Consider the following 55,169-nt stretch of genomic DNA (forward strand, 5'->3'; position numbering starts at 1 on the left):
GGCACTGCCCGTGACCTGCGCGGCCACGTCATTGAGCTTGCGAGTCTCCGTCTCGACCTTGTCGGTGCACTGCGTGCCGACGCGCGCGAGCATCTCCGCCGACGTCGCGACGAGCGCATCGACGGCCGTGCGCTGTTCCGTCGACGCGTGGTTTACGGCGTCGAGCAGCGTATCGAGCGTTTCGAGCAGACGGCTGCGCTCTTCGAGCATCGCGTTGTCGCGCGCCATGCTGTCCGTGAGCTTTTGTCGCAGTTCCGCGATGACTTCCGCCGCAGCGCGTGGAGCTTCCGATGCGGCCTGCACGAGCCGCGAAATCTCCGCGATCGTGCCGCTCGCGTGCGCCTGCGTCTGAGCGGAAATATCGCTCGCCGTGCGCGCAAGCGTGTCGCAGATGTCCTGCTGGCGGGTCGCGGCGCGCGCGCCCGCTTCTTCCCACTGCTTGCTCAGCGTCTCGGCCACTGCGTCGAGTGACGCGCGCCACGCCGCCAGACGCGCTTCGTCGCGCGCGGCCCATTGCGTCTGCAAATCGGCGTGCGACTGATCGACGGCGCGCAGCAGCGCCGCCGCGTGCTGCTCAAACGTCGCCGCCGCCGTCGCGAGCGCCTGCTGGTTGCGATCCGCGATGCTCTCGCTCGCGCGCTCCTGCCGCGCCAGCGCGTCGTTCCACGCTTGCGAGACGCTGCCCGCCGTGGCATCGAGACGCGTCGACACGCTGTCGAGCAGACCCGCGGAGCGTTGCTCGAAAGTCTGCGTGAACTGTTCGAGCGACGCGCGCAAATCCTGCACCAGCGATTCGCTCGACCGCTGATGTCCTGCGAGCGCCTTGTTCCACAGATCCGCGACAGTGGTCGTCGTCGACTGGAAGCCGCTCGACAGCCCGTCGAGCTGCTGCCGCACTGCATGCATGACGGTCTCGCGCAACGCGGCCATCTCGCGCGCGTGACCGGACATCGTGGCCTCCATCGCCGGTTGCAGCGCGGCGCCGGCGGCGCGTGCGCTTTCGGCAGCGCTCTCCTTCAACGACTGCGCCACCGACGACGCAAGGCGCGCATACGCCGCTTCCGTCTTGCCGTGGAACGCGTGCTGGCTGGCGGCAAGGCGCTCGTTCAACGCGACGCTCTGATGCTCGATGGCCGTCATCATCGTCTGCAGACGGTCGACCAGCGCGGGCATCATCTCGGCCTGCCGCTGCATGAGCCTGAACGTGTCCTCGCGCTGCTGGCTCTGCGAATAGACGCGCAACGTGGTTGCGATCTTCGCGTCGAGCTGTTGCGCGGCCTGAGCCCGCTCGCGACGGCACAACGCGGACAGTAGCCCGAGCATCGCGGAAGTGGCCACGCCCGCAATCGAAGTGCCGAATGCAAAGCCAAGCCCCCTGACGGGCGCTGCGAGCGATTCGCGGATCGCCTGAAGGTCGGTCGCGCTGTCGAGCGCCGCGCCCGTGCCGCGCAGCGTCGTGACCATGCCGAGCAGCGTGCCCAACATCCCCAGCAACACCAGCAGGCCGACCAGGTACGGCGTGAGCGCCGGCCCCGGCAGCGCGACACGCTCACCCTCGATGCGCAGACGCACCGCGCTGCGCAGCCCTGAATGCAACCCGTCGAGCCACGCGGACAAACGCGGCGGCGTCTGGGACAGACCGGCGATGGCGCTCGTCAGCGTCGAAGTGGCCTGCTGATAGCGGTGCAATTCCAGCGCGCCCGCCGCGTAGCAGGCGGCAATCGCCATCGTGACCGTCAGGGCCAGCAGATTCGAGCCGACGTAGCCCGCGCCGACCCAACCCACGGCGACCAGACCCACCAAAAACACAACGACAAAATCAATGCGATATCTGGACATCTTGTCCCAGTTAGCTGATGCGAAGGGCCGCGAGCAACCCTTCGACCGGTTGAAAACGAATTTCCAGTTCGGCGAGCAACACACCCTGCATGTCCTTGCGGAACACGTCGAGCCACGCGCCGGGCTTGACGGCTGCTTTAGCGCCTTGCGGGGGGTGTGCGTCCGCCAGTTGTGCCAGCGCGTCCTGCTCGGCCTGGCGCAGGCGCTCGAAATGCGCGCCGAGCATTCCCGGCACGGCGGCCAGCAGGTTGTGCTCGCGCGCGCCCAGCGCGCGCTCCATGATCGCGTCGACGACCGCGAGCCGCGTCATCTCGGGCGTCTTCGCCGCGAGCATGCTTCGCAGCCGGCCGCGCAGATTGCCGATCGCTGTTTCCATCGACTGCTGCATCGCGAGATAGCGCTGCCGGAAATCCGCGTAATCGGGGGCCGGTTCGGTCGGCTCGCTCTGCGCGGATATCGGCGCTGATCCGCGCCGGCGCGCCGAAGCGGACGCATTGTCGCCGGTGATGGCTCTCGCCAGCGACGCGCGCACCTGTGCGCACTCGCTCGCGACGCCGCCGTGCGGCCGCGCGCCGCCAGCGACGGCGGGCGGATTGCCGTTCAGCGCCGTCGATAGCGCGATTGCGTCGGTCCAGCCGAGCCATTGGCTCAACTGGTCCGACAGCGACTGACTGGATGCGGGAACGTCGACGGCCGTCAGGCGGGCCAGCAGCCGGACGAGCGAAGGGCCGCTGACCGCTGCGCGCCGAGGGGCTTGAACCATACAACCAGAATCGTAAAAAAGGCAGCAGTTTACACGCTGACGGGGTGGCCACAGCCAGCGGGAAATGATTTCGGCGATACGAAATCGGCGTCGGCCACGGACGTTGGCCGCGAAAGCCCCGCGCATCAAGGGTGAACGACGTGCATGGCCGAAATCGGGGCCGAAATAGTGGCCGCCATCGCCCGATGTGCGATGGCGGCCAGAAGCGCTCCACATCCCTCGCCTCTCGATGCCGCCCGTCGGCTGCGCGAACCGCGCTAGCTCATCGTCAGCACGACGCGAAAGCGCGCGGCGCCGCTCATCATGCGATCGTAGGCTTCGGCGGCGCGTTCGAGCGGATAGGTCTCGATCATCGGCTTGACACCGGACAGCGCACTGAACGCGAGCGTGTCCTCCGAATCGGCCGACGTGCCGGACGGCCAGCCCTGCACCGCGTTGCGGCCCATGATGAACTGCACGCTCGGCACTTCGATCGGCTTCTCCGCGACGCCCACGATGATCAGCTTACCGTCGAGCGCGAGTCCGCCGAGCGTGGCCGTCATCGCGTCGCCGTTCGTCACGGTCGCGAGCACCACTTTCGCGCCGCCCAGCGCGCGCAGCGCGTCGGCGACATTCTGCGTGCGGCTGTCGATGTAATGGTGCGCGCCGAGCTGTTTCGCGAGCGGCGCCTTGTCCTCGCCGCGCGCGATCGCGACGGTGCGAAAACCCATCCGCTGCGCGAATTGCACGCCCAGATGCCCGAGCCCGCCGATGCCGAGAATCGCGACGACATCCCCCGCGCGCGCTCCGCTGTTTCGCAATGCATTGAAGGTGGTGATGCCCGCGCATAGCAGCGGCGCGGCATCCACGTCGTCGAGTTCCGACGGCATGCGCGCGAGCGCTTCGACGGGCGCCACCAGAAACTCGGCGTATCCGCCGTCATAGCTGATGCCCGGCACCTGCGCGTTCTCGCACACGACGAAGTGACCGCGCCGGCAATTCGCGCAATGCCCGCAGTGGCCGCCATGCCAGCCGACGCCCACGCGCTCGCCCGCCTTCCATCCTTCGACGCCCGCGCCCAGCGTATCGATCACGCCCGCCACTTCATGTCCCGGCACGCGCGGATACTGCAAGCCCGGCCACAGCCCGTCTTTCGTCATCGAATCGCTGTGGCAGATGCCGCACGCCTGAACCTTGATCAACACATGGCCCGGGCCGGGCGCGGGCACGTCGCGCTCCACGATCTCCAGCGCCCCGCCGGGGCCGCCGACCTGTACCGCTCTCATCTTTCGCATCGAATTTGCTCCAGTCGAAGAACAGTCACTCCAGCGCGGCCAGGCTCGCGTCGGCCATACCTTCGGACGCGCCGCATCGCGACGCAGCCGGCTGGTCCGACAGGGATAGTAGGTGGAGAAGCGTACGTCCGCAATTGAACGGTCGAATCCCGTCGACGCCTGGCGACAACAGGCGCTCGCCGACGGCAATCACAAATGCGATGGCCGATGAATACGCGCGCTCACGCGGAGCCGATTTTTCCGCCGCGTCTTTGTCGCGTGAACAGGTTGTTCAGCCACTCGCGGCCGTTGACGACCATCATGCCCGCGAGCACCAGCACACTGCCCGCGAGAAAGCCGGGGTCGAGCCGCTCATGCAGCAGCAGCGCGCCCATTGCGACGCCGAATATCGGCGACATGAACGACAGCACGCCCAGGCGCGACGCGAGATAGATGCGCAGCAGCCAGAACCAGACCGCATAGCTGATGACGCAAACGACGATCGCCTGAAACCCGAGGCTCGTCCAGACGAGCGGCGTGCCATGAAAATGGAACTGGCCCGTGATGGCCGCAAACGGCAGCAATACCGCAAAGGCCCATGCGAGCTGATAGAAGAGCGTCTGCGTCGCGGGCGCTTCGCTGAGGCGCGTCGCGCGAACCGCGACCGTCGTCATGCCCCACGCTGCGCCGCCGCAGATGCCGAGCAGATCGCCGAGTATCCAGTTCGGCGACGACGGGTCGCCGCCGCCCTTCGTGCCCGGACCGACAAACGTGACGACGATGCCGACGAACGCGATCGCGATGCCCATCCATTGCATGCGAGTCAGGCGCTCGGAAGGCAGCGCCATTTGCAGGCCGACTGCGGCGAACATCGGCGCGGTGTAAAGGAACACGGCCATGTGAGAAGCCGTCGTCCATCGCAAGCCTTCGGCGACGAACAGAAACTCGGCGGCGAACAATATGCCGACCAGCGCCCCCGGCCTCAGTGCGACGCCGGGCAGCCAGTTGTCGCGGACGATCATCCTGCCGAAGATCCAGACCAGCACGGCCGCGACGCCAGAGCGCATCGACACCTGAAGCAGCGGCGAGACATCGCTCGCTATCGATTTCATCGCGACCTGTTGCAGCCCCCATACGAGGCACAAAATCACCATGCTTGTAACGGCAAAGCCGTCTAGAGTTTTTCTCATCGATGTTCGTCAGCAGGTATGGTGCGGAGCTGAGTTGATCACGGCTCGCAAGGAGCTAGATTTTCGACGATTTGCGCCGCGATGTCGAATTCGCGCGAGCGCTGGCCGAATTCGCGCTCGCGCTGGTCAGGCTGATCGCTGTCGTTGCGGTCAAGCCCAGCGTGCTTCGAATAATGGCCGTTCATGCGCCATGTCGACGAGCCCGCCACGCCACACCGCTATACTCTCGCACTTTCTTTTAATTCGCGTCGCCGCGTACCAGGGATTCACCATGACCGCACTGCCCCCTTGCCCGAAATGCCATTCCGAATTCACATATGAAGATGCGGGCGTGTTCATTTGCCCGGAGTGCGCGCACGAATGGACAGCGCAAGCCGCGGGACCTGCCGAAGCGACGGCGAAGGTCTATCGCGATTCGGCCGGCAACGTGCTGCATGACGGCGATACCGTCACGGTCATCAAGGACCTGAAACTGAAGGGATCGGGTGGCGTGGTCAAGATGGGAACCAAGGTCAAGAACATCCGTCTGGTGGATAGCGATCACGATATCGACTGCAAGATCGACGGCTTTGGCGCCATGAGCCTGAAGTCGGAATTCGTCAGGAAAGCGTGACGGGTTTCACGTCAGTGCGATTGGATGTGCCCGGGAACGCGCCGTTTCCGGACACACGATGATTCGTTGAACGTTCGACGCGAGCGATGCGTGCTCACGGAAAGATCGGCGTGGTGGGCTCGGCGCCTTCGAGGTCGGCCTTCGGAAAATGCTGCGCGACCATCTGCTCGATCTCATGCTCGCGCGAGCCGGGAACGTCGGCCATGATCAGTATCTGGCCGTCGCGTATCGCGTCGCGGAAGCGTTCAAGTCGCGTGTTGGGTTCATCGACGCCGATCATCGCCGCCGTCCATGCGCCGAAGCCCGCGCCCGCCAGCGTCAATCCGACGACGGCGCCGCCCGCAATCGCCAGCTCGGCAGGCGGAAAGACAAGCGCGACGAGCCCGAGCAATGCGCCCGTCGCGCCGCCGAGCGCCACGCCGCGCTCCAGTGCATGCACGACGTCGCTGCTTTGCAGCAGCGATGCCTGAGGCAACTGTTCGAGCGTAACGCTGTGATTCGCGAGGACGTGGATGTGGCGCCACGTGATGCGCGCCCGCAGCAGGTCGTCTACGATCGCCTTCGCTGTCAGCGCGTCAGGTACGAGAAAATAAAGGCGTCTCATGTCGGCTCTCCGTCAAACTTACGGTGATCCGCGAGGGGATGATGTCTTTCATCGTACGCCTGTTGCAGCACGCCAGCGCGTGCGAGCCCGCCAGTGTCGTGGCGCGTGGACATGGCGCGGACGCAGCGCACAACCGCAGACGGCTTGCGCAACGATGGCCGCGCAACGAACGTCAGGCGTGTCCTGTCACGAATTTTTTCGTCGCATGGTAGCCGTGCTTCGTTGCATCGGCGACAGCGTGTCCCGCCGACTTCGCGCCGTGGCCAATCGCATGACCGGCAGACTTTGCGCCGTGGCCGACCGCGCGCGCGGCATGGCCGACTGCGTGGCCCGTGTCCCGGCCCGCTGTCCTGGCGTCCTCCTTGAACTGGTGAGCGCCAGAAGCGAGGCTTGCATGCGCCAGCGGACTGGCCATCGCCAGTGCGGCGACGATGATCGATATTCTGGTCTTTTTCATGGCCCCGATTGTCCCACGCCGAATCATTACGCGCGGTATGTGACCGGTAAGCATTCGCCGTTCTTTGTATCGCGATGTTTCCGCTCGCGTCGCGCCAAATATGCCGAAATATGCGTTTTGCCCGGCGCTTTCGCTGATGCGCGGTTGGTACTAGTCTAGAAGGCGGGTCCAGGACGGAGAGCGCACGCTGCGAGCCAGCCACGCTCGTCCGTCCGTGACGCGTTCTCACGTCGTTCTGCGCAACGGAGCGAGGTTCGCCATGCAACTGTCCGCCGTCAAGGTCGTCAAGCCCGAAGCGACCAACTTCATTCTCGGGCAAAGCCACTTCATCAAATCCGTCGAGGATATTCACGAGGCGATGGTCGGCACCGTGCCCGGCATCAAGTTCGGCCTTGCGTTTTGCGAGGCATCCGGCAAGCGGCTCGTCCGACGCTCGGGCACCGATGAAAGTCTCGTCGAAATGGCGTGCCAGAATGCGACGAACGTCGGCGCGGGCCACAGCTTCTTCGTGTTTCTCGGCGACGGCTTTTTCCCCGTCAACGTGTTGAACGCGATCAAGGCTGTGCCCGAGGTGTGCCGGATATTCTGCGCGACGGCGAATCCCGTCGAAGTGCTGATCGCCGAAACGGATCAGGGGCGCGGCATCGTCGGCGTGATCGACGGCTTTTCGCCCGTGGGCGTCGAGAGCGCGGACGACGTGCAATGGCGCAAGGATCTCTTGCGCACCATCGGATACAAACTGTAGCGGCCGCGCGCGTTTGCACACCTCATGCAGACATCGTGCATGCATTGCGCGCGCCGCTCGCCAGCCGACCAGACATGGAACAACGACGACGCCTCGCGCCGGGCACGCTATGGCCGGCCATTCTTCGACAGACGGAACACGCGCTACGCTGCGGCGCGCTGCAACCGATCGACACGCAACAGGTGGTGATCGAAAACGGCGGCATCCGCTTTCTCGTGCGGCAGGTGTCCAGCCTGACGCGCAAGGAGCAGCAGCGCGCGCAGGCAGCCAAGGTTCAGACGGCAAAGCGCCCTTCCGTGAACCCGTTCCTTCCGTATGAGCCTGATCTGTTCGTCGCCGATATCTCCGACACGCATCTCGCGTTGCTCAACAAGTTCAACGTCATCGATCATCATCTGTTGATCGTCACGCGCGCGTTCGAGCGTCAGGAGGCGCTGCTCGATCTCGCCGACTTCGAAGCGCTGCTGGCGTGCATGGCAGAGTTCGACGGCATCGGCTTTTACAACGCAGGTGCCGCAGCGGGCGCGAGCCAGCCGCACAAGCATCTGCAGATCGTGCCCCTGCCGCTCGGCGATGCCGGCCCGCCCGTGCCCATCGAGCCGATGCTCGCGACGGCTGTCATCGATGGACCGGCGGCAAGCATGCCCGGTCTGCCGTTCCGGCATGCGTTCGCGCGCTTCGAAGCCGATCATGCGATGGCATCCGCCGATGCGGCCAGGCGCGCGCTTGCCTGCTATCGCACGCTGCTCGAAGCGGCGGACATCGGCGCGGTCGACATCGACGGAGAACGCTGTCACGCGACGCCATACAACCTGCTCGTCACGCGCGAATGGATGCTGCTCGTGCCGAGATCGGATGAGCGCGTCGAAGGCGTGTCGGTGAACGCGTTGGGATTCGCGGGATCGCTGTTCGTGCGCGACGCGGCGCAAATGGATGTGATCGAGCGGCTTGGCCCGATGACGGTTTTGCAACGCGTCGCGCTGCCCGCGAACGCGTCGCGATGATGCGCGTGATGCGCGTGATGCAAACGATGCAAATGATGCAAGTGATGCGAGCGATTCGTGCCTGAGCGAAGGAGGCGGACATGCTGAAGATCGTCGCGACGAACGGGATCGCGGCTGTGCTGCGCAGGATTCTCAAAGCCCGCAACGCACGCGTTGCCGCGTTGACGTTGGCGCTCGCGTGCGTCGCGCTCGCGAGCGCGGCACAGACGCAGCCCGCTTCGTTCGACAGCTTCGCTGTGCCGTCGGGCAGCGCGCCGCACGACGTCGCGCCGTCGCCCGACGGGACCGTGTGGTTCACCGCGCAGGCGCGCGGCGCGGCGGGACGGCTTGATCCGCGCAGCGGCAAGATCGACAGCATCGCGCTCGGCAGCGGATCGGCGCCGCATGGCGTGATCGTCGGTCCCGACCAGGCGGCGTGGATCACCGATGGCGGCCAGAACGCGATCGTCCGTGTCGATTCGAAGACACTCGCCGTCACGCGCTTTCCGTTGCCCAAGGACCGGCCGAACGCCAACCTCAACACGGCCGTTTTCGACAAGCAGGGACATCTGTGGTTTACGGGGCAAAGCGGCATCTACGGCGAGCTCGATCCGAAGCGCGGCACGATGCGCGTGTTCGATGCGCCGCATGGCGCGGGCCCGTACGGCATCTGCGTGACGCCCAGCGGCGGTCTGTATTTCGCGTCGCTCGCGGGCAGTTACCTCGGCCACATCGATCCAGCAACAGGCGCCGCGCAAGTCATCGAGCCGCCGACTCCGGAGCAGGGCGCTCGTCGCGTCTGGTCCGATTCGCAAGGGCGCGTGTGGATCAGCGAGTGGAACGCGGGACGCGTCGGCATGTTCGATCCGTCGACGCAGCGCTGGCGCGAATGGCGTCTGCCCGGCGACAACCCGCATGCTTATGCGATCTTCGTCGACGATCACGATATCGTCTGGCTCAGCGAATGGAGCGCGAATGCGCTCGTGCGCTTCGATCCGCGCACCGAGCGGTTCGACGTGCTCCCACTGCCGCGCGACCACGCGAATATTCGGCAGATGATGGGCCGCGCAGGCGAAGTGTGGCTGTCCGAATCCGCGACCGATCATCTCGTGCGCTATCCGGCGCGTGCCGCAAAGAACTAGCAGGCGACTGGCCGACGCAACTTCATCGGCGCACGCGCGCATCGCGTGCCGCGCCGGGGGCAGCTTGTCTGCCAAAAACAGCCGCCGCCCCTACAATAGGCTGCGCCGCACGATCTCGCGCGCGCCGCGCCAAGCGCAACCTACGCAATCACATGACGAGTTCGCCGATATGAGACTCATGAGACTCCAATTTCTCATTGCCTTTCTCTTTGCCGTCTTTGCGTTTTGCACGGGCGCATCGGCGCAGACCGTCGACAATTCCGATCCGCAAGCGCTGATCAAGACGGTCACGCAGCAGGTGCTCGACGAAGTGCGCAAGCGCGCGATCGAGCCGACCGACATCCCGCGCATCATGGATATCGTGAACCGCGACATCCTTCCGTATATCGACTTCGAGCATACGACGCGGCTCGCCGTGGGCCGCTATTGGCGAACGGCGACACCCGAGCAGCAGAAGCAACTCGTCCAGCAGTTCCAGACGCTGTTGATCCACCTGTATTCAGGTGCGCTCGCACAGTTGCGCCCGGACCAACAGATCGAATATCCGCCGATGCGTTTTTCGCCGACCGATACCGACACGGTCGTGCGCACGATCGCGATCACCAATGCGCAGCCCGTCGAGATCGATTACCGTCTGCGCAAGACGCCGCAAGGCTGGCGCGTGTACGACCTCAACGTGCTCGGCGCGTGGCTCGTGCAGACCTATCGTCAGCAGTTCGGCGAGACGATCCAGCAAAGCGGCGGCATCGACGGGCTGATCCGCTTTCTCACCGAACGTAACGAGCAACTCGCGTCGGGCAAGCAGTGAAACGCAACGCTCGACGATAAGACTGCGTTCGAGCCTTGAATGGAAAGCGCTGGACGAAACGCGCGGCGCGTTGTGGTGTTATTTCGCCGCGCCGAGCAGCTTCACTAGGGCATCGAGCCCGGTCACTTCCCAGTCCGGCTTCTGGCCCATTTCCTCGAAGACCTTGCCGCCCCGGTTGATCCACGCCGTCGGAAAGCCGAAATAACGCGCACCCGTCGCATCCCACGCATTCGACGACACGAACAGGATCTCCGTCCGGTTCAGCTTGAATGCATGCTCCGCGAGTTCATACGCGCGATTGTCTGGCTTGTACACGCGCACGGGATCGACGCTCAACAGATGATCGAAGCTGTCGCGCAGCCCCGCATGCCCGACCACCGCGCCTATCGAATGCGGAGAGCCGTTCGACAGGATCGCCAGCTTCAGGCCGCGCTGCCGCAGTTCGCGCAACGCATCGGGCACTTCCGCGAACGGTTGCAGACGCAGATACGCATCGGACAGCGAGCGGCACGTGTCGTCGTCCAGCGCGAGCCCGAGATGCCGGCCCGTGTAGCGCAACGCTTCTTCCGTCACGTGCTCGAACGGGATATAGCGGTTCATCAGGCTGCGCAGCCACGTGTATTCGAGCTGCTTCTGCCGCCATACGTTGCTGATCTCCTGCCCGCGCCCGGGGAACTGCTCGTCGCATCGGCTGGAAACGGAGTGAACGTCGAACAGCGTGCCGTAGAGATCGAATGCAATCGCTTTGATGTGGTTCATGCCATGTCCTCCAGATAAACGTGAAGCCTTCACCCTGGCTCTGACCCGCAGGCCTTGACCCACCGCCTTTAACCCTTCGATTCCTTCAATCGCGCCCGATGCGCCGCCACCTTCGCGCGATTGCCGCAGACCGCCATGCTGCACCAGCGGCGCGCGTGGCCTCGCGTGTGATCGGCGAAAAGCAGCGTGCACTTGGGGCCCTCGCACGCTTTCACCTGCGTGAAGTCTTCTTCGCTGACGAGCCTTGCGAGTGCTTCTGCAATCGGCATCAGTAACGATTCCGCCGATTGCCATTTGCGCGTCATGCGAAACGTCAGCGCCATTGCTTCATCCGGCCCGCTCGCGACGATCTGGCCGTGCTGTTCGTCGCGTGCGAGCAGCTGGTTGAGCGGCTCCAGCTCGCGCAAATCCTTCACGGCGAGCGCGCGCCCTTTCCTCTTCTGCACGTATCCCCTGAACCATTCGCGCAGACTGCGCGCCTTCGCGGCGACCTCATCGAGTTCCGCGGACGTGGACTGCGCGCGCAGGTCTGCCAGCGCGTCAGCGGGAACCATGCCCGCCTGTTCGAGCCAGCCGAGCAGACCATCGCCGTCGCCGATCCAGTCGAAGGGCTCATCGACAGGTGTCGCAACCGAATTCAGGAAGTCAAGGCCGGGCGCATCGGCCACGAACATCGCCGGTATGAGGCGGTAATCCATTTGCGTGTCGAGCGTGTGTTGATGATGACTTCATCGTAACCGCTAAAAATCTTCTTGACAAGTTACATCTTCGCTTCGTAACCTGTATATAACGTTTTTAATGGTTACTCTGAACGAGGCATAAGCCCTCGGTCCGGAGCCCGTAGAAACCCCAACCCTTGCGGAGAAAACGCCATGCCCACGATTGCCCATCGCCATGCCGACGTTGACGGTTTCAACGTGTTCTATCGGGAAGCAGGCCGTCCCGGCGCGCCGAAGCTGTTGCTGCTGCACGGCTTTCCGAGTTCGAGCCACATGTTTCGCGACCTGATTCCGCTACTCGCGGAGCGCTTCCATATCGTCGCGCCCGACTTGCCGGGATTCGGTCAGTCGGACATGCCCGAGCGCAGCGCTTTCGCGTACACGTTCGACAACATCGCCAACGTGATCGACCGCTTCACCGAAGTGATCGGGTTCGACCGCTACGCGGTGTACGTGTTCGATTACGGCGCGCCTGCTGGCTTCCGGCTCGCGCTCAGGCATCCCGAGCGGATCACGGCGATCGTTTCGCAAAACGGCAACGCGTATGTGGAGGGATTGAGCGACGGCTGGAATCCGATTCGCGCGTACTGGCAGGACCCGTCGCAGGCAAACCGCGATGCGCTGCGCGCGCTGCTGACGAGGGCGACAACCGTCTGGCAATACACGCATGGCGTGCCCGACACCACGGCGGTTTCGCCCGATGGCTACTCGCTCGACGACTACTACATGAGCCGCCCCGGCGCACATGAAGTGCAGCTCGATCTGTTCGGCGACTATCGAAGCAACGTCGCGTTGTATCCGGCGTTCCAGGAGTATTTCCGCACGTATCAGCCGCCGTTCCTCGCCGTGTGGGGCAAGAACGATCCGTTCTTCCTGCCCGCCGGCGCCGAAGCGTTCAAGCGCGACATCCCCCACGCGGACGTGCGGTTCTTCGACACCGGCCACTTCGCGCTCGAAACACATGCGCAAGAAATCGCCGCGGCCATTTCCGGATTCCTGATTCGCTGATTCGCTGATTCGCGGACGCATCGTCCGCTTCATCGCATTGCGTCGACTGACGCTGCATCTACCTTAGGAGAATCTTCATGCGTGCAATCGTGCTCGAAAAATTCGGCGGCCTGGATAGCCTGGTCTATACCGAACTGCCGGAACCGGAACCGCTGGAAGGCCACGCCGTCATCGAAATCAAGGCATTCGGCATCAATCACGCCGAAATGCACATGCGGCGCGGCGAGTGGGCCGAAGCCGCAAAGGTCAGCGGCATCGAATGCGTGGGCATCGTCAAGTCGTGTCCGGGCGGCGAGTTTCCTGTCGGCGCGAAAGTGGCCGCATTGATGGGCGGTCTCGGCCGAACGATCAATGGAAGCTACGCGGAATACACGCGCGCGCCCGTTTCCAACGTCGCGCTGATCGAATCCGATCTGCCATGGGCCGAACTCGCGGCGATCCCGGAAACGTATGCGACGGCATGGACGTGCCTGTTCCGCAACCTCGACATCAGCGAGGGACAGACGCTGGTGATTCGCGGCGCGACGTCGTCTTTTGGACAGGCGGCTGTCAACCTGGCCGTGAACGCGGGCGTCAAAGTAATCGCGACGACGCGCAATCCGGCGCGCTTCGCGATGCTGGAAAAGCTGGGCGCATCGCGCGTCGAACTCGAAGGCCCCGATCTGTCCAAGCGCATCGCCGAAGCAAAGCAGATCGACGCCGTGCTCGATCTCGTCGGCAACAGCACGATTCTCGATTCGCTCGCGATGTTGCGGCGAGGCGGCCGCGCGTGCCTCGCGGGCTGGCTCGGCGGCCTCGCGCCCATCGCCGATTTCAATCCGCTTTTGCAGATGTCGAGCGGCGTGTACCTGACGTTTTTCGGCAGCTTCGTGTTCGGCACGCCGGGCTTTCCGCTCTCGGATGTGCCGCTGCAAGCGATCGCAGCCGATGTCGCGGCGGGCCGTCTCAGCGCGAAGCCGTCGCGCGTGTTCGGGTTCGATGAGATTCGCGAAGCGCACCGCGTGATGGAGGCGAACGAAGCGGGCGGCAAAATGGTCGTCGTCCACTGACGCGTGATGATCGACGACACCAGGAGACGGTTATGTCCAGCAAAGTAGCGATCGTCACGGGTGCGAGCCAGGGGATCGGCCGTTCGACGGCGATCAGGCTCGCGCGCGACTTCGACGCGATCGTGCTCGTTGCGCGCAACCGCGAGCATCTGGAGCAGACGGCGGGCGCCGTCAGGGAAGCTTCCTGTGGTGCAAGCGATCGACAGCATCAACCGAACGCAAAGGCACGCGCGATCATCGTCATACCCATCGCCATGACGACCACGCCGGTTGCACGCGCAACGCGATCGCCTGCGGGTGCGAGACGTTCGGCGGTGATGGCTGCCGTCACGAAGGTCATTGCGTATAGATCCATGATGCCGTCAATTAACAGCACAGCCGTGAGACCGGCGCAGCAGTAGCAGCAGTGCACGCCGAGGCGAAGGCCATGTCGCAAGGCCGCGCGGGCGTGTGCCGGTAGCGCGTAATGGCTCATGGATGTGCAGCGGCCGCACGCAAGATAACGCGCCTTCCACGCACTGAACTGCACGACGCCCGCGATGAGAACGGCCACGGCAGCGGCGAAGGGAATCGCGCGTGCGAGCGCCGGGAAGTGCAGCGCGAGCGCCATCGTCGCTGCGCCCAGCGCGAACACGGCCACGCCCGCAACGGTCCATACGAAGAAATAGCCGACGCTCACGAGCGCGGTCAGCGGCGCGACGCGTAGGTCGTCGATTCCGTCGGATCCATCCCTTCCGCCTGTCAGTCCGACCGCCTCGTGATAGCGCCACAGCGCGGGCGCGAGAGACGGCAGCATCATCGCGATCATCATCATGACCCACATGCCGACGAACGACGCCGCAACGCGCGGCCATTTCTGTCCGCACATCGGGACCCATGTCATCGACAGAGTCCAGCCGCCGGGCATCGGCATGTCGCCCATCGCGGACATCGACGCGCACCAGACGACCGTCGATGCCGCGCAGACGGCGAAGACGAGTGCAACGATGGCGAAGAAGATCCATCGTGAAGCACGCGGTGAATTGCGCGACGGAGCCGCACGCCGCGAAACGTTGCGCCCGATGGCAGCGCCGATGGTGTCCACGACGAGCCTTAGCGCCGCGCGTATTCGTCGTGACGGCGCCACCAGATGCCCTGCTCGTCGCGCCCTCTCGGCGCGCGATCGAGCCACTGGTAGACGCCCCACAGAGCGTCGAGACCGCGCGCATACGTCGAATACGCGTGATACACGACGCCATCCTCGATGACGAACGTGCTCATGCCCGGCCGGTCGCGCGAGTAAGTCGGCGCGTCGATGCCGCACGTGGCCGCGAACTGGACGACGGGTTCCGGCGCAGGCTCGACGTCCATCGCGTGCCCGCCGCGCTCGAAGTTGTACTCGACGTCGCCGGCGTGCTGCTGCTCCTCGGTGAACGACACGTTGAAGTCGAAGTTGAAGTCGCTGCCGCTCGTCGATGCCCACGGAAACGTCCAGCCCATCCGCTCCCGGTACGCGTGCAGCCTGGCGAGTGGCGCACGGGAAACGGCCGTCAGCATCACATCGTGGTTCGCCAGATGGATTGCAAAGCCGTTGAAGCCATCCGCGATCGACGAGCACGACGGGCAGCCCGCCGTATAGTCCGGCCCGAACATGAAGTGATAGACGATCAGTTGCGAGCGTCCTTTGAACAGGTCCGCGAGCGTGGCGCGCCCTTCATCCGTGTCGAACGTGTACGCCTTGTCGACGCGGACCCAGGGCAGCGCCTGACGTTGCCGCGCCAGTTCGTCGCTGCGCCGCGTCAGCGCCTTTTCCGCTTCCAGCAGTTCGAGCCGTGCAGCCAGCCATTGCTGGCGTGTTCCTGTTGCATGCGTGGTCATCGTGGGTTCCTCCGTTGGATGTCGTGCGCCGATCGATGCTTCGCCGATGCGGCGTGTTCGTGAATCGACGTGTGCTAGATTAGGACGGCCCATCGGATGGATGGGAGTGACAAATGTGACGGGATTCGGATGGACTCACTCATCGCCGCTGCGGCGCGCGCGCTCGCGGCAGGTGATCCCCTCGGCGCGCTGAATCGCGTCGCGTTGCGCGACGACGCGCCCGCGCTCGCGCTGCGCGGCATCGCGATGGCGCAGCTCGGCGATCTGGTTCGCGCGAAGGCGCTCGTGCGAAGCGCGGCGCGCGCCTTCGGTCCCAAGGAGGCCGTCGCCCGCGCGCGATGCATCGTCGCCGAGGCCGAAATCGCGCTCGCTTCGCGCGACCTCGGCTGGCCCGCGAAGACGCTCGACGCCGCGCGCGCGACGCTCGAAGCACACGGCGACCATCTGAACGCCGCGCATGCGCGCTATCTGGAAGTCAGGCGCTTGCTGCTGATCGGCCGTCTCGACGAGGCCGAGCGCCTGCTCGACGGATTCGATCCCGCGCCCTTCCCGCCCGCATCGAGTGCCGCGCATGAGCTGATCGTGGCCGGCATCGCGATGCGCCGGCTGCGCACGCAGACGGCACGCGCCGCACTCGTCCGCGCCGGCCGCGCCGCGCGTCACGCGGGCATTCCGGGGCTCACGGCCGAGGTCGAAAGCGCGGCGCGTCTGCTGGACTCGCCGGCTGCGCGGCTGATTACGCGCGGCGAAGAGCGGCTCCTGCTGCTCGACGACGTGGAAGCGCTGATGGCGTCGAAGGCGCTCGTCGTCGATGCATGCAGGAACGTCGTGCGCGACGCAGGCAGCGTCGTCGCGCTCGCGACGCGTCCCGTGCTGTTCAATCTCGCTCGCGTGCTCGCCGAAGCGTGGCCTGCCGACGTGCCGCGCGACGCGCTCATTGCCCGCGCATTCCGGATGAAGCACGCCGACGAGTCGCATCGCGCGCGCCTGCGCGTCGAGATGGGACGGCTGCGGACGATGCTCGGCGCGCTTGCCGACGTCACGGCGACGCGGCGCGGCTTTGCACTCGTGCCTCGGCGCGCGCCCGAAGTCGTCGTGCTGGCGCGGCCCGTCGAAGAGGAACACGCGGCGATGCTCGCCTTTCTCGCCGATGGCGAATCGTGGTCGAGCTCGGCGCTAGCGCTTGCGCTCGGCGCGAGCCAGCGCACGGTGCAGCGCGCGCTCGATTCGCTTGCGGCAGCCGGCAAGGTGCAGTCGTTCGGGCGCGGACGCGCGCGTCGCTGGATGATGCCGCCGATGCCCGGATTCGCGACGGCGTTGTTACTCCCCACGCCGCTCCCCATCGATTAGGATGAAAGGCTCGACTCTTCACCGACCACCTTCACCGACCACTTTCGCTTCTTCACCGATCAGGATGGCAGCATGAATCGATCAGCCGCTGAAATCGTGCGTGAATATGGACCCTTTCCGGGCATCGACAGCGTGCATGGCGTTACGTATGACGGCCAGAATGTCTGGTTCGCCACCGGCCACACGCTACAGGAACTGGACCCCGAAAGCGGAAAGACGACGCGCTCGATCGGCGTCGACGCGGACGCGGGAACGGCGTTCGACGGCCAGCACCTGTTTCAGATCGCCGACGACGGCATCCAGAAGATCGATCCGCAGACGGGCCGCGTGCTCGCGACGATCCCCGCGCCCGCGGGCAGCAACTCGGGGCTCGCGTGGGCGGAGGGATCGCTGTGGGTCGGGCAGTATCGCGAGCGGAAGATCCAACAGGTCGATCCGCAGACGGGCGCGATTCTTCGCACCATCGAATCGAACCGCTTTGTCACGGGCGTGACATGGGTCGATGGAGAACTGTGGCACGGCACATGGGAAGGCGACGAGAGCGATTTGCGGCACGTCGATCCGCGTACGGGCGAAGTGCTCGAAATGGTCGAGATGCCGGAAGGGGTGATGGTGTCGGGGCTGGAATCCGATGGCGCCGATCGGTTTTTCTGCGGCGGTGGGAAAAGCGGGAAATTGCGTGCCGTCCGGCGGCCGAAGAGGGAGAGCGATGCTGGGGAGACGGCCGGCACGGCGAGGGGGTGAAGTGGGTGTGGCACGCGTCGAACTAAATGAGGACCTCTCTGTTCTTTGCGTCAGGCTTTTATCAGGTCATGCAAGCGTATGGAGCCGCCCCGCACTCGCGCAGCGCGTTGTAACGTTCCGCAAAGCGGACGCTCCCTGTCGCGAGCAAGACATCCAGACCTCCACACAACAGCCTCGATACGGCATTTACAGACGATTACACATTCGCCACACCCACACCTGACGGCCGCTCATACAATCCGTTGCATCCGAAACGGCATCAGGGAGACAGCAATGATTCGATCGAAAACGGCCGTCGCCGCTGCGGTGTTTTTTCTGGCCTGCGCGTCCTTGCCTGCATTTGCGCAGGGCGGGGGCAATGGTGGTGGTAACGGCGGAGGCAATGGCGGCGGCCACGGCGCCGGCGTCGGAGCCGGAATGGGCCACGCGGGCGGCATGTCGGCGAGCCACATGAGCGCCAAGGGGCTCGCCAATACCAACGGTCACGTCGCGGCCGACCGCGACATGGGGCAAGACCGGGCCGCCGATCGCGCGAGCATTCACTCGCAAACCCGCATCGGCGAGCACGTCAATCGCGGCAAACGTACGGCGACGGGACGCACGGCGACACGCACGTAGCGCGACGTGACACAGGTGTCATACGGCGGCCGTTCCGCTTCGGCCGCCGATGATGGCTGATGCCCCACGGCAAACCTGATCGGCTTCGCTTGCTGCTCAAGCTTGCGTCCGCGCAGTCGAGGGCGAGACCGAGGCCGAGCCCGATTTCAACTCTGAGATCATCCCCGCTCCACCTTCTCCACCCGCTTCGCACTGCGCGCCCGCTGCGCAGTCACCGACGACAGCGGCTGCATCAACTTCGCATACTCCTGCTCGAGAAACGGCTCCGCATGTTCGAGCAGAAAGCGCCGAAACATCACGCACGTCGGCGACAGTTGCTTCGAACTCAGATGCACGATCTGCCACGTGCGCTCGACGGGCGTGCCGTTCACGTCGAGCAGCGCGATCTCGCCCGTGCGGAGTTCGAGCGCGAGCGTATGCAGTGAAATGAGGCTCACGCCCATGCCCGCCATCACGGCCTGCTTGATCGTCTCGTTGCTGCCGAGCGTCACGCAGCGCGCCGGCGTGAACAGATGCTGCCGGAACGTATGTTCGGCAACGGCGCGCGTGCCCGAACCCGGCTCGCGCAGCAGAAATGTATCGCCAGCCAGTTCCTGAAGATCGAAGCGACGCGCGTGACGCAACGGATGCGTAATGGGCGCGATGATCACATGCGGATGGTACGCAAGCGGCTCGGCCGTCGTGCCCAGTTCCGGCGGCGGGCGGCCCATGATCGCGAGATCGGTTGCGTTGTCCTGCAACAGTCTCAGCAGCGTCTCGCGATTGCCGACCGAAAAATGCACGTCGACCTTCGGAAACTGCTTCGAATACAGCGCCAGCAGCTTCGGCGCGAAGTAGGTCGCCGAACTCACGATGCTCACCGCGATCGTGCCGCTGTCGGCCTGCGCGAGCGAGGACATCGTATCCTCGGCGTCCTTGATCTCGCCGAGAATGCGGCTCGCGTGATGCGACAGACGCTCGCCTGCTTCCGTCAGCGTCAGCCGCCGCGCGATGCGCTCGAACAGCGGCATGCCGATCGCCTCTTCCAGTTGCCGGATCTGCATCGACACAGCGGGCTGCGTCAGATGCAGTTCTTCCGCCGCGCGCGCGAAGCTCGGCAGACGGCTTGCGATCACGAAGATCTGCAGTTGCCTGAGCGTCAGCGAGCGGATCAGATTCATGATGCGTTTTCCCAAACGCGTTTCGACGGGCAGCGAGCACGCCGCCCGTCATGTCACGCAGCGTCCAGCCAGGTTCAGCGACAATCAGCGGCTCGCACGCGGCGCATTGGAGGGTGTCTTCGGTGTATTCGGTGTCGAAGGCGCGCCGTGCGCGGGCGGCGACAGCTTGCGCACCGACGTCTCATAGCTCACCGATTCCGTCTTCACGGGATGCGCGAAATCGCCGTTGTCGCCGGGCACCTCGGTGAGCAGCAACGACACGCCGCCAGGCACGCCATCGGCGAGGATGAACGTGTAGCGCTTGCTCGTGTACTTCGGAAAACGCTCCGCATTCGGATCGTTCAGATATGGCTGAATCACGATCTTGCGCGCCTTCACCGGCTTGCCGTCGACCTGCGCCGTCACATCGGTGACGGGCGGCCCCGCTGCGAGCGCGAGCCGCACGCGCTGCTGGAAGTAGCGACGCTGCCCGCCCGTCGACTGCTCCATCTCCGCGATGTCGCGTTCGAGAAAATACAGAATGATCGGGTTGCACGGCAGATCGCCGGGCAACGCCGCCTTGCCGTGCGCATCGCTGACGGTCGCGTCGCTCTTCGCGTTGTCGTCGCTCGCGACGAGCACGCGAACGCGGTCCGTCGACTTCTCGGGCGGCGCCGACAGGACGAGCGAATAGTCGAGCTCCGTCTGCGACGCGACGCCGTGCAGGTGCGGCGTGAGAAACAGCAGCTTTTCGGCGGGCGCGATGGGTGTGGTATCGGCGGCGAACGCGGCCTGGGGCACAGCTACCGACGCAACCATCGACACGGCCACGGACGCAGCCATCGACACGCCGAGGGACGCCGCAACCGCCGTCATCGACGCCGTCGCAACAGCGCCGCGCACGGCAAGCGCACGCGCAAGAACGCGTGCGCATCGTGCCGGCTTGCGCGTCATTTCGGCGAGTCCGTTGCGACGGGCGCGCTCGCCAGCGGCAGCAGCGGCACGTCGTAGCTGGTCAGGATCTGGTCGATGTTGCCCTGATGCGTGGCGATCCACTGGTCGATCTTGTCGTGCCATGCCTTCTCGCCGTTGCGCACGCCCATCGAGATTTCATAGTCGAAGCGGATGCCCGGCTGCGGCGGGAACGGCACGAGCTTCACGCGATCGCTCGCCTGCTTCGCGAAGTAGCCTGCAATCGGCCCCCAGACGAACACCACGTCGACATTGCCCTGCGCCAGATCGCGCTGGATCATCTCGCCGGGAAATGCGTTCGGGTCGCCGCTTTGCGCGCGATACGACACAGCCTGGTCCATCAGGTTGTTCGACAGCAGCCAGTCGACGGCAGGCGTCCGCGTGAAGATGCCGAGCTTCAACTTCTTCAGCTGGTCGGGCGGCAGCTTCAGCAGATCGGTTGGCGTGTTGATGTTCGCGAACTCGGGGCGTTTCTGGAACACCATCGCATACGTCGAGTGCAGCCAGGGCCGCGTGGTCGCCGTCATGTCATAGCCGTGCGGCACGCCGATCACGAGGTCGCATCTGAACTGCTCGGTATTGGGCAGCTTCTCGCGCAGCGTATGCCGCACGAAGCCCATGCGCTGCGGAAAATACGTGTATTCGAGCTTGTAGCCGAAGTCTTTGGCCATCGCGGCCGCGATCTTGTTTTCGTAGCCCTCGCCTTTCTCGTTCGAGAGCGGCATGTTGTTCGGATCGGCGCACACGCGCAATACGTTGTCGGCGCCGTCGTTGTTCGGCAGATTCGGCGCGGGCGCACCCTGCGCGCGAGCGGCTGGCCCACCGGCACAGGCCCAGCATACCGTCAGCATGGCACAGGCAACATGGACGGCTAAACGTCTGCGATCGGACATAAAGGTCTCCCGGGTTTGCGTCATGCGATGCTCGGCATACGGTCACTCACGTAAGCGCGTCACGAAGAAATCACACGACGTCGTGAAGCTCATTTTGCATCGATCGCCTGCAGATCGCCCGGTTTGATCTTGCCGTCGGAGCGGCCCTTCAGGTACGCGTAGAGGTTTTCCCAGTTCTTCCGCATCATCGTGCTCGAACTGAAGTCGGGCATGCCCTTGTCGACACGTCCGCCGAATACGGTACGGTGAAATTCGTTCTTGTCGAGCGTCTTGAACGCATCGATCAGCGACGGGCCTACGAGGCCCTCCTGCTTCGCGCCATGACAGCGCTCGCAGGCAAGCGCGCGCCATGTTTTCCAGCCCAACAGGGTATTGTTGTCGACCTTGTCGCCATCGACGACCTTGTAGGCGACCTGCTGGACCTGAGGCGCGCCCGACGACTGCCCCCAGCTATTGGTCATAACGACAGGTAATGCGCCCAATCCCAGCAACGTACCTGCAAGCGACAGCGCAACACGGCCTTTCATGCGTTCGTCTCCCTAACTCTGGTCTCACGCAACGTCGTTGCGCGTTTTCGATTGAACCTGCTATTCGGCTCCGAGATCGCCGCCGTGCGGCGCGTCTGCGATCGACGCGCCGCCGGCGCCGCCTCGAGTCTTGATCGGAGCCGAAGACCCATGCGGGCGTCTTCGGCTACGTCACTGCTGCTGCGAAACTGCTGCGGCGGAACTGCTTCAGGGTCAGCCCTGGTCAGCCCTCATCAGCCCTTCTCGCCCGGAATGGCGAACACGAACAGCGTGCCGCCGAGCGCCGTGTACTTCGCCAGTTCGCGGTAGCCACCGACAGCGCCCAGGCCTTCCGTCGACTTCTGCAGGCCGGCTGCCATGCCGATGCCCGCCCAGCCGCCGATACCCGAATACACGCCGATGTACTGCTTGCCCTGGTACTGATACGTGAACACGTTGCCGATGATTCCCGACGGTGTCTTGAACTTCCACAGCTCCTTGCCGTCCTTGATCCGCACTGCCTTGATGTAGCCTTCCAGCGTGCCGTAGAAGACGATGCCGCCCGCCGTCGCCAGCGCGCCCGACCACACGGAGAACCGTTCCGGCTTCGACCAGACGATCTTGCCTTTCGACGCATCCCACGCGATGAAATTGCCCATTGCGCCGTTTTCGTTAGGACCGGGATACATCGACAGCGTTGCACCGACATAGGGTTGTCCCGACACGTAATCGACGTCGAACGGCTCATAGTCCATGCACACGTGATTCGTCGGCACGAGGAACAGACTCGACGACGGATCGAATGCCGCCGGCTGCTCGTCCTTCGAACCCAGCGCGGCCGGACAGATGCCCTTCACGTTGTGATCGGGGCCCGCTTTCTGCGTCGAGTAAGTGGCGTTGCGAATCGGCAGACCGCTCTTCACGTCGACGCTATCGGCCCAGTTCACGGCCGGGTCGTACTTCTGCGCAACCAGCAGCTCGCCCGTCTCGCGATTGAGCGTGTAGCCGAAGCCGTTGCGGTCGAAGTGCACGATCGCGGGCGTCTTCTTGCCGTTCACGGCGATATCCGCGAGGATCATTTCGTTGACGCCGTCATAGTCCCACTCGTCGTGCGGCGTCATCTGATAGACCCACTTCGCCTTGCCCGTATTCAGGTCGCGCGCGAAGATCGACATCGACCACTTGTTGTCGCCGGGACGCTGCGTCGGATTCCACGTGCCCGGATTGCCCGTGCCGTAGTAGACGAGATTCAGCTTCGGATCCCACGCGTACCAGCCCCACGTGGTGCCGCCGCCGAGCTTCCACTGATCGCCCTTCCAGCTCTTGATCGACGAGTCCGCGCCTACCGGCTGAAGCTTGCCGTCGGCCCAGGTCATCGTCTCCTGGGGATCGAGAAGCATCTCGTTGTCGGGACCCGTGCTGTAGGCGATCCATGCCTGCTTGCCCGTCTTGATGTCGTAGGCGATCAGACGCCCGCGCACGCCGAACTCGCCGCCGGAGATGCCCGTCAGCACCTTGTCGCCGAATACGTGCGGCGCGTTGGTGTTGGTTTCACCCGCCTTCGGATTGCCGTTCTGCGCTTTCCAGACGACGTCGCCCGTCTTCGCGTTCAGCGCGACGAGCGTCGTATCCGCCTGTTGCAGGAAGATCTTGCCGTCGCCGTATGCGAGCCCGCGGTTGACGGTATCGCAGCACATCACGGAGATCACGGCCGTGTCCTGCTTCGGCTCGTACTGCCACAGGAAGGTCTGATCCTTCAGGCTGATCGCGATGACCTTGTTGGGGAACGGCGAGTGGATATACATCGTGTCGCCGATCACGAGAGGCGAGCCTTCGTGACCGCGCAGCACACCCGTCGACATCGTCCAGGCGACCTGGAGTTTGCCGACATTGCTTTCGTTGATCTGCTTGAGCGGGCTGTACCGGTGATTCGCATAGTCACCTGCCTGCGACGCCCAATTCGAGGGGTTCTTGAGCAGCGAGTCCAGTTGCGGATCGGCATAAGCCAGGAACGAGTTCAGCGCCGTCGCAACGAACACCGCCAGTCCGAGAACCAGGGTGCGTACGTTCATGTCTCCTCCAGAATGATGTACTGGTTAAACCGTCCAGTTACCGATGACACGCTACCGGGTCGCTCCAGCCGCGCCTCTGGATGCAGGTAACGCCTTGTGCCGGGCCGGGTCCATTGCCCGACTCATGCGTATGACGGCGGATCGCATATTCCATGCCGGTCGTGACCGCACGCCTGTCGCACGCCGCCACGTGGCGCTGTGGCGTCAACGTGTTCCGCTTCGAAAGCGACGGCGAGACATACTGTGTCAGATACGCAAACAATCGACGGCGCGGCGGGGGTGCCCGTCAGCCGATTGCAATGCAGCTCTACTCTGAGAAACGGAGACCGGCACCGAATCGCCATCGGCACTAAGCTTCCATATGCGCGATCCATCACATAACACGAGCGGAGGCCCGCCATGACGCAAAGCGAACAGGTGTATTCCGACGAGGAAATCCAGAAGAGGCTCGAAGGCCCGTTGCAGCACTGGTATCTGGAAGACGGCTGGCTGCGGCGCAAGTACCGCACGGAAAGCTGGAAAGGCACGCTGATGGTGGTCAACACGGTCGGCCATCTCGCCGAGGCCGCGTGGCATCACCCGGATCTGACGGTGTCATATGCGTTCGTCATCGTGAAGCTGAAAACCCATTCGGCAAAGGGCATCACGGACAAGGACTTCACGCTCGCCCGGAAGATCGAGGAAGTGATCCAGTGGCAGCCGGGCAAGGAAGGCGGTCCGCTCGAAGGCACGCCATCGGACGATCAGCGTTTCCGCTATATCAAGTACGACGCGCCGAAGACTTGAAGCATCAAAGCGTCGATGCGGCGGGAACGGCGCGCGCGATCCCGCCGCCACGCGCATGAAGCGCAACGCTGATGTGTGCGGCGAGCCGCGTGTGACACGCCTTGGCGATCATGCAGCGACGCGCCGCGTCGCGGGCTTGTGAAACGCGGCTGTAACGCAGCTGTATCGCTGCTGTATCGCTGCTGTGTCAGCGCTGTATCGCATTCGACACGCGATGTCGCTGCGAGCACGTCGCTCGCCCGCGCAATGCCGTTGCGATGTTGCCGCGCTGTGGGCGCCAGATCGCCACCATATCGCCGCGCCGGGCTGCCGGAAGGCGTCGAGGCCCGCGCCGATCGTCGCGCCATCCCGAGTGGTACGGCTCTTGCCTGACGATGGGAACGCCCCGGCTCGTCTGGCCGCCCCACGCACACCCATTCGACAAGGAAGCTTTCGCATGCGGATGTCATCCGAACGCACGTCGGCCTTGCCAGCCCTCTCCGCGATCACCGTCGAAGCGCCAGGCCGCCTGCACATGGGCTTTCTCGATCCGGGCGCGTCGCTCGGACGCGCGTTCGGCAGCGTCGGCGTCGTGATCGAAGGATGCTGCACGCGCGTCACCGCGCGGCACGCCGACGACCGGCTGATCGAAGGCGAGCCCACGCCCGCGCAGCGCGAGCGCATCGAGCGCTATCTGGCGCTGTTGCACGACACATACGGCGGGCCGCCCGTTTCCATCGCAGTGGAACAGGCCGCGCGCGCCCATTGCGGCGTCGGCTCGGGCACGCAACTGGCGCTCGCGGTTGCCACGGCGTATGCGCGTCTCGCGGGCATCGACGCGACGAGCGCAGAACTCGCGCAACGGCTCGGACGCGGCGCGCGCTCTGGAATCGGCGTGCTCGGCTTCGATCACGGCGGGCTGATCGTCGATGGCGGCCCAGGCCGCGCGGCACCCCGCAGCGGCGCGCATGCGGGATCGTCGGCGTCGCGCGCCGCGATGCTGCCGCCGCTGCTCGCGCGCCAGCCCTTTCCCGACGACTGGCGCATCGTGCTGATCGACGACACCACTCGCGAAGGCCTGCACGGCGAAGACGAGCGGCGCGGCCTCGCCGCGTTGCCGCCATTCCCGCAGGAGTTCGCCACGCACGTGTGCCACCAGTTGCTGATGCGCGTGCTGCCCGGCATGGCGCAAGGCGATTTCGATTCGTTCGCGGCGGGCGTCAGCGCGATCCAGCAGTCGATCGGCGAATACTTCGCGCCTGTGCAAGGCGGCGTGTATTCGAGTCCCGCCGTCGCGGCCGCGTTGCAGGCAATCGGCGCGAACCAGACGGCGGGCATCGGACAAAGCTCGTGGGGACCGACGGGCTTCGCGTTCGTGCAAAGCGCGCAGCGCGCCGACGAAGCGCTCGCTGCCGCGCGCGCGGCGACGCGCGCGTTTCCGGGCATCGTGTGCTCGGTCACGCGCGGGCGCAATTACGGCGCGCGTTTCTATGCCGTCCAGCAGCCGCACTTCGGCATCGACGTTCGATGAGACGCCCGATGAGCGCCCATCAACGGGGATCAGCCCGTTCAGTCCGAATCGCCGCTCCCGCCGCCGGATCGAATCTGCGTGTCCCGACGGGCCGCGCACGCCCCGCTACCGACTACCCCCAAATGAGCCCACGCCATGTCCACAGCCACTGAAAGGCCTTACATCCTGCACATGTTCACGCCGACGCCGCAGATGAGTCCGTTCGACGTCAACATGGCCGCCGATGCCGGTTACGAGATCCTCGTGCCGTATTGCGAAGTCGACGTGCGCAACGTCGTGCAGCTGACGCAGGACGCGATCTTCTCGCGCGGCCCGAAAGGCGTGTCGCGCACGGGCATCTTCATCGGCGGACGCGACGTGATGCTCGCCGCCGACATGCTCGACCGCGCGCGCGAAGCAATGGTGCCGCCGTTCGAAGTCTCCGTGTTCGCCGATCCGAGCGGCGCGTATACGACGTCGGCGGCGCTCGTCGCGCTCGTCGAATGTCATCTGAAGGCGCAGTACGGCGAAGAACTGAAGGACAAGCAGGTGCTGATACTCGGCGGCACGGGCGCCGTCGGACGAATCACGGCGACCATCGCGGCGACGCTCGGCGCGCATGTCGCCATTGCGAGCCATTCCGACGCGGCGCGCGCCGAACGCGCGAGCGAGGACGTCGACGAACGCTTCGGCATCAAGACGACGGGCGTCGGCACGAGCACGCCCGATACACTGCATGCCGCGCTCGCACGCGCCGATATCGTCTTCGCGACGGCGACGGCGGGCGTGCAGGTCGTGAGCGCAGCCGATCTCTCACACGCGCAGCGCCTGCTCGTCGCCGCCGACGTCAACGCGGTGCCGCCCGAGGGCATCGCGGGCGTGAACGTGATGGACGACGGCAAGCCGCTTGCGGGCGCCGCGCGGCCGGACGCGATCGGCATCGGCGCGCTCGCGATCGGCAACGTGAAGTACCAGGTCGAGCATCGCCTGTTCACCCGGATGCGCACGGCCGGCAAGCCCGCCTATCTGGGCTTCACGGAAGCGTTCGACGAAGCGCGCGCCGTCGTCGCCGAGCGTAGCTAGCGCGCGGAGGAACGAAGCGATGTACGGGATGTACGGGATGTCCGCGACCGCTGGCCACTTCGCCGAGCCGCGCGCGCGGCCCGGCGGGGGCGCGCCGTTCGTCGCGGTGGCGGGGCTGTCGGCGCGCATTCTCGCGCAGTCGGCGGCGCATGCGGGGTATCAGGTGGCCGCGCTCGATCTGTTCGGCGACCGCGATACGCGCCTTTACTCCAAGCTGTGGATCGATATCGGCGATATCGGCGCGCACGGCCTGTCGATCGATCGCGGCAAATTGCGGGCCGCGCTGGAGCGTGTCGCGCGCTTGCCGCGTCTTCTCGGCTTCGTGACGGGCAGCGGGCTCGAACCGCATATCGACTTCTTGCAAAATGCGGCGCTACTGCCCCGGCTGATCGGCAACGATGCCGACGCGACGGCTGCCGTGCGCGATCCGCGCCGTTTCTTTGCGCTGCTCGACGAACTCGGCATCGCGCACCCCGACGTGGCGTTCGAGCGGCCCGAGCGGCTCGACGGCTGGCTGCGCAAGCTGTCCGATGGCTGCGGCGGCACGCATATCCGCGCGGCGGTGAACGCAGACGCCGACTCTTCCTGCTACTTCCAGCGAATAAGCCCAGGGCTTTCGATGTCAGCGCTCTTTCTCGCCGCGCGGCGCGAAGCGTCGATTGTCGGCTATGCGGAGCAGCTTTGCGTTGCGAGCGGCGCGTTGCCTTATGTGCACGTGGGTTCGCTCGGGCCGATCGATCTGCCCGCGCGCGTGACGGAACAGATCGGCTTCGCCGTCCGCTCGATTGCATCGCGCGCGAATCTGCGCGGACTTCATAGCCTGGATTTCCTGCTCGACGGCGATGACGTTAGCGTGCTCGAAGTCAACGCGCGGCCATCGTCGACGATGGCGCTGTACGAACGCGCATCGCGCGACGCGTGGCCGCGCGGTCTGCTCGCCGCGCACATCGACGCCTGCGTGCGCGATCGCCTGCCCGCCCCTCGCGCGAATGCGCCGATGAGTGCGCCGACGAATATGCCGATGAACGCGCCTTCGTGCCGCGTCGCACAACAGGTCGTGTTCGCGCCCGAAGCGTTCACGGCCACGCGCCGCTTCAGCGACGCCTTGTATGTCGATCCCGTCTGCCATGACATCCCGAACGCGGGCACGCGGATCGAAGCGGGGCAGCCCGTCTGCACCGTGCTCGTCACAGGCGATTCGCGTGCCGCGCTGCAACGCGAGCTGCAACGGCATACGCAACGTCTCCTGCAACGCATCGAAACCTGCCAAGAACCATCCCATGAATCCGTCGACTCACATGGCTGAACCCAACGGCAATACGAGCAATACGCCGCCCATCGCCCGCGATGCGCCCAGTGTCAACGCATTCGCCGCGCCGCTCGTCGCGCAACTTCTGGCCGACGCGGCGCGGCTGCGCATCGCATCGTCGCGCCATGCGTTCGGGCCGACCATCGTCGATGCGGGCGTCGCGATGCCTGGCTGCACCGAAGCGGGCGTGCTGATCGCACGCATCTGCATGGGCGGCCTCGGCCTCATCGGCACGCGCGTGAGCACCGAGCTCGAGCCGCTCTGGCCCGCGACGATCGAAGTGCACACGTCGTCGCCAGTGCTCGCCTGCCTCGGCAGCCAGTACGCGGGCTGGAGCCTGTCCGCGACCAGGGAGCAGAACAACGGCAAGAAGTTCTTCTCGCTCGGCTCGGGTCCGGCGCGCGCGCTCGCGGGCAAGGAGACGCTCTTCGACGAGCTCGGCTATCGCGACCGCCACGACGCAGGCGTGCTCGTGATGGAAGTCGGCCAGCCGCCGCCGCAAGCCGTGCTTGAAAAGATCGTCAACGATTGCGGCCTCGCGCCCGACCAGCTGACCGTGATCGTCACGCCGACACAGTCTGTCGCGGGCACGGTGCAGGTCGTCGCGCGCGTCGTCGAAGTCGCGCTGCACAAGACGCATGTGCTCGGCGTGCCGCTCGGCGAAATCGTCGAGGCGAGCGGCATCGCGCCACTGCCGCCGCCCGCGCCCGACGTGCTCGCCGCGATGGGCCGCACGAACGACGCGATCCTGTACGGCGGACGCGTGCATCTGACGGTGACGCGCGATGCCGTCGCGCGGCGGCTCGCCGCCGAGTTGCCGTCGTCGAATTCGCGCGACTATGGACGGCCCTTCGCCGACATCTTCGCGTCGTTCAACCACGACTTCTATCAGATCGACCCGTCACTGTTCGCGCCCGCCGAAGTGTGGGCGAGCAGCCTCGAAAGCGGCATCACGTATCGCGGCGGACGGCTCGACGGAGAGTTGCTGCAAGCGCTCTGGCAAGGCGACGCGTTCGCTCGCGCCGACGATCCCTCCTCCGTTGAAAACGCCGCCGGGCCCGGCACGCCGGGCGTCACCACGCCGGGGGCGCCATGAGCGATCTGCCATCGGCCGGACTGCGGGCGGGCGAACTGCGCGTCGCGATCATGACGGACGAAACCGGCTGGCACACGGGACGCCTCAAGAAGGCGTTTCGCGCGCGCGGCGTGGAGGCGCGCTGCGTCGATCTCGCCACGTGCCGCATCGACACGACGTGGTCGCCGTACGGCCTCGCGATTCCCGGCTTCGCGCGCGAGCTGCCCGATGCCGCCTTCGTGCGCGGCATTGCGGGCGGCACGTTCGAGCAGGTGACACTGCGGCTCGGCGTCCTGCATGCGCTGCGCGAATGCGGCATCCCCGTCTATAACGACGCGCGCGCAATCGAGCGCAGCGTCGACAAGTCGATGACGAGCTTTCTGCTGCATCGCGCGGGCGTGCCGACGCCCGCCGCATGGGCGACGGAATCGGCGGCGTTCGCCCAGCGCGTGCTGATGCGCGAGACGGCCGCGCATCGCCAGGTCGTGCTCAAGCCGCTATTCGGCTCGCAGGGCAAGGGGTTGCGGCGGCTCGGCGCGAGCGCGGCGCGCGACGGCACGCTGAAGCCGCTGCCGCCGCTGCGCGGCTATCAGCAGGTCGCGTATCTGCAGAGGTTTGTCGGCACCACTGGCGCGAGACGCAGCGCGGGCGCAAGCCGCGCGGGCTTCGACTGGCGTGTGCTCGTGATCGGCGGCCGAGCGGTCGCGGCGATGCGGCGCGTCGGCGGCCGCGGCTGGATACACAACGTCGCGCGCGGCGCGCGATGCGAACCCAGCGCGCTCGACCCGACGCTCGCGGCCCTCGCCGAGCGCGCGACGGCGGCACTCGGCCTCGACTACGCGGGCGTCGATCTGATCCCCGATCCGTCGATGCCCGACGATGCCGGCGTGCCGCTCGTGCTCGAAGTGAACGGCGTCGCCGCATGGCGCGGGTTGCAGTCGGTGACACCGATCGATATTGCGGCAGCGCTCGTCGACGATCTGCTGGACCGCAAGCTCGCGGGCAGCCGCGCGGCGGCGCTCGCCGCATTGCCGCTCCATGCAGGCCGCTGACGATCCGCTCGCGCGCGCGCCCGGCGCGTTTATGCGCGCGTGCCGGCTCGACGTCGAAACGGCGAAGCCGGGCAACGTCAGCATCGCGAGCGCGGGGCACGGAATGGAAGCCGCGCAGTTCATCGATAGCGCCGAGGCCGCCGCGCCCGCGCTCTTCGCGCGAGGCGCGAGCGTCGGCGCGCGCATTCTCGATGCTGTGACGCGCACGCAGCAGGTTGCCCGCTGCAATACGAACCTCGGCATTGTGCTGCTGATCGCGCCGCTTGCGGCCGCGCTGGAACGCGCCTGCATCCCGAAGCATGTCGCATTGCAGGCATCCGAATGGCACCGCTGCGTCGAGCGTGTGCTCGCCGCGCTCACGGTGGACGACGCGCGCGCCGCCTATCGCGCGATCGCGCTTGCGAATCCGGGCGGCCTGGGCGATGCGCCCGAGCAGTCGGTGCATGCGCCGCCGACCGTCGATCTGCGTGCGGCGATGACGCTCGCCGCCGATCGCGACAGCATCGCGCGTCAATACGCGAACGGCTTCGCGGATGTGTTCGGCGTGGGCCTCGGTGCAATCGCGAAGTCGCGTCGCGCGACGCCCGCCGCGCTCACGCTCGACGTGTTCCTCACGTTCCTCGGCACGTGGCCCGACTCGCACATAGTGCGCAAGCATGGCGCGGCAGTGGCGCAAAGTGTCACGCGCGAGGCACGCCAGCGTCACGCCCGATGGCGCGCGACGGACGACGCGCAGAGCGTCGCGCAACTCGATGCATGGGATGCCGAACTGAAAGCGCGAGGCGTCAACCCGGGCACGAGCGCCGACCTGACTGTCGCCACGCTCTTCATCGCCGCGCTGCTCGATCCGCTGCGCTTCGCAAGCGGGAACAGCTAGCCCGGAACGAACGGCGCGAAACGCAGGCAAAACGCACGGAAACGCCGATTGGCATGTTTCCTGTTAGACGAGAACGCGGTGCGTCCCCCACATACAACTCGCGGCGGGCTCCACGCGTCGCGAGTTCGTCCCACGTCGACAGATCCCAATTCACTGGAGGAACAGCATGGCCAAGATCAACCGCGTCATGGTAGGCGAGTCGCTAATCGGCGAAGGCAACGAAGTGGCCCACATCGATTTGCTGATCGGGCCGAGAGGCTCCGCCGCCGAGTCGGCTTTCTGCCACGCGCTCACCAACAACAAGGACGGCTTCACTTCGCTGCTCGCCGTCGTCGCGCCGAACCTGATGGCAAAGCCGAACACGGTGATGTTCAACAAGGTGACGATCAAGGGCGCCAAGCAGGCCGTGCAGATGTTCGGCCCGGCGCAGCACGCCGTCGCGCTGGCCGTCGCCGATAGCGTCGAGGACGGCACGATCCCGAAGGAGGAAGCCGATGACCTGTTCATCTGCGTCGGCGTCTTCATCCACTGGGAAGCCGAAGACGACAAGAAGATCCAGGAGTTCAACTACAAGGCGACGCGCGAAGCGCTCCAGCGCGCGGTAGCAGGCGAACCGAGCGCCGCCGAAGTCGTATCGAAGAAAGCGGGCGCCGCGCACCCGTTCGCGCCGAACTAAGGCGCCGATGCCGATGCGCACATCGGCAGTGACAGGCGTGTTGCGCACGCGAGGCGCAGCAGGACGGAAGCGTTCTGCTGCGCCGCGCGCTAATATCGATGTATGCAGAACGCTCAAGCAGAGGCTTTGACATGACCTCATGTTGTCGCGCGGGCATCGCGGTCGCGGCGCTCGCGTGTGTTTCGCTCATCGCGCCACTCGCGTCGGCGGCCGGTTCCGCGGACAGCGGCGCGCCCGCCAAAGGCTACGACTACCCGACGCAAGGCCGCGTCGAATACGTGCTCGGCTGCATGGACGACAACGGCCACGACTTCGCCAACGTCTACAAGTGCTCGTGCGCGATCGACAAGATAGCGGCCGCGCTCCCCTATGACGAATACGTCGAGCAGATGACGTTCTCGAAGTACGCGTCGCTCGGCGGCGAAGGCGGCAACGAATTCCGCGTCGACCGTGCGCGCGCGCAGACCAAAAAGTATCGCGCGTTGCAGGAAGAGGCCTATCAGGCATGCGGGCTCGCGAAGCCCTCGCCTTCCGCGTCGAAGTGATGCCTGCGCGGTGAAGCCCGCGCAGTGGCCGGGCGAGACGGGCGAAGCGTAGTTGGACCGTCGCGCAGCTGCGTAATCGACAACCCGCCGCCGACACCGGCGGGCACAACGCGTGCGTGCGGACTATGCGTGGCCGTCGCCGCGCCGCCGTTCGATGATCACGCCGACGGCAGCGACGTCGTCGAACTTCGCGGGCTTGCAGAGCTTCACACGTACCCAGTGAGCGCCGAATCTCGCGATCAGCAATTGCGCGATCCGCTCGGCCAGCGCCTCCAGCAACTGGACTTTGTGCGTTGCAAGAAGCGTGTGCAGCTCCGCGCGCACGGCGGCGTAGTTGATCGTATCGCCGATCTGATCCGTCTCGCACGCGCGCAGCGACGGCACGCCGATGGACAGATCCAGCTGTATCGGCTGCGGCTCGTGCAGCTCGTCCGTGTCGATGCCGATCACCGTCTGCGCGACGAATCCCTCGATATACACGATGTCGAGCGCGGCGCGCGGCGCGGCAGCCGGCTCCGTGCGTTCTGCAGGCGCGGGCATCGGGCGCGCGCTCGACGGCAGCACGACAGTGAAATGAACGGGACTGCTGGCTGGATTGAAACGGTCCATGTATGTGCTCCATCATGGGCGCATCGTCGTTGATGAAGCCGCGCACAGCGCTGCGGCGCATTGCCGGGTTCGATCGGCCTTCGATGCAGGAAAACCCGGTCGGTGATCCGAAGCAAAAAGCACGCGCAGTGGCACATACTGGTACGACTATTTATTGATGTATCGCGACACGGGTTGTACAGTGATTGCTGAGTGCTGCTGAAACGCATTCAAACGACATATCAAGCGGTTCATCCACGCGCGCGACAGACGCGCGGCACATCGGAAGTACACGGGGAAACACTTACATACAGCGCCGGCCGTCGCGCCTCGACATGTCGAAGCGGGGTATCGAGCCGGACGCATCGGAGACGCCCCTGATGTCATCGCTCGTTGACATAGATTCGCACGTCCGGGATGTACTGAACATCGTCAACAACAAGCCTGCCACGTGTTCGATGAGCCCGTCGGTGGCGCAGTCGTGGACGCGCTGCCTCGTCGAATTCGGCCTGGACCCCGGACGTTTCGTGATGCCGCCCGTGCTCACGGAGCACGAACTGAGCATGGCCCGCGAAGCAGCGGGCGATCTGATCGCCTGCTCGAAGCTGGAAATGACGACGCTCTATCAGCAGCTCGCCGATCCGGAACTGGCCGTGATCCTCGTCGATGCGAACGGCGTGATCGTCCATCAGGTTTCGTCGGTGCCGTTCGGCGAGACGGTCGCCGCCGACGGATTGCGCGCGGGCGCCGTCTGGAGCGAGCGCGAGGCGGGCACCAACGGCATGGGCACGTGCCTCACCGAGCGCGAATGTCTCGCCGTCTATCAGCACGAGCATTTCTATCCGCGCTATACGTCGCTCACCTGCTCGGCTGCGCCCATCTTCGACGAACGCGGCTCGATAGTCGGCGTGCTCGACGTGACGAGCCGCTCGAAGATGCTGCAACAGCATTCGCTCGTGCTCGTCGGCATGTCGCGGCAGATGATCGAGAACCGGCTGATCGACTCGCGCTACCGGCGCGCGAATACCGTCCACTTTCATAGCCGCCCCGAGTTCGTCGGCACGCTGCACGCGGGCAAGCTCGCCGTCGACGATGAAGGCGTCGTGCTTGCGGCCAATCGCAGCGCGCTTTTCCAGCTCGATCTGCGCTCGCCCGACCAGTTGTGCGGCAAGCGCATCGAAGAAGCGTTCAGCGCGACGCTCGAAGACATGATCGCCCGCAGCATACGCGGCTCGTTCCATCCGATCACCGTGTATAGCGCGCATGCGAACAACCGCTTCTTCCTGATCGCGCAGACGCCGCGTGACGCCACCACGTTTGCGGGCGTGAATCACGCAACGTCGGGCGCCGCGCGCGGGCCATGGAGCGACGTGTCGATCAACCGCAACGGTCGCGCGAAGAGCGTGCGCGACGCACGCGATGCGAAACCCGCCGCAGCGGGACTCGACAAGCTGTCGCATCTGGAATTCGGCGATCCGCGCATGGCCGCGCAGAGCCAGTTGGCTGCGCGCGTGATCCAGCGGAAGATCCCCATCATCCTCAGAGGCCAGACGGGCACGGGCAAGGAAGTGTTCGCGAATGCGCTGCACAGCATCAGCCCGAACGCGGCGGGCAGCTTCGTCGCGGTGAACTGCGCGTCGCTGCCGGAAACGCTGATCGAGAGCGAGCTGTTCGGCTATCGCGCGGGCGCGTTCACGGGCGCGCAGCGTGAAGGACGGCGCGGCAAGATCGTGCAGGCGAACAACGGCACGCTGTTCCTCGACGAGATCGGCGACATGCCGATGGCCTTGCAGGCGCGTCTGTTGCGCGTGCTGGAAGAGCACGAGGTGACGCCGCTCGGCGCGGAAACGACGATCAAGGTCGACTTCCAGCTGATCAGCGCGAGCCACCGCAATCTGCTCGATCTCGTGCAACGCGGGCTCTTCCGCGAAGACCTGTACTACCGCCTGAACGGCATCGAAATCAATTTGCCGCCGCTGTGCGAGCGCGCCGATTTGCTGCCGCTCATTCATCATCTGCTGGAAAGCGAATCCGACGATCCGCCCGAACTCAGCGCCGAAGCGCGCCACGTGCTGCTCAATTACGCGTGGCCCGGCAACATCCGGCAATTGAGGCACGTGCTGCAAATGGCGATCGCGCTATGCGACGGGCCGGAGATCCGATGCGCTCATCTGCCGGCGGAGATCGTCGGCGAGATCAACGGCAACGGCGGTAGGAACATCGGTAACAACGGCGGCAATAACGGCGGCACAAGCGCCGCGTATCCGCGCGCAGCAGCGCCCGCGCTCGCGGGACCGGCGCGCGCGCCCGCACCGCCGTTCGACGACGACACCGACCTGTCCGCACTCAACGCAATCCAGATCAGGGAGCGCGAAACGGTGCTCGCGATGCTCGACGAGCATCGCTGGAACGTGAGCAACGTCGCGAAGACGCTCGGCATCAGCCGCAACACGTTGTACCGGAAGATGCACAGGTTGCACATCCGGCTATCGCACGACGGCTCGCAGGCTCCGACGGATGTTGCGCCGGGCGCATGAGCGGCATGTATGAGTGGCATGTGAATCACGCATGAATGCACCGTCGCCCACCCGCCGCCCCGGCGATTTCCGCCCCGACGCGCGCTTTGCGTGGTGCATCACGGGCTCGGGCCATATGCTCGAAGAATCGATCGACGTGGCGCTCGCGCTGCCGGGTGTCGATCTGTTTCTGTCGGCGGCCGGCGAAGAAGTGTTGCCGCTCTATGGCTGGCCCGTGCCGAAGCTGCGCGAGCACTTTCGCGTGATGCGCGACAACAGCGCGAGCAGCGTGCCCGTCGGCATGCTGTACGAGGGCTTCTATCACACCGTCGTGATCGCGCCCGCGACCAGCAACACGGTCGCCAAGTGCGCGCTCGGCATCTCCGACACGCTGCCGACCAATCTCTACGCGCAAGCTGGCAAGCAGTGCGTGCCCGGCATCGTTTTCGCATGCGACACCGAGCCGAGCGTGATCACGCAAAGCCCGCACGAGTGGGTCGAAGTGCGGCCGCGCGCGCTCGAACTGGAAAACGTCGAACGGCTTGCGCGCATCGAGCACACGAGAGTCGCGCGCTCGCTCGACGAATTGCGCGCGGCATTGAGCGAACGGCTATCCAATCTCGGGCTCGCATGGAACACATCGTCTTCCTGACAGGCAGGCTCGCCGAAAAAAGCGTCGTGCAGGTGCTGAAAGGCATGGCGAACGCGCCGTTCACGTGGGAAGTGCGCGAGATCGGCTTGCAGGTCGCCGCGCTGATGACGGCCGACATGATCCGCCGCCGCGTCGCGCTGCCGCTGCGCGCCGATCGCATGATCGTGCCGGGCCGTTGCCGTGGCGATCTCAAAGCGTTGACCGAGCACTTCGGCGTGCCCGTCGAACGCGGGCCGGAAGAGGCAAAAGACTTGCCGCAGCACTTCGGGCAGGCCGCGCGCAAGTTCGACCTGTCGCGCTACTCGACGGAGATCTTCGCGGAGATCGTCGATGCGCCGCGGCTCGATCTCGACGGTATCGCGGCGCGCGCGAAGGCGTATGCGGACCAAGGCGCGGATGTGATCGACGTCGGTTGTCTGCCCGACACGCCGTTTGCGCATCTCGAAGACGCCGTGCGGATGCTGAAGGCGGACGGCTATCGCGTGAGCGTCGATTCGATGGTCGCCGACGAGCTGTTGCGCGGCGGCCGCGCAGGCGCCGATTATCTGATGAGCCTGAACGCCGACACGTTATGGATCGCCGACGAAGTCAGCGCGACGCCGATCGTCGTCGGACGCGAGCCACGCGATACGGCGTCGCTGCATCAGGCCATCGATACGATGCTCGAACGCGGCCGGCCTTTTCTCGCCGATCCCATCCTCGATCCGATTCCGTTCGGTTTCGCTGCGTCGATTGCGCGATATGTCGCGCTGCGCGAGCGGTATGCGGATATCGCGATCATGCTAGGCATCGGCAATCTCACCGAACTGACGGAGGCCGACACGAGCGGCATCAATGCGATGCTGATGGGGATCGCGGCCGAGTTGAACGTGTCCGCCGTGCTGACAACTTCCGTCAGCCTGCATGCGCGGCGCGCGGTGCGCGAGGCCGATGTCGCGCGGCGCGTGATGCACGCCGCGCACGACGCGCAGGTGCTGCCCAAGGGCATCGACCCTTCGCTTTCCGCGCTGCATGCGAAGCGGCCTTTTCCGTACGATGCCAATGAAATCGCCGCGTTCGCCGCGCAGGTGCGCGATCCGAATTTCCGCGTGCAGGTGGCGACGGACGGCATTCATGTGTACAACCGCGAGATGCATCTCGTCGATGGCGATCCGTTCGCGCTGTATCCGCATCTGAAGCTCGAACACGACGGCGGCCACGCGTTCTATATGGGCGTGCAGACGGCGCGCGCCGAAATCGCGTGGGAGCTGGGCAAGCGTTTCGATCAGGATCAGCCGCTGGGTTGGGGCTGCCAGGTCGATCGGCCTGAGGAGAATCTGGAGGTGTGGTGCGGCCCGGGGACGACGAGGAAGAAGGGCGCTTCGTGATCGACGCAGGCACAGAAAAAAAGCTGACGGCCCCGCGCGGGGTACGGTCTACAGGCCGTCAGCCAACCACACAACTGAGACGCACAACCGGGATGCACGACGATACGCCCCCGCCAGCGTCACATGTTCACGCCCTTGCCTGCCGGTCGCGCAACTGCAGGATCATCGGCGTGAAGATAAGCTGCATCGCCAGCCCCATCTTGCCGCCGGGCACGACGATCACATTCGGCCGCGACATGAACGAGTCGTGCAGCATCGTCAGCAGATACGGAAAATCGATGCCCTTCGGCTTCGAGAACCGGATCACGACGAAGCTCTCATCGGGCTGCGGAATCTCCCGCGCGGTGAACGGATTCGATGTATCGACGGTCGGCACGCGCTGGAAATTGACATGCGTGCGCGAGAACTGCGGGCAGATGTAGTTCACGTAATCCGGCATGCGCCGCAGGATCGTATCGATGACGGCCTCATGCGAATAACCGCGCAGCGTCTGGTCACGATGCAGCTTCTGGATCCACTCGAGGTTGATGATCGGCACGACGCCGACGAGCAGATCCGGATGCTGTGCGATGTCGACCTTGCTGGTCACGGCCGCACCATGGAGCCCTTCGTAAAACATCATGTCCGTGTCCGGCGCAATGTCCTGCCACGGCGTAAACGTTCCCGGGTCCTGCTTGTAGACGATGGCGTCAGCGTCGTCGTGAACATACCGGCGGAACTGGCCGGTACCCGACTCGCCATAACTCGAGAACAGTTGCTCCAGCTCTTCGAGCAGATTCGCATCGGGACCGAAATGGCTGAAGTTCCGGACGCCGTCCTGCTCGCTCCGCCGCAGCGCTTCGCGCATGCCGAGACGGTCATACCGGTGGAACGCATCCCCTTCGATGATCTGCGCATTGATCTTCTCCCTGCGAAAAATGTGCGCGAAGCTTTTCATGACGGTGGTCGTGCCCGCGCCGCTCGACCCCGTCACCGCGACGATTGGATGTCTGAGTGACATACGTTGTCTCCTCCGCTGTTTGCTCGTTACCTGGGCGACGCGTCAGACCGACGCTTCCGGAAGGAACAACGAGCGTTCGCGCAAAAGCGGCGACGTCAACGGCGCGTCGATGCCCAGATCGTGCTCGCGGTGATAACGGCCGATGCGCGCCACTTCGTTCGCCGAGCCGAGTATCAGCGGCATGCGCTCATGAAACGCGCGCGGCGCGGCATCGAGCACGCGCTCGCGTCCCGTCGTCGCCATGCCGCCCGCCTGCTCGACGAGAAAGCCGAGCGGACTCGCGTCGTAGACAGCGGAAAGCCGCCCGCGCATTTCGGAGCGAGTCCGGTAATCGCGCGGCATCAGAAAGAGGCCGCCGCGCATCAGGATGCGATGCACTTCGGGCACCAGCGCATCGCTCCAGCGCAGGCTGAAATTACGCTCGCGGCAGCCCGCGCGGCCTTCCCGGCACTCATGCACATAGCGGCGCACGGGCGGTTCCCAGAAGCGCTCGTTGGACGCATCGACGGCGATCTCGGCCGTGTCGTCGGGAATGCGGATCGACGGATGCGTGAGCACGAACTCGTCCGTCGCGCCATCGAGCGTAAAGCCGTGCGTGCCCTCGCCGAGCGTGAAGACGAGCATCGTTGCGGGGCCGTAGATCGTGTAGCCGGCTGCCACCTGCTCGCGGCCAGGTTGAAGGAGCGGCGCGCCATGAGGCTTGCCATTGTGTCCGCCGTCGGATTCGACATACGCGCTGTCATGAAGCGCGCCGTTCGCCGCATCGCTGGCTTGCGGCCGAACACGCATCACCGAGAAGACCGAACCCGCCGTGCCGTTGAAGTCCGCGTTCCACGGGCAGTTGAGCGGATCAAATGCGAGCTGGTATGCGGGGCTGCTCGCGTCGTTCGCAGTGCCGTTGCGCGAAGCCATTTCCTGCTTGCCGACCAGCTTGCGCCGATGCGCGGAATACGCGAGCACCGCGCCGTTCGCGACAGAATCCGCGTGCGCGCTGTCGCCGAGCGTGCCGCGCGCGAGCGCAGCAGCTATCGTCTTCACCGATGCGGCGACTTCATGCAACACCGCCTGCAATGCGGTGGGCGGCCGCGTCGACATCGGATGCCCGGCATCGCCGCCCAGGAACCTCGTCAACGTTATGTTTGCGTGACGCATGATGCTCTCCTGCGAAGTGGGTAACTCGGGTTCGGTGGCGCGGCTCGCGTCGTCACCGGCAGATTCGGAGAACACGCTGCTCGCGCGGATATCGGCGGCGTCAGCAGCGTCAGTGCGGCGGGGGTGGCGCGCGAAACCGGATGGATCGCGGGCGGTTTGCTCCAGCACGCCAGCGATGCCCGATTCGCGAAAGCGTGCGAACAGACGACTTGCGGCTGCGCGGCAGGCGCTTGCGTTTTCGTCTGCGTTTTCGTCTGCGTTTTCGTCTGCGTTTTCGTCTGCGTTTTCGTGTGCGCTTTCGTGTGCGCTTTCGCATGCGCTGTTGCCTGCGCTTCGGGCGCGGTTTCGGGCTGTACGTTGGAGTCCGCTTTCGGCGCCTCCGCTTTATCGTCTTTAACGACGGCGTTCATGACGATGTCTCCCTGTCGACCACGGCTGGCGTATCGACGGGCGTTGGCGCGTCGACCGGAGTTCGGCGCTTTGGTGCGTCACTCGGGTCCGAGGCTCAACTCCCGTCTCATGCCTTGCTCGGGTCCTATGCAAGATGGTTGCCGTATGGCGTTTTTGGTTGGCACGTCGCCGAGACCATCGGACGCTAGCGCGGTACGGCGTGCGCCGTCGTCGGCGAATAGCGCTGCGCGCGCCTTATCGGAAATGCGGGAAATGCTTGCGGGCATCGACGTCCGCGAGCCTTGCAGGTCAATGTAGGCGGCACGCGGGCTGAAGTGAATTCACGATTTTTTTCAGCAGGCTTAAGCGATCCGTTAAGACGCGTGCACATAACGCAAAATGCGTCCACAATGGGATATCGGCTCATGAAACACTTTGCTGCGGTTCCGCTACAGTAAGGCGCGTAAGGTGGTTCGGGGCGCGTCGCCGAGTACCCTTCCCGGTGGGTTGGGTATCTGGTACGACAGTTGCATCAGCAACATGGGCCGACGCGATCGGGTGTCCTGCACGTCACAGAGGGCGTCGGTCGCAATGGGACCGCCGTTTCATTCGTAAAGGAGGACGACTATGCAATGGACTACCCCTGGCTACACCGATATGCGTTTCGGCTTTGAAGTCACGATGTATATCGCCACTAGATAGCCGGCCGGGGCCGGCTCGGTTTCGGGCTGGCCCTTTTGGTTGTTTTATGTCTGCGACGCTGTTCTGGTTTTGCCCTTGTCGCGGGCTTCCGCGATGCGGTTTTACTTTGGTTTTTGTGACTTACTGCCGGCATCCGCGTTAGCGCCTCGCGGCGCGGGCGTTGCCCCTGTGCGGGGCGGCACTCACTTTCTTTGCCGCCGCAAAGAAAGTAAGCAAAGAAAGCGGGCTCACACCGGCCGCACTTGACACTTACCCACGGGCTCTCAACGGCCCCATCGTTCGCGCGGCAGCGTACTGACCCATGCGTGTTGCCAATGTTCTGGCTAAACGCCTCACCCGCTTCATGCACGTGTAACTCGGCGAAGGATATCGAACGTTTCAGCGCCGCATGTCGGTAGTGAATGTGGGTTGCTGTGTCGTACAGGGCAACGCCCGCACTTGAGCCGCATCGCTTAGCGATGGTTTCCTGTGTGGTGCGAATGCCTACACACAGTTTGCCGCAAAGGGGCCGGGGAATATTCGATGTCGCGCACCGCAATTCAGGTGCATGATGCAGGTGAGGCGTTTGAGTAGTGTGCTGGCAACGAACATGGGCGATGTGTGCTGCCGAGTGAAGGATGGGGACGTTGAGAGCCCGTGGGTAATACGGAGCATTGGCGGTGTGAGCGGCTTTCTTTTGCCTACTTTTCTTTGCCGCTGCAAAGAAAAGTAGGTGCCGCCCCGCACAGGGGCAACGCCCGCGCCGGTAGGCGCTACCGCGGATGCTCGCGGCAAGCGATAAAGACCAAACAAAAAGCGGTCGCAGACAAAACCCGCAATCGCGGATGCCGGCGACAAGCCATAAAAAAACAGAACAGCGTCGCAGACAGAAAAAAACACCATCCCCTATGATCCATGAAACTGTAATCACGACAGCGTCAGGCGACGGTCACCCCCACGTGGCGCCGATGGGTGTGCGCTTCGAGCATGGACTCGCGATCCTGGCCCCGTTCAGACCGTCGAAAACCCTCGACAACATCCTCGAAACCCAGGCCGCCGTCATCAACTTCACGATCGACGTGCGCGTCTTCGCCGGCTGCGTGACGGGCGCGCAGCGCGACTGGCCCACTCGCGCCGCAAGCCGCGTCGGCAGTGTCAGGCTGCAACAATCGCTCGCGCACACCGAGTTGCTGCTCGACCACATCACCGACGATCCGCAACGCCCCGTGCTCCACATGCGCTGCGTGCACAGCGAAACGCACGCGCCGTTCGGGGGCTTCAATCGCGCGCAGGCGGCCGTCGTCGAAGGCGCAATTCTCGTGAGCCGCCTGTTCATGCTGCCCGCCGACAAGGTCGACCGCGAAATGGCCTATCTGCAGATCGCCATCGACAAGACAGCCGGCCCCGATGAACTCGCCGCGTGGCAATGGATCACGGCCGCCGTCGAGCGCTTTCGCGCAACAGGCACCGCGTCCGAGTCGGGAAAAGGCAGCGCGCCCGCGCCGTCGCACGCCGGCACGACATGATGCCGCCATCGGCATCGTCCGCGCATCGCCCATGCACTGCCCACGCACCGCACATCCGGAGACTTCGATGACCGCACTGCTCGCCAGCGTTCGCTCGACGGAAGAAGCGCTCGACGCCGCCGCTGCCGGCGCCGATCTGATCGACCTGAAGGAACCACTCGACGGTGCGCTGGGCGGCGTGCGAATCGACGATCTCTGGCGCATCGCGCATGCGATGCGCGCGCGTTACCCGGTCAAGCCGATCAGCGCGACGATCGGCGACCTGCCGTCCGATGCGCTCCACACGATCGCGGCGCGCGTCGCCGAAATCGGCGATGCCGGCGTGGACTTCGTGAAAGTCGGCGTGATGCCGGGGCCGCACGCGCGCGCGTGTCTGACGCACCTTGCCGGCCTCGACGCGACCGTGCTCCCCGTGCTGCTGTCCGACGACGGCATCGACGCGTCGCTCGTCGACCATGCGGCAGCCCTCGGCTTCGAAGGCATCGTGTTCGATACGGCGGGCAAGACGGGCCACACGCTGTTCGATTGCATCGACGTCGCGACGCTCGCGCGCTACGTCGCGACGATACGCGCGTCGGGCGCAATGGCCTGCATCGCGGGCTCGCTCGGCTGGCCGCAACTCGACCAGATCCGCGCGCTCGCGCCCGACGTAGCAGGATTTCGCACGGCCCTTTGCGAAAACGGCCGCACATCGCGGCTCGATCCGCGCCGCGTCGCGCAATGGGCGGACGCGCTGCATCACGCCGCACCGAGCGCCGCCGCGTGACGTGATACGCATGCGGCACACACGCGCCGCGCGCCGTACCAGCGCAGCGCCCGCATAGAGACAGACACAGACGCAGACGCTCAAAACCGCTCAAACCGCCGACGCATTCAGCAGCCGCTCGCGCACCAGCGCGACATCCGTCTTGCTGAAGAACTCGACCTCGTAGTTCGCCTCTTTCACGTAGTGGACGAAGCTCGGATCGACGACGCCCTTCGACGCGAGCGTAACAAGCGGCACGCCCTCGCCGATGGGGCATGACTTCACGACCATCAGGCGCTCGGCGTTCAGCGTCGTCGAGAGCCACGCGGCGAGGCTGTCGGATGTCGTGTCCCAGTTGGTCATCGAATCGGGCGTGACGCGCATCAGGCATACGGGCATCCACACGGCGACCTTGCCCTTGCGCAACGCGCGGCGGATCAGTTCCTCGTTCGTCGCAAGCACGAGATCGGGCAGGACGGCCTGCATGAGGAGCGCGTATTGCGTCATCGCGAGCAGACACATGTTGTGCGCGGCGAGATCGTCGAACTGCCATTCCTGCTGATACGCGCGCACGCTGTCCGCAAAGTCGCCGCCGCCGGGCACGATCACGACGCGCCCGCCGCCGACTTCCCAAAGCTGCGTGAGCCAGTCCCGCAGCGACGGGTCGTGACTCAGGCTTCCCCCGATCTTCACCACCCACATGTCCGTTACCTCGCTCTTGTTCGACTTCACGGCTGCGTCGTGCCGCGCCGATAACCAACGTCAATGCCCGTCCGCGCGCGGCTACGCGTCACTCGCCCGACGCCGCGAGTCCGCGTGCGGCCACGCGTGCAGCGCATCGACGCGCGTCGCATGCCGCGCGGACGCACACGTTCACGGAAGCACGCACGCAGCACGCGGCACGCTCCGCAGCCGCACACGCTCGCGCAAACATTCAGGCGGCACGCGTCGACGCTTGCCGCGCCTCGAGCCCGTTCGCCATCAGCAATGCGACGGCGACACTCGGCGCGCACGTCGCGATCCATTCGGCGGCGTGCTCGGGGGCGCTCGCCGCCGTGCGCGTCAGCGTGCCGAAGTCCACGTATTCACGCACGTCGGCACGCGCCAGCGACGCTGCCAGAAATCTCCCGCATCCCGCGCCGACAACGGGCGCCCCTTGCAACGACGGATGCGCTGCGCACACCTGCGCGAAACTCGCGCGGATCGCGCGCAACTGCGCGTCGCGCCATGCCTGCGCGAACTCGCGCCATTCGTCCTCGGACGCATCGGCTGCATCGCGGCCGATCATCCGCGCGAGCCGCGCGCAACTCGCGGCGACCGTCTTCGGACCGTTGTCCGCGCTCGCGTGCTGATCGTGCGGCGGCCATAGCTCGCCCGTCAGCCGGTAGACGTCGGCGCTCGTCGCGAACCATTCGTTCATCACGCCCGTGGTCTCGCCGCGAAACGCGATCTGGTGAGCGATGCCGCACAGCGGCGTGCGCACGACGCCGTGATACGCAAGCTCGCCCGTCGCCAGGCGCGCCGCATCGTTGGCGCCGCGCGCCGCGACCCGTCCCGCGACGACGGGCACGATATCCGTCGTCGTGCTGCCGATGTCGATCAGCACGCAATCGCGTATGCGCGTCGCGACGTATTGCGCCGTCGCGAGCCAGTTCGCCGATGCCACCGCTCGCCATTGCGCGACGCTCTGCGCGGCGTCGAGCCAACCGGAAGCGCCCGCAAAAAAGACCGTTTCGCTGCCGATGCGCGCGGCAAGCGTATCGACGATCGAGCGCACGCCGTGCTCGCGGTCCGCGAACAGGTCGACCATTTCGCCCGTCATCGTCACCGCGTGGCGCGAGCGCGCGTGAAGCGCATCGGGCCAGCGCGCCGCCACATCGTCGATCGCGCGATGCAGATGCTCCAACCCCTGCCAGAGCGGACAGGCCCATTGCGCGATATCGTCGACGGCACCCGACACATCGACGCGCGACACCTTCACGTGCGCGCCGCCGACATCCCAGCCGAAGATCGCGGACTCGCTCGAACCTGAGGACGCGCTCATGTTCCCGTTCCGCAAGTGGAGAGCGCGTTGTCGGCAGCGGGACGCTCACGGACATGCAGGCCGTGCGCCGCGAGCACATCGGCGGCGAGATTGCGGCCCAACCGCTCGGACTGACCCGCATACGCGACGGTCGCGCGCGGATTCACTTCGATGACGACAGGGCCACGGCTCGGGTGCCACACGACATCGATCCCGACGAATCCGCGCAGCCCCGGCACCGCGGCCGCGACCTGTTGCGCGAGCGCATCGAGCGCGCGGCCTTGCGCGCCGTTGCGATCGATGCAGCCGATCTCCACGCCTTCAAAACCGACGACCTGCCCCGGATGCCCCGCCACAGCCGCCGCCACGCCGATGCGCTGCCGGTTGATGCTCACCAGCGTCGCACGCGATCCATCGCCACCATTGCGGCCATCGCAGATCAGCGACACGCTCAGCGGATCGCCGTCCACCCATTCCTGAAGCACCGTGTCGCGCCCCGCCGCGCAGCGCGCCGCATATTCGGCGCGCGCGTCGTCCGCATCGTCGAACGCGTGCGTATCGAGACCGCCCGCGCCGTCGTCGGGCTTGACGACCCAGCGCCGCTGCGTGCGCGCGTCGATCCGCGAGGCGTCGAGCGCAGGCGTCACGGCGATGCCGCGCGATGCGAGCCGCTGCGCCGTCGCCCGTTTGCTCGACGCGAGAGCGATCGCTTCCTTCGTGCAGCCGATCCAGCGCCCGGCACCGACGGCATCGGCGAGATCGAGCATCAGGCCGTCGCACTCGGGCGCGACGATCCACGCATAGTCGTGCTCGCGCGCGGCCCTCGCGACGAATTCGAGCATCGTTTCACCGGGTTTCGCGCGATAGTGCGCGACGCCTTCGTCGACGGTTTCGAAACGCGAGCTGGCGAAGCTCACGTGCACACCGTCGAGTTGCCGCAGATCGCCGACAATCGCATCGCGCATCACGCGCCCTTCGACGACGAGCGCGCTCAGATCCGCGAGACTGCTGTTGTCCGCGAACTGCCGGTCGATGCCGCCGCCGGTGAGATACTCATAAACCCAGAGCTTCATCAAGGAACGTCTCCGCATGCAGGTGATTCCGGTACTCGATCTGCTCGACGCTCACGCGGTGCGCGCGATACGCGGCGACCGCGCGAACTATCGGCCCATCCAGTCTTCCCTCTGCGCGTCGAGCGAGCCGCTCGCCGTCGCCCGCGCACTGCTCGACGCAAGCCGCGCGCATGTGCTGTACGTCGCCGACCTGGGCGCGATCATGTCGCGCGATGCCGACCCGTCGACGCTCGCCACGCTTGCCACGTGCCTCGCCGATCCACGCCAGCATGACCCGCAAAGCGCGCCGCTCGAAATCTGGCTCGACGCCGGCTATGCCGATTTCCCATCGATGCTCGGCCACTTCGCGCGCATCGCTTCCGCCATCGGCGCCACGCATGAGCACGGGGCAATCGCGCGCGTCGTGCCCGTGTTCGGCTCCGAATCGCTGCGCTCGCCCGATGCGTTGCGCGAAGCGGAGTCCGCTGGCTACGCGCCCATCCTGTCGCTCGATCATCGCGGCGGCCAGCTGATCGCGGCACCCGGCATCGCCGATGCGCTTCGTTCGCCTTCGACATGGCCCTCGCGCGTGATCGTGATGACGCTCGATCAGGTCGGCGCCGATGCAGGCCCGGACCTCGATACGTTCGGCGCAATCCGCGCGCAAGCGGACCAGCAGGGCGAGTTGCACCAGCAAGGCCAGCGCGTGCTGATCGGCGCGGGCGGCATCCGTCATCGCGACGATCTCGATGCAGCGGCATGCAGCGGCGCCGATGCGTGGCTGATCGCGTCGGCGCTTCACGACGGCAGGCTCATCGACACACATCCAACACGCGCACGATGAACGCAGACGCTACGGCGTGATCGGCGAAACAATATCCATGCCACGCGGACTGCGTTGCAGCAACGGCGCGCATCGCCTGCACATTGCGCGCCGTGGTGTCCCGAAGTGACACACTGTTGCAGCGCGGAGCACATACTGTGCTGCGCGCGCCTGGCCGCGCGAAACGCACGAAACGCAGAACCGCTTCATCCGCCAGACGTGCGGGCTCGCGTTCGACGGTTCCGCGCAATTCGCGCAAAAGCGCGAGACGCGTGGTCCATCGGCAAGCACCGCACTGATGCGCGATGGCGCGCACGCACGCGTTGCGCGCCCCTCGCGCGTGCACGACACGCGGCATGCGCGAAATCGGCACGGACCTTGCTGAACGGCTTCTCATGCATGAGTCCAACTCCCACGTCACGAATGCCGACGCGGCGTCGCCCGCCGATGGGCCATTGACGTTCGCTTCGGCGACGACCGACTGGACCTGCCCGTTCTGCCCGCTGCTGTGCGACGACATCGAGGTCCATCCGGGCAACGACGGCACGCTCGTCGCGCCCTTCACCGATTGCCCGTGCCTCGCGCACGCACTGACGCGCTACGACGCAAGCGACAACGTGTGTTCGCCATCGATCGATGGCACGCCCGCATCGCTCGATACCGCGCTCGACGAAGCCGTCACCGTGCTCGCCCAATCGCGCCGCCCGCTGTTCGGCTGCGCGACGGACATTGCGGGAACGCGCGCGCTGTATGCGCTCGCAGCCGGCTGCGGCGCCATCGTCGATTCGCTGCAAGGCGACGCGATGATGGCCGCCACGCTCGCATTGCAGGATCGCGGCGCGTTCTTCACGACGCTCTCGGAAGTGCGTTCGCGCGCGGACCTGCTCGTCGTATTCGGCTGCGAGCCGTCCGCGCAGCATCCACGCTTCTACGAACGCATCGCGAGCGGCACGGCGATGCAGCGCGAGATCCGCTTCGTCGGCTGCGAGGTCGATCCCGTCGCGAGCCGCCTCGACGATGCGCGCGCCGGTTCGATTCTCGCCACCGCATCGCCGCACGACGTGCTCGCGCTGTGGTCGGCGATTGCCGAAGGCCGCAAGCCCGAAGCGCTCGAAGACGGTACAGGCATCGCAACGGGGCTTGCGTCGCTGATGGCGCGCATACACGAGGCGCGCTACACGGCTTTCGTGATCGAGCCCGCCGCGTTGCCGCAGCCGCATGCGGCGCTGCTGATCGAAGGGCTGCACCGCATCGTCAAGGCGATCAACAGGACGAGCCGCGCGGGCGTGCTGACGCTCGGCGGCGCGGACGGCGCATTGAGCGTCAATCAGGCGGTCACGTGGCTGTCCGGCTTTCCGTTGCGCACGCGCGTGTCGAAGCCCGACCGGTTGCCGGGCACGCCGCCGCTCGATCACGATCCCTGGCGCTATCGGATGGCGCGCCTGCTCGCGGCAGGCGAAGTGGACGCGCTGTTGTGGATCGCGAGCTTCGAGCCGCATACGCTGCCTGCCGAGCTGCGCGACGACGTGCCCGCCGTCGTGCTCGGCGCACCCACGCTCGCATCGTCGATCGCGCCGCGCGGCGCGAAGACCGTATTCATTCCCGTCGCTACGCCGGGCATCGACAGCGACGGCCATCTGTTTCGCGTCGATGCGTCCGTCGTCGTGCCGCTGCATCCCGCGCGCAACATCGCGCTGCCCAGCGTCGCGACGATCGCGGCGCGTCTCGCCGACGACCTCGCCGCGCGCGCCGCGCTGACGCGGAGGCCGTCATGAGCATCGCGCGACTGCGGGGCGGCCGCCTCTACGATCCCGCGAACGGCATCGACGGCGAAGTGCGCGACCTTTACATCAGCGAAGGCCGCATCGTCGGGCCGCCCACCAATGGCGCCGTCGACGTGGACTTCGACGCGCAAGGCATGGTCGTGATGGCGGGCGGCATCGATCTGCATTCGCACATCGGCGGCGGCAAGACGAACCTGTCGCGGCTCCTGTTGCCCGAAGACCATCGCGACGACGCGCCGCGCGACGCCTCATACGAAGCCGTGCAGGACGAACGGGGCCGCTATCTGCGCATGCCGTCGTGCGGCGTCTGCACGCCGGGCACGCTCGCCACCGGCTATCGCTATGCCGAGATGGGCTACACGGCCGCGTTCGAGCCCGCGATGATCGCGTCGAATGCGCGCCATGCGCATCTGGAAATGGGCGACACGCCGATCATCGATCACGGCGCTTACGTGATGCTCGGCAACGACGAGCTGTTCTTGCAGATGCTCGCCGCAAAGGACGACTTCGAGCGCCTGCGCGATTACGTCGGCTGGACGATGCACGCGAGCCGCGCGCTCGGCGTGAAGGTGGTCAATCCCGGCGGCATTTCGGCGTTCAAGTTCAACCAGCGCTCGCTCGATGTCGACGAGGCGCACGCGCACTACGGCATCACGCCGCGCGACGTCTTGCGCACGTTGACGCGCGCGCTGACGGAACTGCGCGTGCCGCATCCGTTGCACGTGCATGCGAGCAACCTCGGCGTGCCGGGCAACATCGATTCGACGATCGCGACGATGGATGCCGCCGACGGCCTGCCCATCCATCTGACTCACATCCAGTTCCATAGCTACGGCACGGAAGGCCCGCGCAAGTTTTCGTCGGGCGCGCGCGCGATCGCGGAGGCCGCGAACGCGCGGCCCAACGTGTCGATCGACGTCGGCCAGATCATTTTCGGGCAGACGGTCACGGCATCCGGCGACACGATGATGCAGTTCAAGAACGCGCCCCTCGCGCGGCCGCATAAATGGATTGTCGGCGATATCGAATGCGATGCGGGCTGCGGCGTGGTGCCGTTTCGCTATCGCGAGCAAAGCTATGTGAATGCGCTGCAATGGATCATCGGGCTGGAAATTTTCCTGCTGGTGAACGACCCGTGGCGCGTGTCGATGACGACCGATCATCCGAACGGCGGCCCATTCACGAGCTATCCGCATCTGATTCGCCTGCTGATGGACAAGCCGTTCCGCGACGCGCAGCTGGATCGGCTGCATCCCGAAGCGAAAGTCGCGAGCGCGCTACAGGAATTGAACCGCGAGTACTCGCTATACGAGATCGCGATCGTCACGCGCGCGGGCCCCGCGCGACTGCTCGGCCTCAAAGACCGCGGCCATCTCGGGCCGGGTGCCGCCGCGGATATCGCCGTCTATCGCGACGACGCCGACCGCGAGCGGATGTTCACGTCGCCCGCGTATGTGTTCAAGGACGGCCAACTGGTCGCGCGCGACGGCAACCTCGTCTCGACGCCGACGGGTGGCATCCACTTCGTCTCACCCGATTTCGACAGGAGCATCGAAACGACGCTGCGCCAGTACAGCGAAGCGAATCTGGCCACCAATTTCGCCCATGCCGCGATCAGCGACGACGAAATCTGCGCGTGCTGCCGCGGCGGACGGCTGTTGCCCGTCGCGTGTTTCGCGCGGGCGTGAGCTTCAAACGGGCACGACGCGCGATGCAGATCAACGACACCCTGATCGACGACACGTTCGCGGAAGCCTTCCCGATGAAGGCGACGCGGCTCGTCATCACCGCGCACACGCCGCGCTGGGCGCGCGCGGCAGCCGATTCGCTGACGGGCTTCGCGACGTCGGTGATCGACTGCGGCTGCGAGGCGGGCATCGAGCACGAAATAACCGCCGACGCGTCGCCCGATGGCCGGCCCGGCATCTCCGTGCTGATCTTCGCGGTGTCGTCGAAGGAACTGGCGAAGCAGATCGCGCGGCGCGTCGGCCAATGCGTGCTGACGTGCCCGACGACGGCCGTCTACAACGGCGTCGATCCGTCCACGACGCGCGCGCCGCTGTCGGACGTCGCGCCGCTCGGCGGCTCGCTGCGTTTTTTCGGCGACGGCTGGCAGATTTCGAAAATGCTGAACGGCGTGCGCTACTGGCGCGTGCCCGTGATGGACGGCGAGTTCGTCTGCCAGGAAACGGTGCAAACGGTGAAGGCCGTCGGCGGCGGCAATTTGCTGCTGCTCGCGCGCGATCTCGACAGCGCGCTGGCGGCAGCGGAAGCCGCCGTCGCCGCGATGCATCGGCTCGCGAATGTGATTACGCCGTTTCCTGGCGGCGTCGTGCGTTCGGGGTCGAAGATCGGCTCGAAATACAAAGGCGCCGTCGCATCGACGAACGATGCGTTCTGTCCGACGCTGACCGGCTTGTCGCAGCGCAGCGAACTCGATGCGCAGACGGGCTGCGTGCTCGAAATCGTGATCGACGGATTGACGGATGCCGATGTCGGCGCGGCCATGACGGCGGGTATCGACGCGGCATCGGCGGCAGGTAGTGGCGTCGTGCGCATTTCCGCAGGGAACTATGGCGGCCAGCTCGGGCCCTATCATTTCAGGCTGCGCGAACTGGCCGCGGGCATTGTGCAGCGCGAAACAGGTGACACGTCGGGCGGCACATCGGGTCGCACGGCGAAGGCCCCGAAGGACGGCGCGCGATGACCACGATCACGTTGCGCGTGAAGCATGCGCCCGGCTTTCGCGTCCACGGCTCGCCGCTGCTGCCGTCGGCGTTGTCGGCGCTGTCGCGCGACGCAATCGAGCGGATGCTGCTGTCCGCCGGCAACGAAGCGTTTGCGATCGGCGATCTGTTCGACGTATCGCTCGCGCCGAAAACTGGTGAAGCGGATGATGAAGCCAGCATCGTCATCGAAGGCGACGCGCGCTGGCTGGATGGCGTCGGCGCGCAACTCGATGCGGGCAGCGTGCGCGTGACGGGCTCGGTCGGCGATTACGCCGGCTTGCGAATGACGGGCGGCACGCTGGACATCGAAGGCGACGCGGGGCATTTCACCGGCTGCGAGATGCGCGGCGGGCGCCTGACGGTCGCGGGGCACAGCGGCGATTTCGTCGCGGGCGCGCGGACGGGCGCAATGGAAGGCATGACGGGCGGCACGCTGGTCGTCGCGGGCAACACGGGCGCGCGCCTTGCCGACCGGATGCGGCGCGGCACCGTGCTGATCGGCGGCGATACGGGCGATTACGCGGCGTCGCGGCTCGTCGCGGGCACGATCGGCATCGCCGGCCGTCTGGGTGCACACTATGGCTACGGCATGCGGCGCGGCACACTGTTGCTGCTGCAACGGCCGGAACGCGTGCCGCCAACCTTCACGGCCGGCGGGCGCGGCTTCGACGTGTTCTGGTCGCTGTTCGCGCGCGCGCTTGCCGCGCAATGCAGCGAGTTCGCGTCTGCATCCGCGTTAATGAAGCAGCGGCTCGCGCCGTTTGCTGCGCTCGATGCGCGCACGCTGCCGCAACGCTACGCGGGCGATCTTGCAGTCGATGGACGCGGCGAACTGCTGATCGTCGAATAATGCAGCCGCCGAATGATCGAGGGAACCGACATCATGAACGCCACACGCTCGACCGACGTCGCGCGCACGGAAAGGGAAGCGCCAAGGCGCTACGCAATGCCGCTGATCGTGCTGCACTGGCTGATCGCGTTCGGCATCATCGCGATGCTGGCGATCGGCCTGTACATGGTCGGCTTGCCGCGCGGCTTGCCCTTCAAGGCCACGCTGATCAACTTTCACAAGTCGCTAGGCTTGACGATTTTCCTGCTGGTGCTGATCCGCATCGGAGTTCTCATGGTATCCGGCAGGCCGCCGTTGCCGCCGATGCGAGCGTGGCAACGCGCCGCCGCGAGCGCCACGCAGGTTCTTTTATACGTTTCGATGATCGCGATGCCGGTGACGGGCTATCTGGGCTCGTCGTTCAACACGTACGGCACGCGCTTCTGGGGCATCCTGCTGCCGAAGTGGGGCTGGGACGACAAGCCGATGCGCGAGTTGTGGTTCGGCATTCATGAGATCGCCGCATGGATCTTCATCGCGTTGATCGCGCTGCACGTCGCGGGCGCGATCAAGCATCAGCTGATCGACCGCGACGGACTGTTGCGCAGGATGCTGCCATGACACGGGATGCTCGTCGGTTGAAGCGCTTTTTCGGGGCATATTGAGGAGCCTGCGGACAATGAAGATCAAGGTGCTCGGTTCGTCGGCGGGCGGCGGCTTTCCGCAATGGAACTGCAACTGCCACAACTGCGACGGCGTGCGCAAGGGCACGCTCAACGCGCGGCGGCGCACGCAGTCGTCGATTGCCGTCAGCGTCGACGGCATCGCGTGGCTGCTCGTGAACGCGTCGCCCGATATCCTCGCGCAGATCGCCGCGAATCCTGAGATGCAGCCCGCGCGCCATGCCCGCGATACTGGCATCGCCGCCGTGCTGCTGATGGATGCGCAGATCGATCACGTGACGGGCCTCCTGATGCTGCGCGAGAACAGCGCGCCGCTCGTGCTGCATGCGACCGAGGCCGTGTGGCAAGACCTGTCGACGGGCTTTCCGATCGTATCGATCCTGTCGCACTACTGCCGCACCGAGCGCCACACGATTACGCTCGATGCGGGCCCATTCGAAATCGGCGCGCTGCCCGGCGTGCGCATCGAGGCGCTGCCGCTGTCGAGCAAGGCGCCGCCCTACTCGCCGCATCGCGCGGCGCCGGAGCGCGGCGACAACATCGGCCTGCTGCTCACCGCGCCCGATTCAGGCAAGCGCGTGTTCTACGCGCCGGGTCTCGGCGTGCTCGAACCGCACATCCGCGAGGCAATGCGCAGCGCCGATCTGCTGCTCGTCGACGGCACGACGTGGACGAACGACGAAATGATCGAGCTGGGACTGTCGAAGAAAACGGCCGCCGACATGGGCCATCTCGCGCAAACGGGCGCGGGCGGCATGATCGACGTGCTGGATTCGCTCGATAGGCCGAACGCGCGAAAGGTGCTAATACATATCAACAACACGAACCCGATTCTGATCGACGATGGTCCCGAGCGGCGCATCCTCGCGCAGCACGGCATCGAAGTCGCGCACGACGGGATGCTGTTCGAACTGTAGGCAGCGGCGCCCTGCCAGCATGCTGCCGGCACAGACATGGAAACGGAGAAGCGATCGATGACTCTCAAGAGCGACACCGGCCCCGCATGGACCCGCGACGAATTCGAAGCGCAGTTGCGCGCGAAGGGTCAGGCGTATCACATTCATCACCCGTTCAACGTGAAGATGAACAGCGGCGGATGCTCGCGCGAGCAGATTCGCGGCTGGGTCGCGAACCGCTTCTACTATCAGATCAACATTCCGCTGAAGGATGCCGCGATTCTCTCCAACTGCCCCGACCGCGCGACGCGTCGCCGCTGGGTGCTGCGCATTCTCGATCACGACGGCTACGGCGACGACGAAGGCGGCATCGAGACGTGGGCGCGCCTGGGCGATGCCGTCGGCCTGTCGCGCGACGAACTGTGGTCGCTCGAACATGTGGTGCCCGGCGTGCGCTTCGCCGTCGACGCATATGTGAATTTCGCGCGCCGCGCGCCGTGGCAGGAAGCCGTCTGCTCGTCGCTGACGGAAATCTTCGCGCCGCAAATTCATAAGGACAGGCTTTCCACGTGGCCCGAGCACTATCCGTGGATCAAGCCCGAAGGACTCGCGTATTTCCGCTCGCGCATTTCGCTTGCGCAGCGTGATGTCGAACATGGCCTCGCCGTCACGCTCGATCATTTCCGCACGCGCGAGCAACAGGAACGCGCGCTCGACATTCTGCAGTTCAAGCTCGACATCCTGTGGACCATGCTCGA

Annotated in this window: 55 protein-coding genes and 1 pseudogene (2 of these 56 only partly in view); 34 read left to right on the forward strand and 22 right to left on the reverse strand. The window is 65.6% G+C overall.

Features of this window, described 5'->3' with window-relative positions:
* From AABE10_RS16510 to AABE10_RS16530, 5 genes are all read right to left on the reverse strand, one after another.
* Positions 1-1,839, reverse strand: partial view of a DUF802 domain-containing protein gene (locus tag AABE10_RS16510; protein ID WP_342934332.1) — the 5' portion only. The gene continues 261 nt to the left of window position 1, outside the view; 1,839 of the gene's 2,100 nt are visible here — the first part of the coding sequence; the start codon lies at positions 1,837-1,839; its stop codon lies off the left edge, out of view.
* Positions 1,840-1,849: 10 nt separating this feature from the next.
* Positions 1,850-2,602, reverse strand: coding sequence for a DUF3348 domain-containing protein (locus AABE10_RS16515; protein ID WP_342934333.1), 753 nt, complete (start codon positions 2,600-2,602; stop codon positions 1,850-1,852).
* Between the two features lie 257 nt (positions 2,603-2,859).
* On the reverse strand, positions 2,860-3,876 hold the full coding sequence (locus AABE10_RS16520) for an alcohol dehydrogenase (RefSeq protein ID WP_342934334.1): 1,017 nt from the start codon (positions 3,874-3,876) through the stop codon (positions 2,860-2,862).
* A gap of 221 nt (positions 3,877-4,097) precedes the next feature.
* On the reverse strand, positions 4,098-5,045 hold the full coding sequence (locus AABE10_RS16525; protein ID WP_342934335.1) for a DMT family transporter: 948 nt from the start codon (positions 5,043-5,045) through the stop codon (positions 4,098-4,100).
* A 38-nt stretch (positions 5,046-5,083) separates the two neighbouring features.
* Positions 5,084-5,230, reverse strand: coding sequence for a hypothetical protein (locus AABE10_RS16530; RefSeq protein WP_342934336.1), 147 nt, complete (start codon positions 5,228-5,230; stop codon positions 5,084-5,086).
* 86 nt (positions 5,231-5,316) lie between these two features.
* Here AABE10_RS16530 and AABE10_RS16535 point away from each other — a divergent pair, with 86 nt between their 5' ends.
* The gene (locus AABE10_RS16535; RefSeq protein WP_342934337.1) at positions 5,317-5,658 is read left to right on the forward strand and encodes a zinc ribbon domain-containing protein YjdM; all 342 of its coding nucleotides are present in this window, start codon (positions 5,317-5,319) and stop codon (positions 5,656-5,658) included.
* A 94-nt stretch (positions 5,659-5,752) separates the two neighbouring features.
* On the opposite strand, the gene AABE10_RS16540 is transcribed toward AABE10_RS16535, so the two are convergent.
* Positions 5,753-6,262 carry a DUF1269 domain-containing protein gene (locus tag AABE10_RS16540; protein WP_342934338.1) on the reverse strand — a complete coding sequence of 170 codons (510 nt, stop codon included), beginning with the start codon at positions 6,260-6,262 and terminating at the stop codon, positions 5,753-5,755.
* A gap of 172 nt (positions 6,263-6,434) precedes the next feature.
* On the reverse strand, positions 6,435-6,719 hold the full coding sequence (locus AABE10_RS16545; protein WP_342934339.1) for a hypothetical protein: 285 nt from the start codon (positions 6,717-6,719) through the stop codon (positions 6,435-6,437).
* 259 nt (positions 6,720-6,978) lie between these two features.
* On the opposite strand from AABE10_RS16545, the gene AABE10_RS16550 reads away from it, so the two are divergent.
* From AABE10_RS16550 to AABE10_RS16565, 4 genes are all read left to right on the forward strand, one after another.
* Positions 6,979-7,464, forward strand: coding sequence for an adenosine-specific kinase (locus tag AABE10_RS16550; protein ID WP_342934340.1), 486 nt, complete (start codon positions 6,979-6,981; stop codon positions 7,462-7,464).
* 74 nt (positions 7,465-7,538) lie between these two features.
* Positions 7,539-8,468, forward strand: coding sequence for an ATP adenylyltransferase family protein (locus AABE10_RS16555; RefSeq protein ID WP_342934341.1), 930 nt, complete (start codon positions 7,539-7,541; stop codon positions 8,466-8,468).
* Positions 8,469-8,548: 80 nt separating this feature from the next.
* Positions 8,549-9,589, forward strand: coding sequence for a virginiamycin B lyase family protein (locus AABE10_RS16560; RefSeq protein ID WP_342934342.1), 1,041 nt, complete (start codon positions 8,549-8,551; stop codon positions 9,587-9,589).
* A gap of 178 nt (positions 9,590-9,767) precedes the next feature.
* Positions 9,768-10,397 carry an ABC transporter substrate-binding protein gene (locus AABE10_RS16565; RefSeq protein ID WP_342934343.1) on the forward strand — a complete coding sequence of 210 codons (630 nt, stop codon included), beginning with the start codon at positions 9,768-9,770 and terminating at the stop codon, positions 10,395-10,397.
* 78 nt (positions 10,398-10,475) lie between these two features.
* Here the strand turns inward: AABE10_RS16565 and AABE10_RS16570 are convergent, their stop codons facing one another.
* Both AABE10_RS16570 and AABE10_RS16575 read right to left on the reverse strand, forming a co-directional pair.
* Positions 10,476-11,156, reverse strand: coding sequence for a haloacid dehalogenase type II (locus AABE10_RS16570; RefSeq protein ID WP_342934344.1), 681 nt, complete (start codon positions 11,154-11,156; stop codon positions 10,476-10,478).
* Between the two features lie 68 nt (positions 11,157-11,224).
* A complete protein-coding gene (locus tag AABE10_RS16575; protein WP_342934345.1) occupies positions 11,225-11,854 on the reverse strand; it encodes a CGNR zinc finger domain-containing protein in 630 nt (209 codons plus the stop codon).
* 174 nt (positions 11,855-12,028) lie between these two features.
* Here AABE10_RS16575 and AABE10_RS16580 point away from each other — a divergent pair, with 174 nt between their 5' ends.
* From AABE10_RS16580 to AABE10_RS16590, 3 genes and pseudogenes are all read left to right on the forward strand, one after another.
* Entirely contained in the window at positions 12,029-12,883 is an 855-nt protein-coding gene (locus AABE10_RS16580) for an alpha/beta hydrolase (RefSeq protein WP_342934346.1), read from the forward strand.
* A gap of 77 nt (positions 12,884-12,960) precedes the next feature.
* On the forward strand, positions 12,961-13,932 hold the full coding sequence (locus AABE10_RS16585) for a zinc-binding alcohol dehydrogenase family protein (RefSeq protein WP_342934347.1): 972 nt from the start codon (positions 12,961-12,963) through the stop codon (positions 13,930-13,932).
* A gap of 32 nt (positions 13,933-13,964) precedes the next feature.
* Positions 13,965-14,102 (forward strand): annotated as a pseudogene (locus AABE10_RS16590) (SDR family NAD(P)-dependent oxidoreductase); the annotation flags it as partial.
* A gap of 38 nt (positions 14,103-14,140) precedes the next feature.
* Here AABE10_RS16590 and AABE10_RS16595 read toward each other — a convergent pair.
* On the reverse strand, positions 14,141-15,016 hold the full coding sequence (locus AABE10_RS16595; protein WP_342934348.1) for a DUF2182 domain-containing protein: 876 nt from the start codon (positions 15,014-15,016) through the stop codon (positions 14,141-14,143).
* Between the two features lie 8 nt (positions 15,017-15,024).
* Complete coding sequence (locus tag AABE10_RS16600; protein WP_342934349.1) at positions 15,025-15,789, reverse strand: DUF899 domain-containing protein; 765 nt, start codon at positions 15,787-15,789, stop codon at positions 15,025-15,027.
* A gap of 129 nt (positions 15,790-15,918) precedes the next feature.
* Here AABE10_RS16600 and AABE10_RS16605 point away from each other — a divergent pair, with 129 nt between their 5' ends.
* The 3 genes from AABE10_RS16605 (at position 15,919) to AABE10_RS16615 (ending at position 18,501) form a co-directional block, all read left to right on the forward strand.
* Positions 15,919-17,139, forward strand: a complete 1,221-nt coding sequence (locus AABE10_RS16605; RefSeq protein WP_342934350.1) for a helix-turn-helix domain-containing protein — start codon at positions 15,919-15,921, stop codon at positions 17,137-17,139.
* 72 nt (positions 17,140-17,211) lie between these two features.
* On the forward strand, positions 17,212-17,883 hold the full coding sequence (locus AABE10_RS16610; protein WP_342934351.1) for a DUF5074 domain-containing protein: 672 nt from the start codon (positions 17,212-17,214) through the stop codon (positions 17,881-17,883).
* A gap of 273 nt (positions 17,884-18,156) precedes the next feature.
* Positions 18,157-18,501, forward strand: coding sequence for a hypothetical protein (locus AABE10_RS16615; protein WP_342934352.1), 345 nt, complete (start codon positions 18,157-18,159; stop codon positions 18,499-18,501).
* 158 nt (positions 18,502-18,659) lie between these two features.
* Here the strand turns inward: AABE10_RS16615 and AABE10_RS16620 are convergent, their stop codons facing one another.
* From AABE10_RS16620 to AABE10_RS16640, 5 genes are all read right to left on the reverse strand, one after another.
* Positions 18,660-19,661, reverse strand: a complete 1,002-nt coding sequence (locus AABE10_RS16620; protein ID WP_342934353.1) for a LysR family transcriptional regulator — start codon at positions 19,659-19,661, stop codon at positions 18,660-18,662.
* A gap of 84 nt (positions 19,662-19,745) precedes the next feature.
* Complete coding sequence (locus AABE10_RS16625) at positions 19,746-20,594, reverse strand: hypothetical protein (protein WP_342934354.1); 849 nt, start codon at positions 20,592-20,594, stop codon at positions 19,746-19,748.
* Positions 20,591-21,505: a substrate-binding domain-containing protein gene (locus tag AABE10_RS16630; protein WP_342934355.1), complete on the reverse strand. Its 915-nt coding sequence runs from the start codon at positions 21,503-21,505 to the stop codon at positions 20,591-20,593. The genes AABE10_RS16625 and AABE10_RS16630 overlap by 4 nt, the downstream gene beginning before the upstream one ends.
* An 89-nt stretch (positions 21,506-21,594) precedes the next feature.
* Complete coding sequence (locus AABE10_RS16635; protein WP_342934356.1) at positions 21,595-22,032, reverse strand: c-type cytochrome; 438 nt, start codon at positions 22,030-22,032, stop codon at positions 21,595-21,597.
* Between the two features lie 233 nt (positions 22,033-22,265).
* On the reverse strand, positions 22,266-24,083 hold the full coding sequence (locus AABE10_RS16640; protein WP_342934357.1) for a methanol/ethanol family PQQ-dependent dehydrogenase: 1,818 nt from the start codon (positions 24,081-24,083) through the stop codon (positions 22,266-22,268).
* Between the two features lie 399 nt (positions 24,084-24,482).
* Here AABE10_RS16640 and AABE10_RS16645 point away from each other — a divergent pair, with 399 nt between their 5' ends.
* The 9 genes from AABE10_RS16645 (at position 24,483) to AABE10_RS16685 (ending at position 32,975) form a co-directional block, all read left to right on the forward strand.
* Positions 24,483-24,869: a 4a-hydroxytetrahydrobiopterin dehydratase gene (locus tag AABE10_RS16645; RefSeq protein ID WP_342934358.1), complete on the forward strand. Its 387-nt coding sequence runs from the start codon at positions 24,483-24,485 to the stop codon at positions 24,867-24,869.
* Positions 24,870-25,305: 436 nt separating this feature from the next.
* The gene (locus tag AABE10_RS16650) at positions 25,306-26,379 is read left to right on the forward strand and encodes a beta-ribofuranosylaminobenzene 5'-phosphate synthase family protein (RefSeq protein ID WP_342934359.1); all 1,074 of its coding nucleotides are present in this window, start codon (positions 25,306-25,308) and stop codon (positions 26,377-26,379) included.
* Between the two features lie 135 nt (positions 26,380-26,514).
* A complete protein-coding gene (locus tag AABE10_RS16655; protein ID WP_342934360.1) occupies positions 26,515-27,441 on the forward strand; it encodes an NAD(P)-dependent methylenetetrahydromethanopterin dehydrogenase in 927 nt (308 codons plus the stop codon).
* Between the two features lie 37 nt (positions 27,442-27,478).
* Positions 27,479-28,747: an ATP-grasp domain-containing protein gene (locus AABE10_RS16660; RefSeq protein ID WP_342934361.1), complete on the forward strand. Its 1,269-nt coding sequence runs from the start codon at positions 27,479-27,481 to the stop codon at positions 28,745-28,747.
* The gene (mch, locus tag AABE10_RS16665) at positions 28,722-29,846 is read left to right on the forward strand and encodes a methenyltetrahydromethanopterin cyclohydrolase (protein WP_428983337.1); all 1,125 of its coding nucleotides are present in this window, start codon (positions 28,722-28,724) and stop codon (positions 29,844-29,846) included. Before AABE10_RS16660 ends, mch begins: the two co-directional genes overlap by 26 nt.
* On the forward strand, positions 29,843-30,877 hold the full coding sequence (locus AABE10_RS16670; RefSeq protein ID WP_342934363.1) for a RimK family alpha-L-glutamate ligase: 1,035 nt from the start codon (positions 29,843-29,845) through the stop codon (positions 30,875-30,877). The genes mch and AABE10_RS16670 overlap by 4 nt, the downstream gene beginning before the upstream one ends.
* On the forward strand, positions 30,864-31,754 hold the full coding sequence (locus AABE10_RS16675; protein ID WP_342934364.1) for a triphosphoribosyl-dephospho-CoA synthase: 891 nt from the start codon (positions 30,864-30,866) through the stop codon (positions 31,752-31,754). Before AABE10_RS16670 ends, AABE10_RS16675 begins: the two co-directional genes overlap by 14 nt.
* A gap of 166 nt (positions 31,755-31,920) precedes the next feature.
* Positions 31,921-32,430 (forward strand): formaldehyde-activating enzyme, encoded by a 510-nt coding sequence (fae, locus tag AABE10_RS16680; RefSeq protein WP_342934365.1) that lies wholly within the window; start codon positions 31,921-31,923, stop codon positions 32,428-32,430.
* Positions 32,431-32,561: 131 nt separating this feature from the next.
* The gene (locus AABE10_RS16685) at positions 32,562-32,975 is read left to right on the forward strand and encodes a hypothetical protein (RefSeq protein WP_342934366.1); all 414 of its coding nucleotides are present in this window, start codon (positions 32,562-32,564) and stop codon (positions 32,973-32,975) included.
* A 123-nt stretch (positions 32,976-33,098) separates the two neighbouring features.
* Here the strand turns inward: AABE10_RS16685 and AABE10_RS16690 are convergent, their stop codons facing one another.
* On the reverse strand, positions 33,099-33,584 hold the full coding sequence (locus AABE10_RS16690; protein WP_342934367.1) for a dihydroneopterin aldolase: 486 nt from the start codon (positions 33,582-33,584) through the stop codon (positions 33,099-33,101).
* A gap of 359 nt (positions 33,585-33,943) precedes the next feature.
* On the opposite strand from AABE10_RS16690, the gene AABE10_RS16695 reads away from it, so the two are divergent.
* Genes AABE10_RS16695 through AABE10_RS16705 form a run of 3 tightly spaced genes read left to right on the forward strand, consistent with a single transcriptional unit; the run spans position 33,944 to position 38,098 of the window.
* The gene (locus tag AABE10_RS16695; RefSeq protein ID WP_342934368.1) at positions 33,944-36,100 is read left to right on the forward strand and encodes a sigma-54-dependent Fis family transcriptional regulator; all 2,157 of its coding nucleotides are present in this window, start codon (positions 33,944-33,946) and stop codon (positions 36,098-36,100) included.
* Positions 36,101-36,131: 31 nt separating this feature from the next.
* Positions 36,132-36,731: a flavoprotein gene (locus AABE10_RS16700; RefSeq protein WP_342934369.1), complete on the forward strand. Its 600-nt coding sequence runs from the start codon at positions 36,132-36,134 to the stop codon at positions 36,729-36,731.
* Positions 36,710-38,098 carry a DUF6513 domain-containing protein gene (locus AABE10_RS16705; protein ID WP_342934370.1) on the forward strand — a complete coding sequence of 463 codons (1,389 nt, stop codon included), beginning with the start codon at positions 36,710-36,712 and terminating at the stop codon, positions 38,096-38,098. Before AABE10_RS16700 ends, AABE10_RS16705 begins: the two co-directional genes overlap by 22 nt.
* A 127-nt stretch (positions 38,099-38,225) precedes the next feature.
* Here AABE10_RS16705 and AABE10_RS16710 read toward each other — a convergent pair whose 3' ends face one another.
* Complete coding sequence (locus tag AABE10_RS16710) at positions 38,226-39,098, reverse strand: phosphoribulokinase (RefSeq protein WP_342934371.1); 873 nt, start codon at positions 39,096-39,098, stop codon at positions 38,226-38,228.
* A gap of 42 nt (positions 39,099-39,140) precedes the next feature.
* Positions 39,141-40,250: a class 1 fructose-bisphosphatase gene (locus tag AABE10_RS16715; RefSeq protein WP_342934372.1), complete on the reverse strand. Its 1,110-nt coding sequence runs from the start codon at positions 40,248-40,250 to the stop codon at positions 39,141-39,143.
* Positions 40,251-41,267: 1,017 nt separating this feature from the next.
* Here AABE10_RS16715 and pqqA point away from each other — a divergent pair.
* The 3 genes from pqqA to AABE10_RS16730 all read left to right on the forward strand — a co-directional run bounded on the left by pqqA (position 41,268) and on the right by AABE10_RS16730 (position 43,613).
* A complete protein-coding gene (pqqA, locus tag AABE10_RS16720; RefSeq protein ID WP_082426903.1) occupies positions 41,268-41,342 on the forward strand; it encodes a pyrroloquinoline quinone precursor peptide PqqA in 75 nt (24 codons plus the stop codon).
* 887 nt (positions 41,343-42,229) lie between these two features.
* Entirely contained in the window at positions 42,230-42,847 is a 618-nt protein-coding gene (locus tag AABE10_RS16725) for a DUF447 domain-containing protein (protein ID WP_342934373.1), read from the forward strand.
* A gap of 67 nt (positions 42,848-42,914) precedes the next feature.
* Complete coding sequence (locus AABE10_RS16730) at positions 42,915-43,613, forward strand: (5-formylfuran-3-yl)methyl phosphate synthase (protein ID WP_342934374.1); 699 nt, start codon at positions 42,915-42,917, stop codon at positions 43,611-43,613.
* 90 nt (positions 43,614-43,703) lie between these two features.
* Here AABE10_RS16730 and AABE10_RS16735 read toward each other — a convergent pair whose 3' ends face one another.
* From AABE10_RS16735 to AABE10_RS16745, 3 genes are all read right to left on the reverse strand, one after another.
* On the reverse strand, positions 43,704-44,294 hold the full coding sequence (locus AABE10_RS16735; protein WP_342934443.1) for an aspartate kinase: 591 nt from the start codon (positions 44,292-44,294) through the stop codon (positions 43,704-43,706).
* 232 nt (positions 44,295-44,526) lie between these two features.
* Positions 44,527-45,636, reverse strand: coding sequence for a hydantoinase/oxoprolinase family protein (locus AABE10_RS16740; RefSeq protein ID WP_342934375.1), 1,110 nt, complete (start codon positions 45,634-45,636; stop codon positions 44,527-44,529).
* Positions 45,633-46,688, reverse strand: coding sequence for an ATP-grasp domain-containing protein (locus AABE10_RS16745; protein WP_342934376.1), 1,056 nt, complete (start codon positions 46,686-46,688; stop codon positions 45,633-45,635). The genes AABE10_RS16740 and AABE10_RS16745 overlap by 4 nt, the downstream gene beginning before the upstream one ends.
* Positions 46,689-46,704: 16 nt before the next feature.
* Between AABE10_RS16745 and AABE10_RS16750 the strand changes: the two genes are divergently transcribed.
* The 8 genes from AABE10_RS16750 to pqqC all read left to right on the forward strand — a co-directional run.
* On the forward strand, positions 46,705-47,511 hold the full coding sequence (locus tag AABE10_RS16750; protein ID WP_342934377.1) for a HisA/HisF-related TIM barrel protein: 807 nt from the start codon (positions 46,705-46,707) through the stop codon (positions 47,509-47,511).
* Between the two features lie 374 nt (positions 47,512-47,885).
* Positions 47,886-49,265 (forward strand): formylmethanofuran dehydrogenase, encoded by a 1,380-nt coding sequence (locus tag AABE10_RS16755; RefSeq protein WP_342934378.1) that lies wholly within the window; start codon positions 47,886-47,888, stop codon positions 49,263-49,265.
* Positions 49,262-50,962: a formylmethanofuran dehydrogenase subunit A gene (locus AABE10_RS16760; RefSeq protein WP_342934379.1), complete on the forward strand. Its 1,701-nt coding sequence runs from the start codon at positions 49,262-49,264 to the stop codon at positions 50,960-50,962. The genes AABE10_RS16755 and AABE10_RS16760 overlap by 4 nt, the downstream gene beginning before the upstream one ends.
* A 23-nt stretch (positions 50,963-50,985) precedes the next feature.
* Positions 50,986-51,981, forward strand: a complete 996-nt coding sequence (gene fhcD / locus AABE10_RS16765) for a formylmethanofuran--tetrahydromethanopterin N-formyltransferase (RefSeq protein WP_342934380.1) — start codon at positions 50,986-50,988, stop codon at positions 51,979-51,981.
* Entirely contained in the window at positions 51,978-52,853 is an 876-nt protein-coding gene (locus tag AABE10_RS16770) for a formylmethanofuran dehydrogenase subunit C (RefSeq protein WP_342934381.1), read from the forward strand. The genes fhcD and AABE10_RS16770 overlap by 4 nt, the downstream gene beginning before the upstream one ends.
* A 33-nt stretch (positions 52,854-52,886) precedes the next feature.
* Entirely contained in the window at positions 52,887-53,453 is a 567-nt protein-coding gene (locus AABE10_RS16775; RefSeq protein ID WP_342934382.1) for a cytochrome b, read from the forward strand.
* Positions 53,454-53,511: 58 nt separating this feature from the next.
* On the forward strand, positions 53,512-54,432 hold the full coding sequence (pqqB, locus tag AABE10_RS16780; RefSeq protein ID WP_342934383.1) for a pyrroloquinoline quinone biosynthesis protein PqqB: 921 nt from the start codon (positions 53,512-53,514) through the stop codon (positions 54,430-54,432).
* A gap of 57 nt (positions 54,433-54,489) precedes the next feature.
* On the forward strand, positions 54,490-55,169 hold the 5' portion of the coding sequence (gene pqqC / locus AABE10_RS16785; RefSeq protein ID WP_342934384.1) for a pyrroloquinoline-quinone synthase PqqC. Its footprint extends 28 nt past the window's final position; only the first 680 of its 708 coding nucleotides appear in the window; it begins with the start codon at positions 54,490-54,492; the stop codon falls past the right edge of the window.

It is taken from the genome of Paraburkholderia diazotrophica (genome assembly GCF_038900755.1).
GTDB lineage: Bacteria > Pseudomonadota > Gammaproteobacteria > Burkholderiales > Burkholderiaceae > Paraburkholderia > Paraburkholderia diazotrophica_A.

Excerpts from the sequence above, each read along its gene's own strand:
- AABE10_RS16515 (WP_342934333.1), bottom strand. The coding sequence starts at position 2,602 with ATGGTTCAAGCCCCTCGGCGCGCAGCGGTCAGCGGCCCTTCGCTCGTC.
- AABE10_RS16520 (WP_342934334.1), bottom strand. The coding sequence starts at position 3,876 with ATGCGAAAGATGAGAGCGGTACAGGTCGGCGGCCCCGGCGGGGCGCTG.
- AABE10_RS16525 (WP_342934335.1), bottom strand. The coding sequence starts at position 5,045 with ATGAGAAAAACTCTAGACGGCTTTGCCGTTACAAGCATGGTGATTTTG.
- AABE10_RS16530 (WP_342934336.1), bottom strand. The coding sequence starts at position 5,230 with ATGAACGGCCATTATTCGAAGCACGCTGGGCTTGACCGCAACGACAGC.
- AABE10_RS16535 (WP_342934337.1), top strand. The coding sequence starts at position 5,317 with ATGACCGCACTGCCCCCTTGCCCGAAATGCCATTCCGAATTCACATAT.
- AABE10_RS16540 (WP_342934338.1), bottom strand. The coding sequence starts at position 6,262 with ATGAGACGCCTTTATTTTCTCGTACCTGACGCGCTGACAGCGAAGGCG.
- AABE10_RS16545 (WP_342934339.1), bottom strand. The coding sequence starts at position 6,719 with ATGAAAAAGACCAGAATATCGATCATCGTCGCCGCACTGGCGATGGCC.
- AABE10_RS16550 (WP_342934340.1), top strand. The coding sequence starts at position 6,979 with ATGCAACTGTCCGCCGTCAAGGTCGTCAAGCCCGAAGCGACCAACTTC.
- AABE10_RS16555 (WP_342934341.1), top strand. The coding sequence starts at position 7,539 with ATGGAACAACGACGACGCCTCGCGCCGGGCACGCTATGGCCGGCCATT.
- AABE10_RS16560 (WP_342934342.1), top strand. The coding sequence starts at position 8,549 with ATGCTGAAGATCGTCGCGACGAACGGGATCGCGGCTGTGCTGCGCAGG.
- AABE10_RS16565 (WP_342934343.1), top strand. The coding sequence starts at position 9,768 with ATGAGACTCCAATTTCTCATTGCCTTTCTCTTTGCCGTCTTTGCGTTT.
- AABE10_RS16570 (WP_342934344.1), bottom strand. The coding sequence starts at position 11,156 with ATGAACCACATCAAAGCGATTGCATTCGATCTCTACGGCACGCTGTTC.
- AABE10_RS16575 (WP_342934345.1), bottom strand. The coding sequence starts at position 11,854 with ATGGATTACCGCCTCATACCGGCGATGTTCGTGGCCGATGCGCCCGGC.
- AABE10_RS16580 (WP_342934346.1), top strand. The coding sequence starts at position 12,029 with ATGCCCACGATTGCCCATCGCCATGCCGACGTTGACGGTTTCAACGTG.
- AABE10_RS16585 (WP_342934347.1), top strand. The coding sequence starts at position 12,961 with ATGCGTGCAATCGTGCTCGAAAAATTCGGCGGCCTGGATAGCCTGGTC.
- AABE10_RS16600 (WP_342934349.1), bottom strand. The coding sequence starts at position 15,789 with ATGACCACGCATGCAACAGGAACACGCCAGCAATGGCTGGCTGCACGG.
- AABE10_RS16605 (WP_342934350.1), top strand. The coding sequence starts at position 15,919 with ATGGACTCACTCATCGCCGCTGCGGCGCGCGCGCTCGCGGCAGGTGAT.
- AABE10_RS16610 (WP_342934351.1), top strand. The coding sequence starts at position 17,212 with ATGAATCGATCAGCCGCTGAAATCGTGCGTGAATATGGACCCTTTCCG.
- AABE10_RS16615 (WP_342934352.1), top strand. The coding sequence starts at position 18,157 with ATGATTCGATCGAAAACGGCCGTCGCCGCTGCGGTGTTTTTTCTGGCC.
- AABE10_RS16620 (WP_342934353.1), bottom strand. The coding sequence starts at position 19,661 with ATGAATCTGATCCGCTCGCTGACGCTCAGGCAACTGCAGATCTTCGTG.
- AABE10_RS16625 (WP_342934354.1), bottom strand. The coding sequence starts at position 20,594 with ATGACGCGCAAGCCGGCACGATGCGCACGCGTTCTTGCGCGTGCGCTT.
- AABE10_RS16630 (WP_342934355.1), bottom strand. The coding sequence starts at position 21,505 with ATGTCCGATCGCAGACGTTTAGCCGTCCATGTTGCCTGTGCCATGCTG.
- AABE10_RS16635 (WP_342934356.1), bottom strand. The coding sequence starts at position 22,032 with ATGAAAGGCCGTGTTGCGCTGTCGCTTGCAGGTACGTTGCTGGGATTG.
- AABE10_RS16640 (WP_342934357.1), bottom strand. The coding sequence starts at position 24,083 with ATGAACGTACGCACCCTGGTTCTCGGACTGGCGGTGTTCGTTGCGACG.
- AABE10_RS16645 (WP_342934358.1), top strand. The coding sequence starts at position 24,483 with ATGACGCAAAGCGAACAGGTGTATTCCGACGAGGAAATCCAGAAGAGG.
- AABE10_RS16650 (WP_342934359.1), top strand. The coding sequence starts at position 25,306 with ATGCGGATGTCATCCGAACGCACGTCGGCCTTGCCAGCCCTCTCCGCG.
- AABE10_RS16655 (WP_342934360.1), top strand. The coding sequence starts at position 26,515 with ATGTCCACAGCCACTGAAAGGCCTTACATCCTGCACATGTTCACGCCG.
- AABE10_RS16660 (WP_342934361.1), top strand. The coding sequence starts at position 27,479 with ATGTCCGCGACCGCTGGCCACTTCGCCGAGCCGCGCGCGCGGCCCGGC.
- mch (WP_428983337.1), top strand. The coding sequence starts at position 28,722 with ATGAATCCGTCGACTCACATGGCTGAACCCAACGGCAATACGAGCAAT.
- AABE10_RS16670 (WP_342934363.1), top strand. The coding sequence starts at position 29,843 with ATGAGCGATCTGCCATCGGCCGGACTGCGGGCGGGCGAACTGCGCGTC.
- AABE10_RS16675 (WP_342934364.1), top strand. The coding sequence starts at position 30,864 with ATGCAGGCCGCTGACGATCCGCTCGCGCGCGCGCCCGGCGCGTTTATG.
- fae (WP_342934365.1), top strand. The coding sequence starts at position 31,921 with ATGGCCAAGATCAACCGCGTCATGGTAGGCGAGTCGCTAATCGGCGAA.
- AABE10_RS16685 (WP_342934366.1), top strand. The coding sequence starts at position 32,562 with ATGACCTCATGTTGTCGCGCGGGCATCGCGGTCGCGGCGCTCGCGTGT.
- AABE10_RS16690 (WP_342934367.1), bottom strand. The coding sequence starts at position 33,584 with ATGGACCGTTTCAATCCAGCCAGCAGTCCCGTTCATTTCACTGTCGTG.
- AABE10_RS16695 (WP_342934368.1), top strand. The coding sequence starts at position 33,944 with ATGTCATCGCTCGTTGACATAGATTCGCACGTCCGGGATGTACTGAAC.
- AABE10_RS16700 (WP_342934369.1), top strand. The coding sequence starts at position 36,132 with ATGAATGCACCGTCGCCCACCCGCCGCCCCGGCGATTTCCGCCCCGAC.
- AABE10_RS16705 (WP_342934370.1), top strand. The coding sequence starts at position 36,710 with ATGGAACACATCGTCTTCCTGACAGGCAGGCTCGCCGAAAAAAGCGTC.
- AABE10_RS16710 (WP_342934371.1), bottom strand. The coding sequence starts at position 39,098 with ATGTCACTCAGACATCCAATCGTCGCGGTGACGGGGTCGAGCGGCGCG.
- AABE10_RS16715 (WP_342934372.1), bottom strand. The coding sequence starts at position 40,250 with ATGCGTCACGCAAACATAACGTTGACGAGGTTCCTGGGCGGCGATGCC.
- AABE10_RS16725 (WP_342934373.1), top strand. The coding sequence starts at position 42,230 with ATGATCCATGAAACTGTAATCACGACAGCGTCAGGCGACGGTCACCCC.
- AABE10_RS16730 (WP_342934374.1), top strand. The coding sequence starts at position 42,915 with ATGACCGCACTGCTCGCCAGCGTTCGCTCGACGGAAGAAGCGCTCGAC.
- AABE10_RS16735 (WP_342934443.1), bottom strand. The coding sequence starts at position 44,294 with ATGTGGGTGGTGAAGATCGGGGGAAGCCTGAGTCACGACCCGTCGCTG.
- AABE10_RS16740 (WP_342934375.1), bottom strand. The coding sequence starts at position 45,636 with ATGAGCGCGTCCTCAGGTTCGAGCGAGTCCGCGATCTTCGGCTGGGAT.
- AABE10_RS16745 (WP_342934376.1), bottom strand. The coding sequence starts at position 46,688 with ATGAAGCTCTGGGTTTATGAGTATCTCACCGGCGGCGGCATCGACCGG.
- AABE10_RS16750 (WP_342934377.1), top strand. The coding sequence starts at position 46,705 with ATGCAGGTGATTCCGGTACTCGATCTGCTCGACGCTCACGCGGTGCGC.
- AABE10_RS16755 (WP_342934378.1), top strand. The coding sequence starts at position 47,886 with ATGCATGAGTCCAACTCCCACGTCACGAATGCCGACGCGGCGTCGCCC.
- AABE10_RS16760 (WP_342934379.1), top strand. The coding sequence starts at position 49,262 with ATGAGCATCGCGCGACTGCGGGGCGGCCGCCTCTACGATCCCGCGAAC.
- fhcD (WP_342934380.1), top strand. The coding sequence starts at position 50,986 with ATGCAGATCAACGACACCCTGATCGACGACACGTTCGCGGAAGCCTTC.
- AABE10_RS16770 (WP_342934381.1), top strand. The coding sequence starts at position 51,978 with ATGACCACGATCACGTTGCGCGTGAAGCATGCGCCCGGCTTTCGCGTC.
- AABE10_RS16775 (WP_342934382.1), top strand. The coding sequence starts at position 52,887 with ATGAACGCCACACGCTCGACCGACGTCGCGCGCACGGAAAGGGAAGCG.
- pqqB (WP_342934383.1), top strand. The coding sequence starts at position 53,512 with ATGAAGATCAAGGTGCTCGGTTCGTCGGCGGGCGGCGGCTTTCCGCAA.